General features: G+C 67.1%; 50 protein-coding genes (2 of these 50 only partly in view). 26 read left to right on the top strand and 24 right to left on the bottom strand.

The features are described 5' to 3' along the window. A protein-coding gene (locus ABH900_RS01250) for an alpha/beta hydrolase (RefSeq protein ID WP_429620525.1) crosses the window boundary here: on the bottom strand, positions 1-150 show its 5' portion. 705 nt of this gene lie to the left of the window's left edge; only the first 150 of its 855 coding nucleotides appear in the window; it begins with the start codon at positions 148-150; its stop codon lies off the left edge, out of view. 307 nt (positions 151-457) lie between these two features. Here ABH900_RS01250 and ABH900_RS01245 point away from each other — a divergent pair, with 307 nt between their 5' ends. From ABH900_RS01245 to ABH900_RS01220, 6 genes are all read left to right on the top strand, one after another. Beyond that, the gene (locus ABH900_RS01245) at positions 458-757 is read left to right on the top strand and encodes a hypothetical protein (protein WP_429620523.1); all 300 of its coding nucleotides are present in this window, start codon (positions 458-460) and stop codon (positions 755-757) included. Positions 758-829: 72 nt separating this feature from the next. Beyond that, complete coding sequence (gene mgtA / locus ABH900_RS01240) at positions 830-3,589, top strand: magnesium-translocating P-type ATPase (protein WP_429620522.1); 2,760 nt, start codon at positions 830-832, stop codon at positions 3,587-3,589. Between the two features lie 31 nt (positions 3,590-3,620). Further along, positions 3,621-4,358 (top strand): MgtC/SapB family protein, encoded by a 738-nt coding sequence (locus ABH900_RS01235; RefSeq protein WP_429620520.1) that lies wholly within the window; start codon positions 3,621-3,623, stop codon positions 4,356-4,358. Between the two features lie 104 nt (positions 4,359-4,462). Next, positions 4,463-5,518 carry a sensor histidine kinase gene (locus tag ABH900_RS01230; RefSeq protein WP_429620518.1) on the top strand — a complete coding sequence of 352 codons (1,056 nt, stop codon included), beginning with the start codon at positions 4,463-4,465 and terminating at the stop codon, positions 5,516-5,518. Continuing rightward, positions 5,511-6,152 (top strand): response regulator transcription factor, encoded by a 642-nt coding sequence (locus ABH900_RS01225; protein WP_429620516.1) that lies wholly within the window; start codon positions 5,511-5,513, stop codon positions 6,150-6,152. The genes ABH900_RS01230 and ABH900_RS01225 overlap by 8 nt, the downstream gene beginning before the upstream one ends. Then, positions 6,149-6,664: a DUF1697 domain-containing protein gene (locus ABH900_RS01220; RefSeq protein WP_429620514.1), complete on the top strand. Its 516-nt coding sequence runs from the start codon at positions 6,149-6,151 to the stop codon at positions 6,662-6,664. Before ABH900_RS01225 ends, ABH900_RS01220 begins: the two co-directional genes overlap by 4 nt. Here ABH900_RS01220 and ABH900_RS01215 read toward each other — a convergent pair. Together ABH900_RS01215 and ABH900_RS01210 are read right to left on the bottom strand one after the other, a co-directional pair. Further along, positions 6,661-7,053: a DUF3224 domain-containing protein gene (locus ABH900_RS01215; RefSeq protein ID WP_429620512.1), complete on the bottom strand. Its 393-nt coding sequence runs from the start codon at positions 7,051-7,053 to the stop codon at positions 6,661-6,663. The two genes, ABH900_RS01220 and ABH900_RS01215, sit on opposite strands and share 4 nt — an antisense overlap. Before the next feature lie 31 nt (positions 7,054-7,084). Beyond that, positions 7,085-7,519: an EamA family transporter gene (locus tag ABH900_RS01210; protein WP_429621393.1), complete on the bottom strand. Its 435-nt coding sequence runs from the start codon at positions 7,517-7,519 to the stop codon at positions 7,085-7,087. 301 nt (positions 7,520-7,820) lie between these two features. Here ABH900_RS01210 and ABH900_RS01205 point away from each other — a divergent pair, with 301 nt between their 5' ends. From ABH900_RS01205 to ABH900_RS01195, 3 genes are read left to right on the top strand one after another with little or no spacing between them, the layout of a single operon-like run. Beyond that, positions 7,821-9,017, top strand: coding sequence for a cell surface protein (locus tag ABH900_RS01205; protein WP_429620510.1), 1,197 nt, complete (start codon positions 7,821-7,823; stop codon positions 9,015-9,017). A 13-nt stretch (positions 9,018-9,030) separates the two neighbouring features. Beyond that, the gene (locus ABH900_RS01200) at positions 9,031-10,518 is read left to right on the top strand and encodes a DUF6384 family protein (protein ID WP_429620508.1); all 1,488 of its coding nucleotides are present in this window, start codon (positions 9,031-9,033) and stop codon (positions 10,516-10,518) included. Positions 10,519-10,534: 16 nt separating this feature from the next. After that, positions 10,535-11,953: a hypothetical protein gene (locus ABH900_RS01195; protein WP_429620506.1), complete on the top strand. Its 1,419-nt coding sequence runs from the start codon at positions 10,535-10,537 to the stop codon at positions 11,951-11,953. Here ABH900_RS01195 and ABH900_RS01190 read toward each other — a convergent pair. Beyond that, positions 11,950-13,116 carry a low temperature requirement protein A gene (locus ABH900_RS01190; protein WP_429620504.1) on the bottom strand — a complete coding sequence of 389 codons (1,167 nt, stop codon included), beginning with the start codon at positions 13,114-13,116 and terminating at the stop codon, positions 11,950-11,952. The two genes, ABH900_RS01195 and ABH900_RS01190, sit on opposite strands and share 4 nt — an antisense overlap. A gap of 204 nt (positions 13,117-13,320) precedes the next feature. Here ABH900_RS01190 and ABH900_RS01185 point away from each other — a divergent pair, with 204 nt between their 5' ends. The 3 genes from ABH900_RS01185 (at position 13,321) to ABH900_RS01175 (ending at position 17,181) form a co-directional block, all read left to right on the top strand. Then, entirely contained in the window at positions 13,321-13,833 is a 513-nt protein-coding gene (locus ABH900_RS01185; protein ID WP_429620502.1) for an RNA polymerase sigma factor, read from the top strand. Next, a complete protein-coding gene (locus tag ABH900_RS01180) occupies positions 13,833-14,684 on the top strand; it encodes a FecR family protein (RefSeq protein WP_429620499.1) in 852 nt (283 codons plus the stop codon). The genes ABH900_RS01185 and ABH900_RS01180 overlap by 1 nt, the downstream gene beginning before the upstream one ends. Before the next feature lie 70 nt (positions 14,685-14,754). Next, positions 14,755-17,181 (top strand): TonB-dependent receptor domain-containing protein, encoded by a 2,427-nt coding sequence (locus ABH900_RS01175; RefSeq protein ID WP_429620497.1) that lies wholly within the window; start codon positions 14,755-14,757, stop codon positions 17,179-17,181. A 54-nt stretch (positions 17,182-17,235) separates the two neighbouring features. Here the strand turns inward: ABH900_RS01175 and ABH900_RS01170 are convergent, their stop codons facing one another. After that, entirely contained in the window at positions 17,236-18,975 is a 1,740-nt protein-coding gene (locus ABH900_RS01170; protein WP_429620495.1) for an amidohydrolase, read from the bottom strand. 201 nt (positions 18,976-19,176) lie between these two features. On the opposite strand from ABH900_RS01170, the gene blaL1 reads away from it, so the two are divergent. Then, entirely contained in the window at positions 19,177-20,049 is an 873-nt protein-coding gene (gene blaL1 / locus ABH900_RS01165; RefSeq protein WP_429620493.1) for a L1 family subclass B3 metallo-beta-lactamase, read from the top strand. 115 nt (positions 20,050-20,164) lie between these two features. Here the strand turns inward: blaL1 and ABH900_RS01160 are convergent, their stop codons facing one another. Further along, positions 20,165-20,722, bottom strand: coding sequence for a DUF411 domain-containing protein (locus tag ABH900_RS01160; RefSeq protein ID WP_429620491.1), 558 nt, complete (start codon positions 20,720-20,722; stop codon positions 20,165-20,167). A gap of 484 nt (positions 20,723-21,206) precedes the next feature. Next, positions 21,207-23,492: an FdhF/YdeP family oxidoreductase gene (locus ABH900_RS01155; protein WP_429620489.1), complete on the bottom strand. Its 2,286-nt coding sequence runs from the start codon at positions 23,490-23,492 to the stop codon at positions 21,207-21,209. 243 nt (positions 23,493-23,735) lie between these two features. Between ABH900_RS01155 and fdhD the strand changes: the two genes are divergently transcribed. Then, complete coding sequence (gene fdhD, locus ABH900_RS01150) at positions 23,736-24,581, top strand: formate dehydrogenase accessory sulfurtransferase FdhD (RefSeq protein WP_429620487.1); 846 nt, start codon at positions 23,736-23,738, stop codon at positions 24,579-24,581. A 169-nt stretch (positions 24,582-24,750) separates the two neighbouring features. Here fdhD and ABH900_RS01145 read toward each other — a convergent pair whose 3' ends face one another. Continuing rightward, positions 24,751-25,287: a carboxymuconolactone decarboxylase family protein gene (locus ABH900_RS01145; RefSeq protein WP_429620485.1), complete on the bottom strand. Its 537-nt coding sequence runs from the start codon at positions 25,285-25,287 to the stop codon at positions 24,751-24,753. A gap of 128 nt (positions 25,288-25,415) precedes the next feature. On the opposite strand from ABH900_RS01145, the gene ABH900_RS01140 reads away from it, so the two are divergent. Further along, the gene (locus tag ABH900_RS01140) at positions 25,416-26,285 is read left to right on the top strand and encodes an AraC family transcriptional regulator (protein ID WP_429621391.1); all 870 of its coding nucleotides are present in this window, start codon (positions 25,416-25,418) and stop codon (positions 26,283-26,285) included. 181 nt (positions 26,286-26,466) lie between these two features. Here the strand turns inward: ABH900_RS01140 and ABH900_RS01135 are convergent, their stop codons facing one another. From ABH900_RS01135 to ABH900_RS01100, 8 genes are all read right to left on the bottom strand, one after another. Then, positions 26,467-27,024 carry a TetR/AcrR family transcriptional regulator gene (locus ABH900_RS01135; protein ID WP_429620483.1) on the bottom strand — a complete coding sequence of 186 codons (558 nt, stop codon included), beginning with the start codon at positions 27,022-27,024 and terminating at the stop codon, positions 26,467-26,469. Between the two features lie 4 nt (positions 27,025-27,028). After that, positions 27,029-28,561 carry an MFS transporter gene (locus ABH900_RS01130; RefSeq protein ID WP_429620481.1) on the bottom strand — a complete coding sequence of 511 codons (1,533 nt, stop codon included), beginning with the start codon at positions 28,559-28,561 and terminating at the stop codon, positions 27,029-27,031. A gap of 201 nt (positions 28,562-28,762) precedes the next feature. After that, the gene (locus ABH900_RS01125) at positions 28,763-29,512 is read right to left on the bottom strand and encodes a hypothetical protein (RefSeq protein WP_429620479.1); all 750 of its coding nucleotides are present in this window, start codon (positions 29,510-29,512) and stop codon (positions 28,763-28,765) included. Further along, a complete protein-coding gene (locus ABH900_RS01120; RefSeq protein ID WP_429620477.1) occupies positions 29,512-30,132 on the bottom strand; it encodes a DUF3299 domain-containing protein in 621 nt (206 codons plus the stop codon). Before ABH900_RS01120 ends, ABH900_RS01125 begins: the two co-directional genes overlap by 1 nt. Next, positions 30,122-30,679, bottom strand: coding sequence for a DUF3299 domain-containing protein (locus tag ABH900_RS01115; protein ID WP_429620475.1), 558 nt, complete (start codon positions 30,677-30,679; stop codon positions 30,122-30,124). The genes ABH900_RS01120 and ABH900_RS01115 overlap by 11 nt, the downstream gene beginning before the upstream one ends. A 2-nt stretch (positions 30,680-30,681) precedes the next feature. Continuing rightward, positions 30,682-31,935 (bottom strand): ABC transporter permease, encoded by a 1,254-nt coding sequence (locus tag ABH900_RS01110; protein ID WP_429620472.1) that lies wholly within the window; start codon positions 31,933-31,935, stop codon positions 30,682-30,684. After that, positions 31,928-32,623 (bottom strand): ATP-binding cassette domain-containing protein, encoded by a 696-nt coding sequence (locus tag ABH900_RS01105; protein WP_429620470.1) that lies wholly within the window; start codon positions 32,621-32,623, stop codon positions 31,928-31,930. Before ABH900_RS01105 ends, ABH900_RS01110 begins: the two co-directional genes overlap by 8 nt. After that, entirely contained in the window at positions 32,620-33,153 is a 534-nt protein-coding gene (locus ABH900_RS01100; protein ID WP_429620467.1) for a ZrgA family zinc uptake protein, read from the bottom strand. The genes ABH900_RS01105 and ABH900_RS01100 overlap by 4 nt, the downstream gene beginning before the upstream one ends. 32 nt (positions 33,154-33,185) lie before the next feature. Here ABH900_RS01100 and ABH900_RS01095 point away from each other — a divergent pair, with 32 nt between their 5' ends. Then, a complete protein-coding gene (locus tag ABH900_RS01095) occupies positions 33,186-33,662 on the top strand; it encodes a MerC domain-containing protein (RefSeq protein WP_429620465.1) in 477 nt (158 codons plus the stop codon). 39 nt (positions 33,663-33,701) lie between these two features. On the opposite strand, the gene ABH900_RS01090 is transcribed toward ABH900_RS01095, so the two are convergent. After that, complete coding sequence (locus tag ABH900_RS01090) at positions 33,702-35,891, bottom strand: TonB-dependent receptor (protein ID WP_429620463.1); 2,190 nt, start codon at positions 35,889-35,891, stop codon at positions 33,702-33,704. Between the two features lie 130 nt (positions 35,892-36,021). Between ABH900_RS01090 and ABH900_RS01085 the strand changes: the two genes are divergently transcribed. From ABH900_RS01085 to ABH900_RS01065, 5 genes are all read left to right on the top strand, one after another. Beyond that, positions 36,022-36,855, top strand: a complete 834-nt coding sequence (locus ABH900_RS01085) for a helix-turn-helix transcriptional regulator (RefSeq protein WP_429620461.1) — start codon at positions 36,022-36,024, stop codon at positions 36,853-36,855. A gap of 71 nt (positions 36,856-36,926) precedes the next feature. After that, positions 36,927-37,304 carry a copper homeostasis periplasmic binding protein CopC gene (gene copC, locus ABH900_RS01080; RefSeq protein WP_429620459.1) on the top strand — a complete coding sequence of 126 codons (378 nt, stop codon included), beginning with the start codon at positions 36,927-36,929 and terminating at the stop codon, positions 37,302-37,304. Between the two features lie 10 nt (positions 37,305-37,314). Next, entirely contained in the window at positions 37,315-38,199 is an 885-nt protein-coding gene (gene copD, locus ABH900_RS01075; RefSeq protein WP_429620456.1) for a copper homeostasis membrane protein CopD, read from the top strand. A 45-nt stretch (positions 38,200-38,244) separates the two neighbouring features. Further along, positions 38,245-38,943, top strand: coding sequence for a heavy metal response regulator transcription factor (locus ABH900_RS01070; protein WP_429620454.1), 699 nt, complete (start codon positions 38,245-38,247; stop codon positions 38,941-38,943). After that, positions 38,940-40,304, top strand: coding sequence for a heavy metal sensor histidine kinase (locus tag ABH900_RS01065; protein ID WP_429620452.1), 1,365 nt, complete (start codon positions 38,940-38,942; stop codon positions 40,302-40,304). The genes ABH900_RS01070 and ABH900_RS01065 overlap by 4 nt, the downstream gene beginning before the upstream one ends. Before the next feature lie 63 nt (positions 40,305-40,367). Here the strand turns inward: ABH900_RS01065 and ABH900_RS01060 are convergent, their stop codons facing one another. Genes ABH900_RS01060 through ABH900_RS01050 form a run of 3 tightly spaced genes read right to left on the bottom strand, consistent with a single transcriptional unit; the run spans position 40,368 to position 45,858 of the window. Further along, positions 40,368-43,445: an efflux RND transporter permease subunit gene (locus tag ABH900_RS01060; protein WP_429620450.1), complete on the bottom strand. Its 3,078-nt coding sequence runs from the start codon at positions 43,443-43,445 to the stop codon at positions 40,368-40,370. Continuing rightward, positions 43,442-44,614: an efflux RND transporter periplasmic adaptor subunit gene (locus ABH900_RS01055; RefSeq protein ID WP_429620448.1), complete on the bottom strand. Its 1,173-nt coding sequence runs from the start codon at positions 44,612-44,614 to the stop codon at positions 43,442-43,444. The genes ABH900_RS01060 and ABH900_RS01055 overlap by 4 nt, the downstream gene beginning before the upstream one ends. Beyond that, a complete protein-coding gene (locus ABH900_RS01050) occupies positions 44,611-45,858 on the bottom strand; it encodes a TolC family protein (RefSeq protein ID WP_429620446.1) in 1,248 nt (415 codons plus the stop codon). Before ABH900_RS01050 ends, ABH900_RS01055 begins: the two co-directional genes overlap by 4 nt. 62 nt (positions 45,859-45,920) lie before the next feature. Between ABH900_RS01050 and ABH900_RS01045 the strand changes: the two genes are divergently transcribed. Both ABH900_RS01045 and ABH900_RS01040 read left to right on the top strand, forming a co-directional pair. Beyond that, a complete protein-coding gene (locus ABH900_RS01045; protein WP_429620444.1) occupies positions 45,921-46,595 on the top strand; it encodes a response regulator in 675 nt (224 codons plus the stop codon). Further along, a complete protein-coding gene (locus tag ABH900_RS01040) occupies positions 46,588-47,967 on the top strand; it encodes a sensor histidine kinase (protein ID WP_429620442.1) in 1,380 nt (459 codons plus the stop codon). The genes ABH900_RS01045 and ABH900_RS01040 overlap by 8 nt, the downstream gene beginning before the upstream one ends. Before the next feature lie 68 nt (positions 47,968-48,035). On the opposite strand, the gene ABH900_RS01035 is transcribed toward ABH900_RS01040, so the two are convergent. Further along, positions 48,036-50,387: a GH92 family glycosyl hydrolase gene (locus ABH900_RS01035; protein WP_429620440.1), complete on the bottom strand. Its 2,352-nt coding sequence runs from the start codon at positions 50,385-50,387 to the stop codon at positions 48,036-48,038. Positions 50,388-50,737: 350 nt separating this feature from the next. Here ABH900_RS01035 and ABH900_RS01030 point away from each other — a divergent pair, with 350 nt between their 5' ends. After that, a complete protein-coding gene (locus ABH900_RS01030) occupies positions 50,738-53,116 on the top strand; it encodes an autotransporter outer membrane beta-barrel domain-containing protein (RefSeq protein ID WP_429620439.1) in 2,379 nt (792 codons plus the stop codon). Positions 53,117-53,528: 412 nt separating this feature from the next. Then, positions 53,529-53,774 carry a hypothetical protein gene (locus ABH900_RS01025; RefSeq protein ID WP_429620437.1) on the top strand — a complete coding sequence of 82 codons (246 nt, stop codon included), beginning with the start codon at positions 53,529-53,531 and terminating at the stop codon, positions 53,772-53,774. Positions 53,775-53,941: 167 nt separating this feature from the next. Here ABH900_RS01025 and ABH900_RS01020 read toward each other — a convergent pair whose 3' ends face one another. Beyond that, positions 53,942-54,358, bottom strand: a complete 417-nt coding sequence (locus tag ABH900_RS01020; protein WP_429620435.1) for a host attachment family protein — start codon at positions 54,356-54,358, stop codon at positions 53,942-53,944. 525 nt (positions 54,359-54,883) lie between these two features. On the opposite strand from ABH900_RS01020, the gene proP reads away from it, so the two are divergent. Next, complete coding sequence (gene proP / locus ABH900_RS01015; RefSeq protein WP_429620433.1) at positions 54,884-56,371, top strand: glycine betaine/L-proline transporter ProP; 1,488 nt, start codon at positions 54,884-54,886, stop codon at positions 56,369-56,371. 84 nt (positions 56,372-56,455) lie between these two features. Here the strand turns inward: proP and ABH900_RS01010 are convergent, their stop codons facing one another. Further along, positions 56,456-57,073 (bottom strand): hypothetical protein, encoded by a 618-nt coding sequence (locus ABH900_RS01010; protein ID WP_429620431.1) that lies wholly within the window; start codon positions 57,071-57,073, stop codon positions 56,456-56,458. 109 nt (positions 57,074-57,182) lie between these two features. Beyond that, positions 57,183-57,413, bottom strand: the 3' portion of a protein-coding gene (locus ABH900_RS01005) for an AAA family ATPase (RefSeq protein ID WP_429620429.1). The gene runs 396 nt beyond the window's last position; 231 of the gene's 627 nt are visible here — the last part of the coding sequence; its start codon lies beyond the right edge, outside the window; its stop codon occupies positions 57,183-57,185.

The raw sequence follows: 57,413 nt of genomic DNA, 5'->3' as shown, positions 1-57,413 counted from the left end.
GTTGTCCCGGGTCTTGTCAGGGCTGTACAGGTGAGCCCTCAGCGCCTGCCCGTCAACCTCGCGATAGGTCTCCACGCGCTCGCCCGCATTCGCGATTGCGTGTACGGACAGCAGCAGTGCGGCAATCGGCAGCGTGTTGCGCACTCCCATGACGTCCCCTCGCCGGTACAGGATGGCGCGAGTATAGGCCCGCCGCTGGCCTGGCTATACCAAGGTATAGCCGGACTAACCCACGAGCCTCTAGGACTTGCCCATTCAGCGGCGGACAATAGCGCCACTGGCCGGGGCACCCCGGCTGCCCCCCTCCCCTCATGGAGACGCAGATGGACCCCGACCCTGCCGGGCGCAATGCACCCCGGATGCCCGCCTACCGCCTGTTCCTGGCGCCTGCCCGCCGGTCCCTGCCTGCCTGAGTGACGGGGGATCGCCAGGCGCCGCTTGCCTGGAGATCGCCGTCATGTCCTACAAGATTCTCTACATCACCCTGCGTCGCCTGATCGGCGAGCGCGATGTCTCTGCCCTGCGCAGCCAGCTGCTGCAGCACGGCCCGGTGCTGTTCGCGCACTCGCTGTCGCTGGGTTCGCCACGCGTGGTCGCCGATGCGCTGTCACTGCTGCCGATCAGCGAGCGCATCAACGTGCTTCGCCACCTGCCGTACCCGCTGCGTGATGCGATGAAGCCGCTGTGCATCGGCGGCAGCCAGCGCCTGCACATGCAGCCCTGGTCGCCAGCGGTGCTGGCGATGCGCCGCGCCTGAGCCGGCGCGCCCTTCGCCGTTCAATCCGCACGTGTTCCGGCCCCGGCCGGCTCTGTCATTCAAGGAGTTCCCATGAGCCTGCTCAACGCCTGGTTCAATGCCTTCCTGCGCAGCCGTCGCGCGGGCAACCTGTTCCGTCGCCGTGCGATGCCCGAGGCCGGTTTCGGCCCGGGCAGCAGCGAGGCCGCGCCGTTCGCACTCACCACCGGCCTGGTCACACTGGCCCAGCAGGACGAGGCCCAGCTGCTGGCCACACTGGAGTCGCACGCCGACGGACTCAGCCCGCATGAGGCCGAGGAGCGTCTGGCGACGCTCGGCCCCAACGAGGTCGATCACGAAAAGCCACTGCCGTGGTGGCGCCACCTGTGGCAGTGCTACCGCAATCCGTTCAACCTCCTGCTGACCGTGCTGGCGGGCGTGTCCTGGCTGACCGAGGACATCAAGGCAACGATCGTGATCGGTGCAATGGTGCTGCTGTCCACGTTGATCCGCTTCGTGCAGGAAGGCCGTTCCAACCGTGCCGCCGAGCGCTTGAAGGCGCTGGTCGGCAACACTGCGCGCGTATTGCGCCGCAACCCCGGTACTGAAGCGGCCGATGTGGCCGACCAGTATTTCGGCGCACACCTGCACAGCCGCCGCCCTGCCCGCCTGCTGGACCTGCCGATCCGTGAGCTGGTGCCAGGCGACCACATCGTGCTGTCGGCCGGCGACATGATTCCGGCCGACTGCCGCGTGCTGACTGCCAAGGACCTGTTCGTGGCACAGGCAGCGATGACTGGCGAGTCGCTGCCGGTGGAAAAATTCGCGCACCCGGGCGATGGCCTGGCAGGCCTGCTGGAGCAGCACAATCTGCTGTTCATGGGCACCAATGTGGTCTCCGGCACCGCCACCGCCGTGGTGCTGGCCACCGGCAACCACACTTACTTCGGCACACTGGCCCAGCGCAGCACCGCCACTGACCGTACGCCGACCGCGTTCCAGGCCGGCGTCAACAGCGTCAGCTGGTTGCTGATCCGTTTCGCGCTGGTGATGGTGCCGTTCGTGCTGCTGATCAACGGCTGGACCAAGGGCGACTGGACAGAGGCGTTCCTGTTCGCGCTGTCGGTGGCGGTCGGCCTCACCCCGGAAATGCTGCCGATGATCGTCACCTCCACCCTGGCCAAGGGGGCGGTGCTGCTGTCGCGGCGCAAGGTGATCGTCAAGCGCCTGGATGCGATCCAGAACTTCGGCGCCATGGAGGTGCTGTGCACCGACAAGACCGGCACCCTCACCCAGGACAAGATCGCGCTGGAGCGGCACACCGATGTGTTCGGTCACGATTCGGAAGACGTGCTGAAGTTCGCCTACCTCAACAGCCACTTCCAGACCGGCCTGATCAACCTTCTCGACCGTGCGGTGCTGGAACACGTGGAACTGCAGAGTTCGCTGCGGTTGTCGCAGGACTACCACAAGGTGGATGAGATCCCGTTCGACTTCGAGCGCCGCCGCATGTCGGTGGTGGTGTCCGAGCGTGAGGATCACCACGAGCTGATCTGCAAGGGCGCGGTTGAAGAGATGCTCGCCGTGTGCAGCACCGTGCGCGAGGACGGACAGGACATGCCACTGGACGAGCGCCGCCTGGCGCGCGTGCGCCAGACCACCGAAGAGCTGAACGAGCAGGGCCTGCGCGTGGTGGCAGTGGCGATGAAGGAAACCGCCGCCAGCCAGACCGTCTATTCGCAGGCCGACGAGCAGGGCCTGACCCTGGTCGGCTATGTGGCCTTCCTTGATCCGCCGAAGGAATCGGCCGCGCAGGCGTTGCAGGCGCTGGCCGCGCATGGCGTGGAGGTAAAGGTGTTCACCGGCGACAACGAACTGGTCACCGCCCGCGTCTGCGCGCAGGTCGGGCTGGACGCAGACACCATCCTGACCGGCCCGCAGATCGAGCGCATGGACGACGGCGCGCTGTCGCGTGCGCTGCACCACCACCGCGTCTTCGCCCGCCTGACGCCGCTGCACAAGGAGCGGCTGGTGCGCGAGCTGCGCGCCCAAGGCAAGGTGGTCGGCTTCCTCGGCGACGGCATCAACGATGCCCCGGCACTGCGCGCGGCGGACATCGGCATCAGCGTGGACAGTGCGGTGGACATCGCCAAGGAGGCAGCCGACATCATCCTGCTGGAAAAGAACCTGATGGTGCTGGAGGAAGGCGTCATCGAAGGCCGTCGCACCTTCAACAACATGCTCAAGTACATCCGCATGACCGCCAGCTCCAACTTCGGCAACGTGTTCTCTGTGCTGGTCGCCTCGGCATTCCTGCCATTCCTGCCGATGCTGCCGCTGCAGCTGCTGGTGCAGAATCTGTTGTACGACATCTCACAGATCGCCATTCCGTTCGACAACGTGGACGAGGAGCTGGTGCGCAGGCCGCTGAAGTGGAACCCGGCGGACATCGGCCGTTTCATGGTGTTCTTCGGGCCGATCAGCTCGATCTTCGACCTGACCTGCTTTGCGCTGATGTGGTACGTGTTCGATGCGCGCACGCCCGCCGACCAGGGCCTGTTCCAGTCCGGCTGGTTCGTGGTCGGCCTGCTGACCCAGACCCTGATCGTGCACATGATCCGCACGCCCAAGGTGCCGTTCCTGCAGAGCATTGCCGCACCGCCGCTGCTGCTGATGACCGGCCTGATCATGGCCATCGGCGTGGCCCTGCCCATGAGCCCGTTGGCCGGCTACTTCAAGCTGCAGGCACTGCCGGCCGGCTACTGGCCGTTCCTGGTGGCGATCCTGTTCGGCTATGCGGTGCTGACCACCGCGCTGAAGCGGTTCTACATCCGTCGCTACGGCTGGCAGTAGCTGCCCGCTGTTCTGTCCAGGGAGAAACACAATGGACATCAACCCGAACCTGCCGGCGTTCAACGCCGGCGCCACCCTCAGCTCGCTGATCAGCCTCTCGGTGGCGTTCGTGCTGGGCACGATCATCGGGCTGGAACGGCAGCTGCGCCAGCGCACCGCCGGGCTGCGTACCAACACACTGGTGGCCGTTGGTGCTGCCGTGTTTGTCGACCTCGCCGTGCGCTTCCATGACCTGTACGGCGGGCCGCCGTCGCCCTTGCATGTGGTGGCCTATGTGATCTCCGGTGTCGGCTTTCTCGGCGCCGGGGCGATCATGAAGGACGGCGCGCAGGTCTCCGGCCTGAACACCGCCGCCACCCTGTGGGGCTCGGCGGCGGTAGGCGCCTGCGCCGGCATCAAGCTGCTGCCGGAGGCGGTGCTGGCCGCCGTATTCGTGCTGGCCGCCAACACGCTGCTGCGGCCGGTGGTGAACCGCATCCAGCGGCAACCGCTGCCGGAGGCCTTCAGCGAGGCGACCTATGCGATCAACGTGGTCTGCCAGCGCGAGCAGCAGGCCGAGGTGCTGGACCAGCTGTTGCTGCTGCTGGAGCAGGCGCATTACCCGGTGCGCGCGGTGGACCAGCGGCCGTTCGGCGAACGGGATGTGGAAATCGAGGCCGTGCTGTACGCCACCACGGTCGATGCCGCCGAACTGGATGCCGTACTCGCGACGCTGGCGACCGCGCCCGGTGTGCTGCAGGGGTTCTGGAACGCCAGCCTGGAGGAGTAGTGCGGGGCCATCCGCTGGTGGGTGCCGACCGGAGTCAGCCGCGCCCTTCCAGGGCGTGGGTTCACCTTTGCTATTCTTTCCCCCCACGCCAGGGAGCCGTCCCGATGCCATCGATGTCGCCTCGCCGCCCGCTGGTTCTGCTGGCCCTGATCGTCGTCATGGCGGCGATCTTCCTGATCGACACCGTCACCGACTACGCGGTTGCCGCAGCCTGCTTCTACGCCGCCGTCATCCTCGCCGCGTCGCGGGTGCTGGCCGCGCGCGGGCTGATCCTTCTGGCCATCGCCTGCATCGCCCTGACCGGCCTGAGCTTCTTCCTCACCCGCTTCGGCACCTACCGCATCGGCCTGGTCAATTCGGTGATCGGCATGCTGGTGATCGGCATCACCACCTACCTCGCCCTGAACATGGAGGCGGCCAAGGCGGCGGTGCAGGAGGCCCAGGGGCGGCTGCTGCGGGTCGCACGCGCGTCGACCGTGGGCGAACTGACCACCTCGATTGCCCATGAAGTGAACCAGCCGCTGGCGGCCATCGCCAGCAGCGCCGAAGCCTGCCAGCGCTGGCTGGCGCAGGATCCGCCGAACGTGGACAAGGCACGGCAGACCGTGGCCCGCATCCTGGCCGATGCCCACCGGGCCGGTGATGTGATTGCCCGTATCCGCGGCCTGACCCAGGGCGCGGCACCGGAGCGACGTGCGTTCGATCTGAACCAGGCTGTGGAAGAAATGCTGGCCCTGTCGCGCAGCGAGCTGGACCAGCACGGCGTGGCCGTAGCGCTGCTGCTGGACACCGAGCTGCCACCGGTGCAGGCCGATCGGGTGCAGGTGCAGCAGGTGATCGGCAACCTGATCCTCAATGCGGTGGACGCGATGGAAGCGGTGCCGGCAGCCGATCGACGCCTGTCCCTGCTGACCCGGCGTGATGGCCAAAGGGTCAGCCTCAGCGTGCGCGACCGCGGTGTCGGCCTCCCCGCCGACCATCCCGAGCGCGTGTTCGATGCATTCTGGACCACCAAGTCACATGGGCTGGGCCTCGGACTGAGCCTGAGCCGTTCGATGATCGAGGCCAACGACGGCCAGATCCGTGCGGAACGACCAGCAGGTGGCGGTGCCTGCTTCGTCTTCGACCTGCCCATCGCCACGGACCCACATCATGCGTAAGCCCGCTGCACCCGCCGCCGATCCGGCGCCCATCGTCTATGTGATCGACGACGACCCGTCGGTTCGCGCGGCGCTGGAGGACCTGCTCGCCTCGATGGGGCTGCAGGTGCGAGCCTTCGCCTCCACCCAGGCATTCCTCGAACATGACCTGGAGGACGCGCCGGCCTGCCTGGTGCTGGATGTGCGCATGCCTGGCCAGAGTGGACTGGACTTCCACCGCACGATGGGCAGCCATGGCCTGCAGGTGCCGGTGGTGTTCATCACCGGCCACGGTGACATCGCCATGGGCGTCAACGCGATCAAGGAGGGCGCCATCGAGTTCCTGACCAAGCCGTTCCGCGACCAGGAACTGCTGGATGCGATCCACAAGGGCATCGAGATCGACCGTCAGCGCCGTCGCGAAGGCGATGTGCTGGGCGCGCTCCAGCAGCGCTGGGATTCACTGAACGCGGGTGAGCGCGAGGTGGTCGATGGCGTGGTGCGCGGCCGCCTCAACAAGCAGATCGCCGGTGACCTCGGCGTCAGCGAGATTACGGTGAAGGTGCGCCGTGCGCAGGTGATGCGCAAGATGGGCGCACGCACCCTGGTTGACCTGGTGCGCATGTACGACCGCCTGCAGGCCGGCTCGCCGTGAACGTGCATGTCGCACTGCTGCGTGCGGTCAACGTCGGCGGCACCGGCAAGCTGCCGATGCACGAGCTGGTGGCCATGTGCACGGACGCCGGTTTCACTGATGTCCGAACCTACATCGCCAGTGGCAACGTGATACTGCGCAGCACGCTGGACGAAGCCGGCGTGCGCGACGCGCTCGCACAGCGCCTGCAGGCCTATGCTCACAAGCCGGTTGGCGTACTGGTGCGCTCGGCCGCGGAGATCACTGACGTGGTGTCGCGCAACCCGTTCACCCAGGCGGCGGGCAACCGCGTGGTCGCCCTGTTCGTCGACGCGCCGCTGCCCAACGATCCGCTGCAGGGCGTGAGCGGCCAGCGCGATGAACAGCTCGCGCTCGGTGCACGCGAGATCTTCATCCACTATGGTGCCGGCATGGCCGATTCACGGCTGCGCATTCCGTATGCGGCGCAAGGTACCGCACGCAATCTCAACACCGTCGCCCGGCTCGCGGCGATGGCGTCGGAGCTCGACTAGGGGCCTTCCGGCAGTCGGTAGACCAACCGGTAGTCATGACGGCCCTCGCTGATGCTGATCTCCAGCATGCCGGTCAGGCCCAGCAATCCCTCGCTGCCGGAATCGGGCACCACCACCACGCTCAGCTCCGGCGTGCCGCGGGTCATCAGCCCATTGTGTTGCAGGGTGAACCCGCCCTGGCGCCCGGCCAACGTGGCCGTCACCCGCTCCATCGCCACGTAGCCGGCCGAGCCCTGCACGGGTGTGCGAAAGGCCAGCATCTGGCCGACGCTGCTGCCCTGCAGGTCGCCCGCGAAGGTCTTGTTGATCGACATCACCGCGATCGGGCCGTCATTGCCACCGATCGGCCGCAGATCCACTTCAAACGTACCGTGTGCTTCAGCCTGCATCCTGCTCTCCCGTCTGATCGGTTGAACGTCACTACTTCTTCGTCGCCAGCACAATCACGCCGGCCACCACCAGGCCGATGCCGCTCCATTCGCGCAGACTGGGCCGCTCGCCCAGCAGCAGGTAGGCCAGCACGATCACCAGCACCACGCTGAACTTGTCGACCACGGCTACCTTGGCCAGTTCGCCACTCTGCAGCGCACGAAAATAGAAAAGCCATGAAGCGCCCGTTGCCAGTGCGGACAGCACCAGGAACAGTTGCGTGCGCCCGGGCAACAGCAACGGATTGGACCATTTGCCGGTGACCACCACCAGCGGCAGGATCACCGCCGCCACCACCAGGGTGCGGATGGCCATCGCCAGGTCCGAGTCGACGCCCTTGACGCCCACCTTGGCAAACAGTGCGGTCAGCGCCGCGAACACGGCAGACAGTCCAGCCCATATCAACCACTGCGGTACGTTCTGCACGAAGGCCTCGCTTGCCGGTACGGGCACCTGCGCCAACGCTACTCCACCGTGCCATCGGTGGGGCTTCACCTGGCCCTCACCCCCGCTACAATGAGCCAGGAATCGCCAGGGGGCGATCTGCAGGGAATGCACCTTCCATGTTCGAACAGGACACCGCCGCCCATGCCGGGCCGGCAGCCCCCGCCGGGGCCACCGCGCAGCGCATCCCGTGGCTGCCGCTCCCCCTCGCCCTCGTTTCGCAGCACCCTGCCCGTTCCGCGCGGCGGGGTCTTCATTGCACGCCCTGACCGGAGCCGTCGATATGTCCGAGAACACTCTCCTTGCCACGCCGGCCGCTGCGGCGCCGATCAAGTACCTCGACCGCGCCATGGCGACCCTGCGCGCCCTCGGCCTGGCCGCCCCGCAGGACAACAACGCGCCGGCCGTCGCGCTGGTCTCGCAGCTGTCCACGCTGGACCAGGGTCGCGTGGTGGCCATCGCCCGCGTGCTGCAGCAGTCGGGGCATTTCAATGCCGTGATGCGTGATGAAATCAGCTCGGCCAAAGTCTCCGACCGCTACACCGAGATCATCCGCGCCTTCGACAGCATCCGCGATGATGCCAGCAGCATGGTCGAGCAGGTCCGCGACGGCAGGATCGACATGGGCGAGCGCCTGCAGAACCTGTGGATGAAGGTCACCCGCGGCGATATCCCGAGCCGGTTCGAGAAGATCCGCCGCACCTTCCTCGAGGTCAGCCGCGATTCGGCCGAGCAGCTGCAGCGCGAGTCGCGCGTGCTGGAGATGTACGGCGACTTCCGCCTGTCGATCAAGGATGCCGAGATCCAGGCCCATGAGCTGCTGAAGCTGCAGGAGCAGGTGCTGGCCGACGCGCGCGAGGCGCTCAAGCAGGCCCAGCAGCGCGTCGAATCGGCCGACCCGGCCGCCGATGCCGCCGACACCGGCCGCCTGGTGATGGCCCGCGATGAAGCCCTGCGCAACCACCAGACCGAGGAATCGCGTTACCAGCTGGCCAAGGACCTGGCCGAGAACCTGCAGGTGAACTACGCCACGTCCGAGGCGATCATGCTGCGCGTGCACCAGTCGCACGAGGTCAAGCGCCGCGTCAACGAGCGCTCGGTGGTGTTCTTCTCCACCAATGAAACCAGCTTCACCGCCTTGAACCTGGCCTTCACCACGCAGATGGGCCTGCACGAATCCACGCAGGCGCTCAACGCGATGACCGAAGGCACCTCCAAGGGCCTGGAAGCGGTGGCCAACATTGGCGACGACGTGCTGCACGAGGGCCTGAAGGCTGGTTACGGCGCCACCATCGGCGTCGATTCGGTGCGCAAGCTGGTCGATGCGGTGGTGCGCTTCCAGGAAACCTCGCTGCAGGAGATCGAGCAGCTGCGCGGCCAGGCCACCCGCGATTCGGCGGAGATCGCCGAGTATGTCGAACAGGGCAAGCAGCGTTTCGCTGCCCTGCTGCAGGCGCCGCCGAGCCCGGAGTCGCGCTGAGGTGAGTGCGACGATGGCCCCTGCCGAGCTGCAGGATGCGCTGCTGACCATGGATGTGGTCGACCAGCTGCGTTACCGCAATGCCGAGATGAAGGCGCTGGCCGACAGCGGCCACGACAAGGCGACGTTGAAGCAGCGCCTGCTTGAGCTGTACCGCTCGCAGGGCATCGAGGTCTCCGACGAGATCCTGGAAGCCGGTATCCAGGCCCAGCGCGAACAACGCTACCTCTACGCCGCGCCGCGCGGCTGGAAGGCCTGGCTGGCCCGGCGCTGGATCGATCGCGGCCGGTTGCTGAAGTGGGCACTGGTCGCGGCCTTGGTGCTGCTGGTGCTCAGCATGCTGGTGATGATGGCGCGCAGCTTCGGCGCGTTCGTGCACGAGAGCAACGTGCAGAAGAACGTGCAGCTACTCAACGGCAAGGTGGCCGCGCAGCAACAGGACGCCGCTGCAGCGCGCGCCCTCCTGGCCGGGCAGGAACAGGCGCTGCAGGCCCTGCTCCCGCGCGCCACCGCCAGCGGCGAGCGCCTGCAGCCACTGACCGAAGCAGCCCAGGCAACGCTGGCCGAAGCACAGCGGCACTTCACAGGGATGCCCGCAGCGATGGCCGCCCTGCCGACCCTGATCCGCCAGCACAAGCTCACGCGTATCAGTAGTGGAGGCAGTGCCACCGGCCAGCAGGCAGCCGATCAGGTGGAACAGCAGCGGCTGGCCGCCGCGGAGCAGCTGGCACGCGCCAGGCAATCCCTGCCCGCGTTGACCGAGCGGGTGAACACCCTCGCCCAGGCCATCGATGCCAGCGAACTGCTGGATACCACCAACACTGCCGCAAAGGCGGCACGCCTCACGCCCGACGCCGAAAAGGTGCGCGCACGCGCCTACACCGGTGGCGACGTCGCGCTTCGCGCCGGCGACATGGCAGCGGCCAGCCAGGCCGTGACAACCCTGAAGGAGCTGATCGGCAGTGCCGACAAACTGGTCGCGCTCAACGAGCGGCTGGCCCAGCTCAAGGCCGATGGCCTCGCCACCGGCGTCGCCGGCGCGGACCGCAAACGGCTGGAGCGTGCGGTGGACCAGGCCGCTCAGCTGATCCGGGTCGAAACGCTGGCCGAAGCCGCACCGGCGATGGACGAGGTCGCCCAGCTGGTGGCGTTGCTGTCCAAGACCCTGGTCTACCGCATCGTCAACCGTGACGATGAGCGCACCGGCGTCTGGCGTTACAGCGAAAAGGCCAACGGCAGCCGCAACTATTACCTGGTCACCGAGGCGCTGGACGAGGCCGGCAATGCCGCCGAACTGCTCATCCGCAACGAGGAAACCGGCAAGGACGAACGGGTTTCGGTGTTTGCCGTGCGCGTACCGGAGGCCACCTACAACCGGGTCGCCGCCGACAAGCAGGACAACGGCATCATCGAGGACGACCAGATCGGCAGCAAGCCGCGTGGCAGCCTGTCGCCACGTTTCCGCATGCCCACCACCGGTGGTTACATCACCGAATGGTGATGGGTAAGGAGCTGACATGAGAGATTTGAACGACGCCATTGCCGAAGTCGTGGCCGATATCCGGCAGGTACAGGCGCGGCTGGCCGAGCGCGGCGACCAGTGCCGGGACCTGATCAAGGAACAGGAATCCCTGCACGGGCAGGTCCGCGAGGACTTCACTGCACTGGCCCGCCTGCAGGCCGAAGCCGCTGCGGATTCGCCGCCGATGGTGGCCCGTGACCTGATGCAGCAGTCCAGCGCCGACCTGCAGCGCCGCGATCGCAAGGCGGCGGTACTGGCTGATGAACTGCAGGCACTGCTGGACATCGAGCAATCGCTGCAGCAGCGCTCACAGGAGGCCCTTGCCGCACGCAATGCCGCCGGTGGACACCTGCAGGCCCTGCAGGAACGGGTAGACGCCGCACTGGAAGCAGAGCCGACCTATCGCGCACTGCAGGACGACCTGCAGTTGGCGGAGGCACGTGTCGACACGGTCGAGCGCATGGCCGCTTCGGCGCAGTCGGAGCATGACGCCAAGGCCGGCGCCTACGAAGCCGACCCGATCTTCATGTACCTGCACCGGCGCAGCTTCGGCAGCGCGGCCTATCGCGGCTGGCCATGGGTGCGTACCGCCGACGGCTGGCTGGCCGACCTGTGCGGCTTCGACCGTGCCCGGCGCGAGTACGCCACGCTGGTCGAGCTTCCACCCTACCTGCAGGCACATGCCACACAGGCCCGCGACGAAGCCGAGGCCGCCCGCCAACCGGTGCAGCAGGCGCGGCAAGCGGCACTGGCTGACGCCGGCGGTGACCCGCTGCGCCAGCAGTTGCAGGCGGCCCAGGGCGCGGTGGCGCAGGCGCTGCTGGCCGAGCAGCTGCATCGACAGACCGTGGATGCCAAGCAGGCTCAGATCGACGGCTTCCGTAGCTGGAGCGATGCCGAAGGCGGCGCGCTGCTTACTGCACTGGCACGCACGCTGTCGGCCAAGAGCATGAACGACCTGTACCGGCGCGTGGCCGCCACCGCTTCCGGCGAAGATGATGCGGTGCTTGAGCGCATCCATCGCAGTCGCCTGCGCCTGGGCGAGATCGAGGGCATGGTAGGCGAGCACACCCGCGATATGGCCGTGCTGAAGAAGCGCCTCGACGATCTGCAGGCCGCCCGCAGGAGCTACCAGGCCGCTGCGGACATCGAGCGACAGGCCTACGAGGCGCCGTCCTACCGCGCCCCGGCCCGCGCCGCAGCCACTGCATCCTTCTTCAGCACCACCAGCAACAGCCGCCGCACCACCCGTGCCTCCGGTGGCCTGTTCGACCGCGCCTCGAGCAGCTCCAGCAGTTCACGCTCAAGTTCCAGCTCAAGTTCAGGTTCCAGCTCAAGCTCCAGCGGCGGCAGCTTCCGCAGTGGTGGTGGCATCAGCGGCGGCGGTGGCTTCAAGACCGGCGGCGGCTTCTAACCCTGCCGTTGCTGGCTGCGCCGCTTCAACCGCGTATCCAGCAGGCCAACGCCCAGCAGCACCATGCTGGTCAGCCATCCGGCGGCCAGCAGATGCATCCAGGGCATCACCAGGCCAAGCATCAGCAATGCGGCCGCACCCAGCAGATGCGAGCGCGGCGCATGCCCATAGACAACGCGCTTGTACAGGGCACTGCCCAGCAGGTAGATCAGTGGACCGGCCACCATCACGGTGGCATACACCACGGTGACCGCCGCGCCCGGATGGTCCATGACCAGATCGTTGCCCACCGCCGTGGCGATGATGCCGGCGATCAGCAGCGCATGCACGTAGTGGAAGTTGGCGCCCATCCGGCCGGGATCGTCGGAGTGGGTGATCGCCGCAGTGGCATCGCGGCTGGAGATGCCGAAATACAGCCACCACATCGCCAGCGTACCGGCGAAGGTGGCCAGTACCGCCGATACCACCTCCAGCCGCCAGTGCTCGACCTCGCTGAGCACACCACCGGTAGCCAGCAACGTCTCACCCAGTGCGACGATGACGAACAGCTGGCAGCGTTCGGCCAGGTGGCCGCCCTCGATGGTCCACTCGCGGGTATGCGACCGGCCCATGCCTGGGAACGCAAAGCCGAACATCGGCGAGACGTACTCGCAGGCCACCGCCATCGCCCACAGCCCCAGACGGACGTTGCCCTCGGCGGCCGCGCCGGCCAGCCAGAAGCACGCCGAGATACCGACCCACGCCAGCATGCGGCGGAAGTTGGGCGCCAGCGGATGCGTGGGTCCGACCTCGATCAGCACGAAGGCCGTGCGCCCCACCTGCATCGTGGCGTAGGCCCCAGCAAATACCCATGCACGATCGGCGAACGCCTCGGGAATGGAGGAGGACATCAACAATGCCAACAGCATGGTGGCGAACATCAGCCCGCGGATGCGTGGCGCCTCCGGGTCGAACCAGTTGCTGACCCAGCACGCGTACTGCCAGCCCAGCCAGACCGCGAACCACAACACCAGGGTCTGCAGTACGCCGGCCAGGTCCAGGTGATGCAGCAGATGGTGGCTGAGCTGGGTGACCGCGAACACGTAGACCAGATCGAAGAACAGTTCCTCGTAGGTCACGCGGGCGTGGTGGCCGTCACGGTGGCGCAGGGCGGGCAGGCGCATCGAGCAGTTCCTTGGCAGGTCGCCGCAGGCTAACCGGGGTCGAGTCTGCGCTCCAGCCGATGAGTGTGGATTCACCTTCCGGCCCCGGCGAACAATCCCGGTCGCGACACCGGCATATCAAACGCGAACAGTTCCCATTAGTATTGCAGCAGTGCGCAGGGATGTCCTTCCGGCGCGCACCCTTTCGCCCTGCCGCCCGACCGCATGCCCCCTTCCACTCCACCCGCGCTACCCCTGGTGTCCTCGCTGGTGCGTCACTACGAAGAACTGGTGGACTACCTGCGTCGCCGCTTCCGTTCGCCGGCGCTGGCCCGTGAGGTCGTGCACGACGTCTGCGTCAATCTGCTGGAACGCCCTGCAGTGAATGATGCGCGGCAGCCGCTGGCCCTGCTGCGACGGATCGCCCACGATGCGGCGGTCGACCGCTGCCGCGCCGAAGACCTGCGCCGGCACTGGGTGGAACCGCGTGCCGAGTTGCCCGAGAGCGCCTGCGACCGCCCCGGCCCGGCCCAGCACGCGCAGGGACAGCAGGCCCTGCAACGGCTTACAGCCAGCATCGAACGCATGCCCTGCCGGCGCCGGCAGGTGTTCATCCTGCACAAGATCCATGAAGTGCCGCAGGCCGATGTCGCGCGGCGCATGGGCATCGGCCTGAAGGCGGTGGAGCGCCATCTGCGCCTGGCCGTGGCCGACTGCCGCCTGCACGGAGGTCAGTGATGGGCCGGAGGCCGCCGCCCGCGCCGCCCGCGCAACCGCCGCGCGTACCGTCCACCGAGCAATTGCTCAACCAGCACCGCGACGCATTGAAGGTGCGCTTCCCACTGCCGGAAGCCGAGCAGCTGCGCCGCCGCGGTGGTCGCCGCGCGGCCAAGATGGTGCTGCCCGTATTGGCGCTGGCGGTCGCTTCGGTGCTGCTGGCCGATCCGGCATGGCAGACCAGGGACTACCGGACCTCGGTGGCCGACCGCCGCCAGCTGACCCTGCCCGATGGCAGCCGGCTGCTGCTGGATGCCGAGACCCACCTGCAGGTCCGCCGCCACCTGCGCTCGCGCCAGGTGGTGCTGCTGCAGGGCCGCGCCCGCTTCAACGTCCAGCACTCGGCATGGCGGCGATTCCAGGTCGATGCCGGACCGGTGCATGTGCGCAACTACGGCACGGTGTTCGATGTGGACCGCCAGGGCGATCTCAGCGAGGTGACCCTGTGGCGCGGCGAGGTGGGCGTGCGCGTCGACGGCAGCGATGCCGAGCAGCGCCTGAAGCCGGGCCAGCGCCTGCTGGCACAGGCAGGTTCGTTGTCGCCCCCCGAGGCCGCCGGCCCGGACCGGGCCGACTGGACCCGCGGGCGGCTGCAGTTCGATCGCCTGCCGCTGTCGGAAGTGCTGCGCATCCTGCAGCGCTACCATGATCGACCGATCGTGCTGGATGACCCAGCGCTAGGGACGCTGCTGGTTTCGGGGGTGTTCGACGCCGACCGCGCCGAGACCGCGGTGGCACTGCTGCCGGACATCCTGCCGGTGCAGCTGCAGACCGCGGCCGATGGCAGTCTGCATCTGCGTGCACGCGATTGATCGCCACCACGAGGGTGGGTTGCGCGGCCTCTCATCCGGCAGGTGCTTGAACCCCTCCGAAGGACCCCGCATGACCCGCCCTGTTCCGCCTGCCGCGCTGCGCCGGCTGGCCCCCACCCTGCTCGCCGTGTGCCTGTGTGCCGCACTGCCCGTCGCTGCACAGACCTCCGCCCCGGCCGCGGTGGACATCCACCTGCCGGCTGGCTCCCTGCAGGCCTCGCTCAACGCGCTGGCGCGGCAAAGCGGCATCCAGCTGCTGTTTGCTGCTGACAGCGTGGGTGGGCGCACCGCACCAGCACTGGATGGCCGCTACACCCCGCGCGAGGCGCTGCAGCGCCTGCTGGCCGGCCACGGCCTGACACTGCAGGAGCGCGCGCCGGGCGTCTTCGTGGTGAGCACGACTGCCGCTGCACCTGCGCAGGCCAGGGCAGCCACACCTGCACGGCCCACGCAGCCGGCCGCGGCGACCTCACTGGCCCGTGTCACCGTATCGGCGTCCACCGCGCGCATGCCGCAGGGCGAGACCGCCATGCCCAACACCATCACCGTGTTGACCCGTGAGGACATCGCCCAGCAGCTGGCGCTGGGCTCGGATGTCTCGCGCGTGCTGTCGGCACAGATTCCGGCCTTCGCTCCCGCCCGCGAGAAGATGTCCAACTACGGCGAGAGCATGCGCGGCCGCGGCATCCTGTACATGGTCGATGGTGTGCCGCAGTCCACCCCGCTGCGCGATGGCTCGCGTGATTCGCACACCATCGACCCGGCGATGATCGAGCGCATCGAAGTCATCCACGGCGCCAACGCGCTGCAGGGCATCGGCGGTACCGGTGGCATCGTCAACATCATCACCCGCAGTGCCCCCAGCGAACCGGGCGCGTTCCTGCTGGACAGCAACCTGAGCTACAGCGGCGGACTGCCCAGCCACCACGATGACAATGGCCAGCGCGCCTCGGCGCTGGTCGGCGCGCGCGGCGAGCAGTTCGACCTGGTGGCCGGCCTGGCCTACGAGCGGCAGGGCCTGTTCCATGACGGCAAGGGCCGCTCGATCGGGACCAACGCGCAGGGTGAGCTGATGGATTCGACCTCGTCGAACGTGTTCGCCAAGCTCGGCTGGAACCTGGCCGAGGGCCACCGCCTGCAGGTGATGGCCAACCGCTACGAACTGCGCGGGCTGGACAACTACCTGGCGGTCAACGGCGACTTCCGCAGCGGACGCCCCACCATTTCGGTGCCTGGCGATACGCCGCTGGAGCCGCCGATGAACCGCTCGCGTTCGCTGACCGTGGACTACAGCGCTGCCGACCTGCTCGGCGGCCGCTTCCAGGCACAGGCATTCGCTGTCGATTTCGAAGGCCGCTACGGGGCCAGTCAGTGGGATCCGTGGGGCAACACCGGCGCCAATGCCGCCTGGGACCAGACCCAGAATGAATCGGACAAGCGCGGCTTCAAGCTGACCCAGAGCTGGTCCCGCATCGCCGACACCACGCTGGACGTGACCCTGGGCCTGGACGGCCTGCGCGACCGCACCCACCAGGTACTGCTGGCCAGCGGCATGAACTGGGTGCCGTTGACCACCTACCAGAGCCTGTCGCCGCTGCTGCAGCTGCACTGGTGGCCGAGCGACCACCTGATGCTGTCCGGCGGCCTGCGCTACGAGAAGGGCGAGCTGGAGGTGGGCGACTACACCACCCTGCCCCGCTATGGCGCGCGCAAGGTGGCAGGCGGCAAGCCGACCATGAGCGAGACCCTGCCCAACTTCGGCGCGGTCTGGTACATCAACGACCGCCTCAACGCCTACGCTTCGTACTCGGAAGGCTACACCGTGGCCGACGTCGGCCGCGTGCTGCGTGCGATCAACCGCGACGGCCAACGCGTGGACAGCCTGGTGGACCTGTCACCGGTGGTATCGGACAACCGCGAGATCGGCCTGGAGTACGACGATGGCCGCTTCAGCGGTGACATCGCCTACTACACCTCCGAATCCAAGCTCGGTTCGGTGCTGGTCTACGATCCGGGCATTGATGCCTACGCGGTGCAACGCCAGGCCACCCGTGTGGAAGGCTTCGAAAGCAATCTGCGGTTGCGCCTGGGCGACAGCCGCCTCGGCCTGGGCTACGCGCGCGCCAATGGCCGCTACGACGCCAACGTCGACGGACGCCTCGACAGCGACCTGGCCGGCGTCAACATCGCGCCGAACCGGCTGACCGCGTTCTGGGAGCAGACCTGGACCACGCAGCTGAGCACCCGTCTGCAGGCCAGCCACGCCTTCGATCGCGATTTCGACCTGCTTGGCGCGCGCGTAGCGGCGTTCAAGGGCTACACCACGGTGGATCTGGTCGCGCGCTATACGCTGGACAAGCATGCCTTCACGCTGGGCGTGCAGAACCTGGCCAACAAGCAGTACATCAGCTACTACTCGCAGACCACGCCGTCGAACCCGAGTTACTTCTCCGGCCGTGGCCGGGTGCTGACACTGGGCTGGCAATACCGGTACTGAGCCCGCCGGGGGCCCGGGGTGCAGTCGCCCCGGGCCCGTGGGCGGGTCAATGGATCAGGCGGCGTAGCGTTGCTCGCCCTGCAGCCAGGTCTCGGTGACCTTCAGCTCAAGGACCTTGGCCGGATCGATCGTCAGCGGATCGCGGTCGAGGATGACCATGTCCGCATACTTGCCGTGCTCCAGGCTGCCGACAATGTCATCCCTCCGGCACTGCCATGCCGCGTCGATGGTGACCGCGCGCAGGGCCTGCTCGACGCTGATGCATTCGCCCGGGTTCAATACCTCGCCGCCATCACGCATCCGGCGGTTCACCGCGTTGTCGATGTAGCGCAGCGGATCGATGGTGGTGACATTGAAATCCGAATGCAGCGAGATGCGCAGGCCACCGTCCAGCGCCGAACGGCATGGGTCGTAGAGGGCCGCGCGCTGCGGGCCAAGGATGTTGTCACGGAACGCCTTGCCCCAGTAGTACACGTGGCCGATCAGGAACGAGGGCGAGACCTGCAGCTGCGCCAGGCGGGTGATCTGCTCGCGATGCAGCACGCTGCAGTGCTCGATGCGGTGGCGATGGTCGGTACGCGCGGTCTTTGCCAGCACGGCCTGGAGGACATTCAGGGTGGTGTCGATGGCCGCATCACCGTTGGCGTGGATGCCCACCTGCCAGCCCAGGTCATGGGCCCGCTGCACGCCGGCAATCAACTGTGCCTCGGTGTAGTTCAGCGCGCCACGCTTGTCCGACCCCAGATAGTTCTCGCGTTGATAGCCGGTCTGCGCCTGGTTGGAACCATCGGACCAGAACTTGATGCCGGTCAGGCGGAAGCGATCATCACCGTGGCCCGGCGTGATGCCACGCTGGACCCAGTCATCCATCAGGTCCGAGGTGAGAAAGCCGGAGTAACGGACCGGCGGATTGCTCGCCATCACGCCGTTGAGCACGTCCAGATCGGTCACGCCGCCGGTACCGATGCCCGCATCGTGCAGGCTGGTGCAGCCGGCCTTGGTCGCGTCGGCGAACAACTGCTGGATCAGCTCGGCGCTGCGCTCCTGGCTGGGCATCGGCATCACCGCCATGAATGGCTTCATCGCAGGCGATTCCTGCATGCGTCCGGTCAGCCTGCCCTGCTCGCGATCGTAGCGCCCCTGGTCAGGGTCGGGCGTGGCATCGGTCACCCCGGCCGCGGCGAACCCCTTGCTGTTGCTGTAGGCGACATGGCCGTTGGACTCCAGCACGAACACCGGATTGTCCGGCGCCACGCCATCCAATGCGTGCAGGGTGATCGGCGCGCCCGGCATCAATGAGGGATCAATGCCCTGCGCGATCACCCACTCGCCGGGCTTGCGCGCGCTCGCCGCTGCGCCAATCTTCGACAGCGCGTCGGCCAAGGTGGCCGTACTGAACGGCGTCACGTCCAGCCAATCGGAAAGAATCGCCATCGCCGAATGCATGTGCGGGTCGATGAAGCCCGGCAACAGCGCCCGCCCCCGCAGATCGACCACATCGGTGTGACGGCCACGATGCAGCATGACCTCCTCGCGGCTGCCGGTGGCCAGGATACGTCCGTGGCGTACCGCAATGGCCTGCACCTTGCCCTTGGGGCCGAGCGTATGGATCGGTCCACCGTGGAAAATCCGATCCGCCGGCCCGTCAAGCGCCGGCGATCGCGTTTCCGAGAACGCCGTCGATGGAACTGCCGTCCCTGCCAGCGCCACCACGCCCAGCCCGACCACGCCAGCGAGAAACTCGCGACGTGCCTGCAGGAATGCCGCTGCCCCCGGGTTGCACACAATACACATGCGCCTGCTCCTTCCTTGTGGTCCGCGCAGGCTACCGCGCATGCCGCGATGACGCTGCGAACGGCATCGCCCTTTCACCCGCCTGTGCGCGCCATTGTTTGACAGCCGCAACGCAGGCTCATGGCAGTCATGAGGAATCATCGAAACGGCGGCGTAAAACCGCGTGCTAGCCTCGATTCACCTTCCAACGCCCTCTTTCACATGCGCTCGCTCTTTCTTTCCTTCGCCCTTGCCACCGCACTTTCCACGCTCCCGGCCAGCGCTGCCGAAGCGCCGCTGCCGCAGTTGCGGGCCTACACCGTGGATGATTCGTGGCTGCAGCCGATGGCGCCCCTGCAGATTGCCGACCACACCTGGCAGATCGGTACCCAGAACCTGACTGCACTGCTGGTGCAGACCGACGAGGGCGCGGTGCTGCTCGACGGCGGCATGCCGCAGATGGCCGACCACCTCATGAACAACATGAAGGTGCGCGGCGTCACACCGCAGAATCTGCGCCTGATCCTGCTCAGCCACGCGCATGCCGACCATGCCGGGCCGGTGGCGGAGCTGAAGCGCCGCACCGGTGCACAGGTGCTGGCCAATGCCGAATCGGCGGTGCTGCTGGCACGTGGCGGCAGCAATGACCTGCATTTCGGTGATGGCATCACCTTCCCGCCGGTGAACGCCGACCGCATCATCATGGATGGTGAAGTGGTCACGATGGGCGGAATCGCGTTCACCGCGCACTTCATGCCGGGGCACACCCCTGGCAGCACGGCCTGGACCTGGACCGACACCCGCAAGGGCAAGCCGGTGCGCATCGCCTACGCCGACAGCCTGAGCGCGCCGGGCTACCAGCTGCGTGGCAACGCCCGTTATCCGCACCTGATCGAGGATTACACGCGCAGCTTCGCCACGGTGCGTGCCCTGCCCTGCGATCTGCTGCTGACTCCGCATCCTGGCGCCAGCCGGTGGAACTATGCCGCCGGCAACACGGCCGCTGCCAACGTGCTGACCTGCCAGGCCTACGCGGATGAGGCGGCAAAGAAGCTCGACGCGCAGCTGGCAAAGGAAGCCGCGGCGAGCCGCTGATCCTGTAGAGCCGAGCCGATGCTCGGCGTGCCAGCAGAAAGCAGCCGAGCGTGGGCTCGGCTCTACAGGGAGGTCGACGACGGGTGCCGGTCAGGCCGACCGGCACCGCCGCCTGTCAGCCGCCCTGGCCGTGCTGGGCGAAGGGCTCGATGCTGCCATCGTTGCGCACCAGTTCAACGGTGTACGGCTGCACATAGCCATCCGGCATCTCCATGCCGGGTGAGCCGGCCGGCATGCCCGGCAGCACCAGGCCGCGTGCCGCCGGCCGCTCGGCCAGCAGACGCTTGATGTCCTGCGCCGGGATATGACCTTCAACCACGTAGCCGCCGATCTCGGCGGTATGGCAGGAGGCCTTGCCAACCGGAACGCCGAGGCGGACCTTGACCGGATTCATGTCATCGGTATCGCGCACGTCGACCTGGAAACCGGCTGCCTTCAGGTGATCCACCCATACGCCGCAGCAGCCGCAGCTGGCGGTCTTGCGCACGATGGCCACCGGAAGTGCCGGGTCGGTCTGTGCCGGTTGTGCCAGCCGTACTGGCGTGGTCGTGGCCGCGACGGCCGTAGCTTCGCCGGTGACGGGCGCAGCGGATGATTCTCCGGCAGCACGCGCGCAGGCGGCAGTGGCCAGGACGGTACCCAGCAGGAGGCCGAGGGAGAGAGGACGGTTCATGGTGTTGATTCCTTTGCAGATGCGGGCAACGTGGCCCGCTGCCGCGCGCATCGCGCACGCGGGCTGAGTCGAGAATGGAGACAGCAACGGCGGCAGGCACGGACGGCCTGCGCGGAATCACGCGATGGGTGGTCGCAGCGGGTCCGGCATCGGCGGCGGCGCGCGTTGCGGGGAACTGGCCGCTACAGGGGCCTCGCGCCAGAGCGAGGCCGGTATACCGGCCAGGGTCGCCGCCATGCCAGCACAGGCCGGAGGGCATTCGCATTCACTGCTCTGGCAAGCCATTGAGGTCGCCGCTTCGCAGCAACCGGCGGCGGCCATGGCACCGCTGTGCGGCGCAGCGCAGTGATCAGGAACGGCCTGCCCAGTGCCACCGGATGCGGCAAGCGCCAGCGCTGGTGCATTCAGCACCAGGGCGACAAGCAGCATCCATCGCAGCAGCAGGCCAGGCAGGTTCACGCGTCGATGATAGCCGATGCGCGCGTCAGGCAATCGCTGCCGCCATCGCCTGCATCCGCACCGGGATCGACTTCGCCGCCGGGGTTCCGCTGATCCGGTCGTAGTAGCCCAGCGGCAGCAGCGGGTTCAATTCCGGGTAGTAGCCGGCCAGCGCGCCGCGCGGCATCGGGTAGTCCAGCACCGTCAGGCCCTCGATGCAGCGGCGCACGCCATCGTTGCTGATCGTCTCCAGGCTGACCTGCGCTTCCTTCTGCAACCCGCGCGCCAGCCGGTCCTCGATGTTCATGAACAGCACCATGCGGTCGTTGTAAACGCCCCGGTAGCGGTCGTTGTAGCTGTAAAGGGTGGTGTTGTACTGGTCGTGCGAGCGCACGGTGGCAAGCCGCAGCATCTGCGGGTCGTCGACCGGGTCGTCCACATCCAATCCGGGCATCACCAGGATGTTGGCCCTGCCATTGGGCGTAGGCCACACGCGCCGGCGCGGCGGAATGTCCAGGTGGAAGCCGTGCGGCTGCTGGATGAGGTCGTTGAAACCAGTGTAGATGTCCGGGTACACCGCCGCGATCAACTCGCGGATCGGCGCATAATCGTGCATGCAGCCTGCCCAGTCGACCTTGCTGTGCGGCAGCGTGGCCATCGCCATGCGGCAGACGATCTCCACCTCGGGCAACAGATCGGCGCTGGCCGGTTCGAGCACGCCGCGCGACGCGGTGACGTTCGACATGGCATCTTCGATGGTGACGAACTGCTCACCTGCAGGCGTCACGATACGCTCCGAACGCGCCACCACCGGCAGGATCAGCGCATCGCGCCCATGCACCAGATGCCCGCGGTTGAGCTTGGTGGCGATGCCCACGGTCAACTCCAGGCCACGCATGGCCTGGTACGCGCGCGGGGTATCCGGTACGGCATGGATGAAGTTGCCGCCCAGGCCGATGAACACCTTGGCGCTGCCCTCCAGCATCGCCTCGATCGATTCGACCACATGGTGGCCATGTTCGCGCGGGGGTTCGAAGCCGAACACCTGCTGCACCCGGTCCAGATAGGCGGGCTTGGGCTTTTCGTCAATGCCGACCGTGCGGTCGCCCTGCACATTGGAATGGCCGCGGATCGGCCCGATGCCCGCACCGGGCTTGCCGAAGTTGCCGCGCAGCATCAGCAGGTTGGCCACCTGCTGCAGAAGGCGCGAACTGTACTGGTGCTGGGTCAGACCCATGCCATAGCAGATCACGGTGGCGTTGGAACGGATGTAGATCTCCGCGCACCGGTGGATCTGCGCCTGCGAAATGCCGGACACGCTTACGATCTCGCCCCAGTCCTGCGCCAGCACGTCCTCGCGCAGCGCGTCCAGGCCCACCGTGTGTTCATCGAGGAAGTCGTGGTCGAGCACACGTTCGCCCTGCGCTTCACGTTCGAACATCACCTTCATCATGCCCTTGATGAGGGCCAGGTCGCCGCCGATGCGGATGTGCACGAATTCGCTGGTGATCTCGGTGGAGCCGAACGTGGCCATCTGCACTACGTCCTGCGGTTCGGCAAAGCGGATCAGTGCGCGCTCGGGCATCGGGTTGACGGCCACGATCGGGATGCCGCGTTTGCGCGCCTCGACCAGGTTGCTCATCATCCGCGGCGAGTTGGTGCCAGTGTTCTGGCCGATCACGAAGATCGCCTCGGCATGCTCGAAATCCCGCAGCACGATTGTGCCCTTGCCCACCCCGATGGCCGGCGGCAGGCCGCGGCTGGTGGGTTCATGGCACATGTTGGAGCAGTCCGGGAAATTGTTGGTCCCGAACTCACGCACGAAGATCGAATACAGGAATGCCGCTTCGTTGGGCGTGCGTCCGGAGGTGTAGAACTCGGCCTGGTGCGGGCTGTCCAGCGCCTGCAGATGGCGGCCGATCATCGCGAAGGCCTCATCCCAGCTGCATGGCACATAGTGATCGGTGGCCGCGTCGTAGCGCATCGGCTCGGTCAACCGGCCCTGCATCTCCAGCCAGTAGTCGGTCTGCGCCATCAGTTCGGTGACGGTGTGCTGGGCGAACAGCTCGCGACCGGCGCGGAACTGGGTCGCCTCCCAGGCCAGCGCCTTGGCGCCGTTCTCGCAGAATTCCAGCTTCCTGCGTTCGTCGGCATCGGGGAACGCGCAGCTGGGGCACTTGAAGCCGCCGGGCTGGTTCATCGCCAGCAGCGCCTTGGAGCCCTTGCCGATCACGCTCTGCTGCAGCAGCACCTTGGCGGTGGCGCCGGCAGCACCCCAGCCTCCGGCCGGTTGGTTGTAGGGCTTGTAACGCGGCGGCTTCTGCTCGGACATGTTCGGCAACCCTGTGGGAGGAACGCAACAACGAACGGCGCAACATGGCAGTGGCCGCCTGCGGGCGACTCTTCCAGCAGGACAGGCTGGCATGGCCGAGGCCGCTGCGCCAGAGGGCCGCGCTGTTTTCGCTACACGCTGCCATGGCAACGGTTACAGGCACGTCAGGGCGTGACCACTGCGCTATCCTCGAAACCGTGGGTGGTCGACCACCTGCGCACCTCCCTTGCCCGGACATGCTGCATGCCTGATTCGACCCCGCCGCACACTCCGCCTGCCGGCACGGCGCAGCGCCCGTTGCAGCGCTGGCGCCGCGGAGGTCGCCAGCAGCAGATCGACGTGGTGGCCGAGGAGGTGCCGCTCGCCCTGCGCTACAACGGCGCTCCCTTTGCGGTGATGATGGCCACGCCGTGTGACCTGGAAGACTTCGCGCTGGGCTTCTCGCTCAGTGAGGGATTGATCGACGCGCCGGCGCAGCTGTTGTCGATCGAAGTTCACCCGCAACTGGAAGGCATCGAGCTGCAGATGACCGTAACCGATGATGCCCCCGCCGCCGGCCTGGATCCGGCCGATGGACGGCTGCTGCCCGGCCGTGGGGGCTGCGGACTGTGCGGCACCCGTCAGCTCGAAGACGTGCTGCGGCCGCTGCCGCCGATCCGCGAGCGCCGGACCTACCCGCCGGCCGCATTGCAACGGGCGTTGGCAGCCCTGGCCCAGCATCAGCCGATGAATGCGGTAAGCGGCTCCATCCACGCCGCGGCCTGGGCCGATGCCAGCGGCCGCATCGGCTGGGTGCGCGAGGACGTGGGCCGCCACAATGCGCTGGACAAGCTGATCGGCGCCCTGCACCACAATGAACACACCATTGACGGCGGCCTGCTGCTGATCTCCAGCCGGGCCAGCTACGAAATGGTCAGCAAGGCGGTACGTGCCGGTGCCAGCGTGCTGGCCGCCGTGTCGGCACCCACGGCGTTGGCGATCGATCTGGCGCGCGGCGCCGGCCTGTGCCTGGTCGGGTTCGCGCGGGAAAGCGGATTCAATGTGTACACCCATCCGGATCGGCTGCAGGTGGACGAACCGGCTGGGTAAACCCGATTGGGACGACCGGAACGACCACCGGCACATCGACTGCAGGCCGACGAACCACCTTGGTAGAGTCGACCGTTGGTCGACTAACGCGCGCAGCGCGGGCTTTTCCGCCAATTGAACGAAACGCAGTCGACCAGCGATCGACCCTACCGAAAAGCGGGACGGTGCTTCAGCGCAGCGCCACACTGGGGAAGTCCACCGGCACATCAAACGCCACGTTGACGTAGTTGGTGAACAGGTTGAGCGCCACGTGGGCCAGGATCTCGACAATCTGCTCCTCATCGAAGCCCGCCCCACGCAGCGCTTGCACATCACCGTCGGCAATCTGTGCGCGCTGCTCGACCACCTTCAGCGCGAAGTCCAGCGCCGCAGCGGTGGCTGGGTCACTGGATTGGCCGATCTGCGCCGCCGCCATCTGCTCGCTGCTGGCGCCGGCCTTGCGGCCCAGCGCGGTGTGCGCGGCCAGGCAGTACTCGCAGGCGTTGCGATTGGCGATGGCCACGGCGATCTGCTCGCCCAGCAGCGGCGACAGGCGACCGCCGCCAAGAGCGCCAAATGAACCCCACATGCTCTGCAGCGCGGCCGGGGAATTGGCCACCGCACGGAACATGGCCGGGGTGGCGCCGAAGGCGGCATGCACCTGGCCCAGCAGGGCTTGGCGGTCGGCGCTGGTGGCGGAGGCATCGATCAGGGGGACACGGGACATGGTGGATCTCCTTCGGAAACGTCCGGGATTGGACGATCCGCAGATGCTAGGTAGACTCACTGGACGTTACTGGCCATTTAAGCTTTATCAGTTGTCCATTCGTCCATGAGCACTCCCCCATGAGCACACTGCCCGCGCCGGCGGATACGTCCGCACCCGACCGCCTGTCGAGCCTGCTGGAACGTTTCCGCGTGCAGGCTGCGCTGTTCCACAGCGGGCCACTCTGTGGACGCCATGTGTTCGAGCCGCAGCCCGGGCGCGCGTTCCTGCACATCCTGCGCCGGGGCGAAATGGAGGTGCGCCACCCGGGCGGCGACATCGCCCTGCCGCGCCTGAAAATCGATACCCCCAGCCTGCTGCTCTACCCGCAACCCGTGCACCATGTGTTCTTCAACGCGCCGTTGGACGGCCCGGACTTCACCTGCGCCACGCTGGACTTTGATGGTGGTGCGCGCAATCCCGTCGTGCAGTCGCTGCCACCAGTGATGGTGGTGCCACTGGCCGCGATCGATGAGCTGGACGACACGCTGCACCTGCTGTTCGCCGAGGCCGACCGCCAGCGCTGCGGATCGCGCCTGCTGACCAACCGGCTGTTCGAGGTGGCACTGATCCAGATCCTGCGCTGGGTGGTCGATCATCCAGATGCGGCTGGGGTCAGCCACGGACTGATGCGCGGGCTGTCCGACGCGCGGCTGGCACGCACGTTGGTGGCGATGCACCAGGCACCACAGCAGGACTGGACGCTACCGTGCATGGCCGCCACCGCCGGCATGTCACGCAGCGCATTCGCAGCGGTGTTCAAGGACGTGATGCAGACCACGCCGGCCAGCTACCTGCTGGACTGGCGGTTGAGCCTGGCCTGCGCGCAGCTGCGTGCGGGCGTTGCGGTCAAGCAGGTGGCGATCGACGTCGGGTTCGCCGATACCGCGTCGTTGTCGAAGGCGTTCCGCAAGCGGCTGGGTGCGTCGCCGAGAGCGTGGCTGGCCGGCCTTGCTTGACGACAGGGTGATATCGGAGGGATGGAGAGATCGACTGGGTAGAGTCGACCGCTGGTCGACTATCGCGCGCAGCGCGGGATTCTCCTGAATCCCCGCGAAGGGCAGTCGGCCAGCAGCCGACGCTACCGAAGCCGCATTTTCGTCGTCTGACCGGAAAGCAGTCGAGCATGTCCCGGAGGGATCAGCTGGACGTCCCATCAGACTTCGCCAGCAATCCGGCAATCCGCTCGGCGACCTGGGCGCGCACCGTTTCATCCAGCTGCCCTTCGTACATCGCCTCGTAGATCCATAGGCCATCGGCAGCCAGCCGCGCCACGAAATTGTCCAGCGCGGTAGAATCATTGCTGCCCGCCTCCGGTGCCGACGGTGCCCAGCGGCGTACCGCCGGGCCCCAGGGACGCTCGCCCGCATCCGGGTCGGCAGATTCAAGCATGAACATCAGCTCGGCACGGGTAGCGCTCTGTGCCGAAACACGGACGAAGGTCTGGTAACGCTCCAGCGCCGTGGCGTCGGCAGCGGACTTGCCGAGCAGTGCCTCCATCGACGTTTCCCAGGCCCGCACCAGGTGCTCGTCGATTCCGCGCAACAGCGCCTCGCGCGAGGGGAAGTGGTACAGCAGGCCACCCCGGGTCAGCTGTGCCTCGGCCGCCACCGACTCGAAGGTCACCGCACGCACGCCATCACGATTGATCACGTTGACGGCGGCGTCGAGGATGCGGTCGCGCTTGCTGGTTCTCATCGTGTCATTTTACGCGATCGGCCGCGCCCTCGCGGCCACCGACGCGTCCACGCAGCAGGCGCGCGATGATCGCCGCACCCAGCGCCAGCACCACCGCGATCACCAGCAGCACGATCTGGTAGCCCCGGTCATACGCCGCCGTGGCTAACGCGAACCACTCACCCTGTCCGCCCGCACGTGCGGCGTGCAGCGCCTGGGTGAAGCCTTCGCGCGCGAGCTCGGGCATGTCCGCCGAGACCGGCAGGAACGCACCGTACATCGCCGCGCTGAGGCTGCCCAGCATCGCCACCGCCAGCAGGCCGCCGAATTCGTAGGACACCTCTTCAACCGACGAGGCCATGCCTGCGCGGTGCGGCGGCACGTTGTTGAGGATGGCGGTGGAGGCCACCGAGATGGCAGCGCCCACACCGACGCCGGTGATCGCCATGCCGGCCACCACCCAGCCCAGACCGTGCGGGAAGCCGAACGCCACCACACCCACGCCCACGGCCGCCGCCGCCAGGCCGCCGCAGATCAGGGGCCGCAGGCCCACGCGATGCAGGATGCTGCCGCCCAGCAGCGCGCTGGGCAGGCTGCCCAGTGCTGCCACCGACACCAGCAGGCCGGCCTGCAACGGCGTGAAGCCTGCCACCAGCTGGAAGCGCTGGGTGGTGACCAGCTGCAGTCCGGCCATGGCGAACAGAGTGAATACCGCCGACAGGGTGCCGGCCAGAAATGCCGGGTTACGGAAGATCGCGAAGTCCAGCAGCGGGTACGGCAGCCGCTGCTGGCGACGGCCGAACGCCACACCGCTGATCACCGCCAGCAGCAGTGCACCGGCGCCCAGCGCATATGACGGCGGCGTGGCGATCAGCGATTTGATCGCCAGCACCAGGCCGGACAGCGCGGCCAATGCCAGCAGTGACGACACCAGATCCCACGGGCGCGAAGTATCACGCTGGCCCTCTGGCGCCAGCACCAGCGTTGCCACGAACGCGACCACCACCACCGGCACGTTGATGAGGAACACCGAGCCCCACCAGAAGTGCTGCAGCAACCAACCGCCGATGATCGGGCCGAGGGCTGCGCCGACAATGGCTACCGAGCCCCAGATTGCAATCGCAATGTTGCGCTCGCGTGCTTCGTGGAAGCTCAGGCCGATCAGCGCCAGCGTGGCCGGCATCATCGCTGCGGCGCCCACGGCGAGGAACGCACGCGCAGCGATCAGCTGTGCGGCGCTATCGGCGAACGCCGCCGCCAACGAGGCCACGCCGAACACCACCAGGCCGACCAGGAACATGCGGCGGTGGCCGATGCGGTCGCCCAGCGTGCCCGCACCCAGCAGCAGGCCGGCCATCACCAGTGGGTAGGCGTTGATGATCCACAGCGCCTGGCCGGCACTGGCCGACAGCTCTTCGGTGAGGGTGGGCAGTGCGGTGTAGAGCACGGAATTGTCGAGCGTGACCAGCAGCAGGCCAGCAGCAACGGTGAACAACAGCGCCCAACGGCGGGCGCGCGACAGGGCCGGAACACCGGCCAAGGGCTGGGACAAAGCCATGGGAGAACCTGGTGAGAGGTGGAGTACCGTCATAACTATACAGGACATCCTGTATAGTTATAGGCCTTCCATTCGATCGGTTCAGCTTTTGTGGCGTCGAACTTGCTCGAATGGACATTCAGCCAGGCACTTACACGCATCGCTCGCCAGGCATGGCCTGGCGCTACCCATCCTGGTTCCAAGGCTCCACCCAGGGAGCGATCACCGGCAGTCCTCCGGCAGTGCGGCGATCGCGGCCACCACCGCGCCCTGCATGCCCTGCCCCACGGCCATGTCCAGCTCGCCGCCGGTGTTGCCGTGCTGGCGGCGGAGTTCGTCCTCGCACAGGCCACGTACCCGTGACCGCGCGTTGGCACGCAGGCTGCTGCATCGCCAATCGCTGCGCCCGAGCGGCAGCACCGAATAGACCACGCTGTTGCAGGCGTTCCCGGCACGTTGTAGCAGCGACAGGCCCGCAAAATCCCGCGGCTCGTGGCTGTGCTGCGGATCGAAGTAGCTGTCCGGAAACATGCGCGCGTACTGTTCGATGTCCACGTCCATGCTGCGCCCCCCGGCCAGCGGCACCTGCAGCGGCTGGCCACACCGCGTGGCATCGGCGCGATGCTGGATGAACTGGTAGATCGGCCGGTCCAGTGCGGGCTCGCGCTGGGTCACTGCACTGACCGCCGCCAGCACCGGCAGTGATGCGCGATTGGCCATGCGCACCAGCAATCCCGCCTGGGCCGGCTGGCAGCGATCGCGCAGCGTGGCTGCCAGCAGGAACAGCACATCGTTGCGAAATGCTACGTCTTCGGCCAACCACTGCTCGATACGCTGGCCGGCCTCGATGGCAGGCGCCGGGAAGGCAACCGCAGGCAACGCCGGTGGTGCCGCGGGCCGCTGCAACCACGCGGCCAACGCCACGCCCGCCGCCGCTGCCGTCACCGCTGCAGTGACCCAGCGCGCGCGCATCAGTTGTGGATCGCGGTCAGCGTCGCCGCCGCAGCATCGTAGGAGGCGCTGGCGATGTCCGCATCGAACCGCTTCACCTGCAGGCGGCCTGCGAGCCGGTACGGGTCCCACAGGTTGCCCAGCGCGATCGGCGTGGCCAGCGTCACGTGGATGATCTGGTTCGGCGGCGGCGGAGGCACATGGATGCACGCCCCGTAGAACGGCACGAACAGCAGTTCATCCACCAATCCTGCATCGTTGGTACCCAGCGGCACCACGTAGCCATCCAGATCCACTGCGCGGTCGTCGGCGGCATCGACCACGCGCGAGGAGCCGAACTGCTTGGCCCGGTCCGGGCTGGAATGGTCGATCTCCTGCCCCGGCGGTGTGCCGGAACCGGTGTCGTCGATCAGTCCCCCCACGCCGTCCATGCCATTGCGCGACAGGCCGATCTGTGGCGGTGGGCGCTGGTAGGTCACTTCGTCGGGCCGCAGCGCATCCCAGCGGTCGATGACGGCTTCTGCCGTGGCCGCTGCAGCCACCGGCGTGGCCTGCGCCACGGCCGCAGCGTCACCGCCGGCCTGCATGCAGCCGGCCAGCCACAGGCAGCACATCCCCCCGAACAGCGTTCTACGGTTCATAAGGCCTCAGCTGCGCATCGCGCATGGTGTAGGCCGAACCGGCCAGATCGTCATCCAAGCGCTCGGCGCGCAACGTGCCGGCCAGGAAGAACGGTGAATACATGTCCGGCATATCGATCGGGCGCGGCAACACCACATGCACGATCTGGTTCGGGGGCGGCGGCGGCACATGGATGCAGGCACCGTAGTACGGCACGAACAGGAACTCGGTCAGCCGCCCATCCTGCGCGTTGGCCAGTGGCACTACATAACCCGGCAGCCGTACGGGTCGCTGCAGCACCGTGTCCACCGTACGGAACGTGCCGAACTGCGGCATGCGCCGGTTGCCGTTGTGCTCGACCTCGGGCCCGTCACCCCGCTCCAGCGCGGCCAGTTCGTCCGCGGGCATCATCTGCAGCCAGTCCAGTTCCTGTTCCTGTTCTTCGGCACTGGCATTGCCATCGCGGTCGAGTACCGGCGACGGCGGCAGCGCCTGCACGCCGGTATCGACGGGCCGCTCGCAGGCCACCAGTGCGCACAACATCGGCAACAGCCATCGCGCGCGCATGCTCATCCTCCGGGCGACAGCCCATCGGCCAGGGTGCGGCGATAGGCCAGCAGCGCCGGCAGCAGTCCTGCCACGGCACTGACCACCAGCACACCGGCTACCCACGCCAGCTCGCGCAGGTCCGGCCACACATGGGTGATCGACAGGCCGAACGTGGCCAGCGCCCAGCCACGGCCGGCCAGGCTGGCCGCCACCAGCAGCGCCAGTGCGACCCCACAGGCCACCGCACTGGTCGCCACCGCTTCCACCACCAGCAGGCCGGCGATGTAGCCCGGCCGTGCGCCGGTCGCACGCAGCACGGCCATCTCACGACGTCGCTCCTGCAGGGTCGACACCAACAGCGCCACCAGCGAGACCATGCCCAGCAGCACCACCATCGCGCTGATCAGCTGCAAGGCACGTTCGGCGGTGCCCAGCGATTGCCACAGCTGCTGCAGGGTTACCCCGGGCAGGATCGCCAGCATGGCTTCGTCCGGATACTCGTTGATCGTGCGCTGCACCGAGAATGTGGCGATGCGGGAGTTCAGTCCGAGCATGAAGGCGGTGATGCTGGTCGGCGTCAGGTCCAGCTGCCGGGCCTGCTCGGCGCTGACGTGCTGGCTGCGCAGCTGCACACCGGAGCGCCAGTCCACATGGATCGCCTCGATCGCCGGCAGCGACACCAGCAGCGATGAATCCACCGGCGTGCCGGTGCGCTGCAGGACGCCCGAGATGCGGAACGGCTTGTCGGCATGGGTGGCCAGGGTCACCGCGCCGGTGCCATGGGCCAGCACGATCTCATCACCGATGCCGACCTTCTGCGAGCGCGCAACGTCGGCGCCGATCACTGCCTCGTACAGGTCCGCGAACGCCTGCCCCTGCGCGAACGCCAGTTCGTGCCCGGCACCGTAGCGATAGTGTTCGAAGTAGCCGCCACTGGTGCCGATCACCCGGTAGCCGCGCCAGGAATCACCCAGCGACAGCGGCACGGCCCACTTCACCTGCGGCAACGAAGACAGCGCCTGATAGGACTGCCAGGACACGTTGTTGGCCGGGTCGCCGATATGGAACACCGAGTACAGCAGCAGGTTCACCGGACCCGATCGCGCGCCGACGATGAGGTCGGTACCCGACACCGTGCTGGCGAAACCCTCATGCGCCTGTGCGCGCACGCGTTCGACGCCAAGCAGCAGCACCACGCTGAGGCTGATGACCAGTACGGTCAGGGCCACGCTCAAGGCACGGCTGCGCAGGCTGGCCCACGCAAGCTCAAACATGGGCGACCTCCACCTGGTTGATCTCTGCCAGGGCAATCGTGCGCTCGAACAACGGTTGCAGACCCTCGTCATGGCTGACCACCACCACCGTGGTGCCGGCCGCCTGGCACTGCGCCGCCATCAACTGCAGGAACGCGCTGGCAGCCCCGCGATCCAGCGCCGAGGTCGGCTCGTCGGCCAGCAGCAATGCCGGACGGCCGATCAGGGCGCGCGCGGCCGCCACGCGCTGCTGCTGGCCGACACTGAGCGTGCCCGCAGGGCGTTTCATCAGCGCCGGGTCCAGCTGCAGACCGCGCAGCAGGCGTGCGATCTCGTCATCCAGCGGCCCGCTGATGCGTGCGCTGCGCAGGCGCGAGAATCGCAAGCCCAGGGCGATGTTGTCGCGCACGCTGAGGAACGGCAGCAGGTTGAACTGCTGGAAGATCACGCCCAGATGATCGGCACGGAAACGGTCCCGCGCCGCCCCGCGCATCGTCTGCAAGGCATGCCCGGCCACTTCCACGCGCCCCCGGCTGGGCAGCAGCACGCCGGCCAGCAGCCCCAGCAGGGTGCTCTTGCCACCGCCGCTGATACCGCGCAACAACACACTGCTGCCCTGCTCGATCCACAGCCGCGGGATATCCAGCACCTGACGCATGCCATAGCCGAACTGCACCTCGTCCAGTGCGATCACCGGTCGCGTGCTCACGGGGCCAGCACCACGCGCAGGTTGCCGGCGTTCAGTACGCTGCGTCCCTGGCCGCTGTCGGTCACGGTGTTGACGATCACCTCGTGCAGGCCCGGGAACACGGTCGGCAGGCGCATCACCAGGGCGCGCAACGCCACCGGGTTCGCGCAGCGGTACTGCAGGCGGGCGCTGAAGCCGGCATGGACATGCTGGCCGGGCTTCACCGGCGCCGTGGCCGCGGCGAACCCATCGGCCGTTGCACTGCCACGGGCAAGGCGGCAATGCGCCGCGGTGGGCAGAGTCACCCAACTGCCGCTTTTCAGTACGGAGGTGGCATGAGCCAGCGCCACCCGTTCGGCCGCGTTGGCCGGCGGGCGTTCGAAATCAAGGATGCCGATGCCTGGTGCCTGCAGCGCCAGCTCCAGGTTTCCCTGGTCCAGGGCGAGATCGACGGTGGCCTGGCCGTGCACGTGGGCACCGAGCTGGCGGACATCATGGGCCTGCGCGGTGCTGGCGGCCAGCAGCAGGAAAAGAGCAGCAGAACGCTTCATGGGGGCGACTCCAATTGTTACTATGTAACATTATGGACCATATTCCCTCGTTGCCCGCAAGGGCCCCGGCCCAGCCGCCCGTTTCGGCACGCTGGCACCCCCGTTTCGATCTCGCCGGTGCGTGGCTGTCACTGGCATGCGCCGCCCACTGCGTGGCCCTGCCGCTGCTGCTGGCCTTCGTTCCCGCGGCGATGATGGCGCTGCGTTCGTTCCAGCACCCCGGCCATGGAGTGATGACCGCACTGCTGCTGATGTCGCGCTGGGAATGGCTGTTTGCGCTGCTGGCCTCGACGCTGGCGCTGGCCAGCACGGCGGCCGGATGCTGGCGGCATGGCCACCGGATGCCGGTGCAGTTGGCCTGCGCCGGCGCCACTCTGTTGCTGTCGGCGTCGCTGTATCTGCCGCTGAAGGAATCGCTGCTCTGGCATGGCGTGGCCACCGCCGCCGGCGGGGTGTTGTTGGCCTGCGCGCACATCCGCAATCGGCGGGCCCTGCGCCGGGCCGGGTAGCGCCGGCCCGTGCCCGGCGGGTGTATCGCCGGGTGCGCTTCAGAAGCGGTAGCCCAGCTCGGCGCCGACGATGCGTGGGCTGTCCACCGGGCCGTAGTAATTGCCATCGCGACCAAACGCCAGGTTGTCGAAGATCAGGCCGTTGATACGGCGCTTGTTGGTCAGGTTCTGCACGAACACCCGCGCGCTCCACGGACCGGTCTCATAGCCCAGCTGTGCCCCCAACACCGCCACCGCCGGCTGGAACGCGCGGTTGCGCTCGTCCAGCGCGCTGGCGCCGGTGAACTGTGATTCGAGCCGCGCATACACGCCGGAGGCGAACTGGTAGCGCGCGGCCAGGTAGCCGGTGTAATGCGGGGTCAGCTTGACCCGGTTGCCGTCCAGATTCTGGTCCACACTCACCCACAACCGGGTGTACTTCGCATCGACGTAGCCCACGTTCGCCATCACGGTGAAGCCGGGCATCAGCTCGAACACGCCCTCCAGCTCGGCGCCGCGCGAGCGGATCGACGCATCCGAACCCACATAGTCCGACGAGATCGGCCGGCCGTTGGCGTCGGTCGCCACCTGGATCTCCTGCCAGTTGTCCGAGGTGATGTGGAAGAGCGCGCCGCCGATGTGGCCACGCCCACCCGCCAGGTTCATCTTGAACCCCAGTTCGTGGCTCCACATGCGCTCGGATTCATAGCGCAGCACCTTGTCGTTGACCACCTCGCTCTGCGCGGCGGCCAGGTTGAAGCCGCCCGGAATGTAGCCCTTGGCCGAGGCTGCGTAGAACGACAGATCGTCACTGGCGTCGTAGCGCAGCGACACCCGTGGCAGCGTGGCCTGGAAGGTGTGTGCCAGCGCGGCATCGCGATACAGCACGCGACCGCCGGCGCCCAGGTCCAGCGCACCGGCACGCTGCTCGGTCGAGCGCCGCGCCTGCTCATGGCGCAGGCCGGCGCTGGCGGTCAGTTCCGGCAGCGCGGGGAAGGTATAGCTGGCGGTGGCAAATACACTATAGTCCTCGCCCTTGGAGGTCTGCCGCGGCGCCAGGTGGTAGCTGTCCAGCCCACTCAGCGCCGGGCCGACGAAGGTACCGAGGATCGAATCCTTGTGGTTGCGGTAGGTGGAAACGCCGGCCATCCAGGTCAGGGCCTGGTCGCTGGGCGAACTGAAGCGCGCCTCGGCCGTCCATTCGTGTTTCCTGTCGTAGATGCGGCCCGCCAGCGCCGGGCTGGCAGTCATGTCGAAGTCATAGCCCGCCGAGGTCACCTCTTCGCCACGCCAGGACGCGGCCACGTCCAGCGTGCCGGCTTGCAGCTGCCATTGCGCACTCAGGCCGGCCACCGTTTCGTCCTTCTCGGTACGCTTGGGCGCATCGTTGATGTAGGTGAAGTCATCGGCACGCCGGCCGCCGTTGAGCGAGGCACCATAGGTGCGGTTGTACAGGCCTGTGTCCAGCGGCAGATACTCGTACTCGAACATACCGGGCGCACGGGTGCGCAGGTGGTAGCCCAGCGCATTCACCGAAACATAATCGCTGGGCCGCCAGCGCAGCTTGCCCTGCAGATAGCCCTCGCCCACCTTGCCACGCGCGCCGGAGGGGGTGAGGTTCTTCAGGTAGGCGTCTTCCTGCGAGCCCATGAACGCCACCGAGCCGGACAGGCTGCCCGCCTGGTTCAATGGGCCTGCCAGGAAGCCGTCCACCGCGGCACCGCTGCCATTGCCAAACCAGGTGCCGCGCACATTGACCTCGCCTTCGCGCGCATCGGCCGGCCCGCGCGTACGCACCAGTACCAGGCCCGATTCGCTGTTGGCGCCGTACAGCGTGCCCTGCGGCCCGCGCAGCACCTCCACCGATTCGACCTGGTTGAGCACCGCGTTGCTCAGCTCGCGGAACGGAATGCCGTCGATGTAGACCGAGGCACGGTTGACCAGGAACGGATTGGATTCGATGCCGCGAATGGAGATGAACATGTTGCTCAGCTGGCCCATCGCATTGAACTTCACGTTCGGTGCCAGCTTGTCCAGGTCACGGAACTCGGTGACGCCGGCCTCCTTCAGCGCCTGCCGATCGAGTACCGTCACCGACAGATCGCTCTTCAGGTAAGGCGTATCGCGTTTGGAGCCGGTGACCCGCACGCGGTCGAGTGTGGCCGGGTCGGCCTGCTGCGCATGGGCGGACAGGGCGGGAATGAGCAGGGAGGCCGCGACGAGAGCGGCAGCGGGCGTGGACGACTTCAACGGGAACCTCGACAGACGGGAGTGGCGGGCGCGCGGGCGGCGGCGGCGCGGGACAAGAGTGTTATTTTGTAACATTCACAGGTCGCCGCCACTCCATTTCCGGCAGCGCCGCTCCATTTCCGGATCCGTGATGCCCGCCCTCGCCGACCAGCTGCTACAGGAAACCGCCCCGCAGGTCCCGTCCGCCCACGCCAGCGACGATGGCGCGGTGGTCATACTGCGCCATCGCTTCGGTGCCAGCGAAGGCGAGATGGGGCATGTGCACCAGCTCCGCCTGGGCATGGCGATGGCCGGAGGCGGGCGTTTGCAGCAGCACACCCTCTGTGGCCAGCTGCAGGCCCCCTGGCGACCGGGCCAGTTCAACCTGGTCCTGCCTGGCGATCTGGGCACCTACGCCAGCCCGCCGGTCGAGGTGCTCGGCATTGCCATCGATACCCGCCTGCATCCGCATGAGACACAGCGGCTGCAACCGCTGGCGGCAAGGCTGCACCGCGACCCGGTGGTCGCGTCGGTACTGCAGGCGCTGTGGTGCAGCGCGCAGGCCGATGTCTGCCTGCCCGGCTTCCTGCAGCACGGTGCGCAGGTGCTCCTGCACCGCCTGGAACACCTTGCAGAGCAGCGTGGCGCCGAGCCCGGTACCGCACCGGCACTGTCGGCCCGCCGGCTGCAGCAGCTGGAGGATTACATCGATGCGCAGCGCGAGCTTCCACTGAACGTCGCGCAGTTGGCCGCTGCGCTGCAGATGGAACCGTCAACCTTCAGCCGCGCGCTGCGCGCAGCCACCGGCCTGCCGCCCTATGCCTTCCTGACCCAGCGCCGGATGCAGTGGGCACGTGTGCAACTCACGCAGGGCCGCAGCGTCACCGAGGTCGCGCTGGCCACAGGCTATGCCAACCCCAGCAAGTTCAGCGCGGCCTTCCGGCGGGTGCTGGGCTGCTCACCGTCGAACCTGACAGATCGGTAATGTCCGGGTCAGGGCGGCGAAAGGCGCCGCCGTCCACCCTGAAGGTCACTTCCGCCACCGGTGTTCCGCCCATGATCCGCTCCCTGCTCCGTCCCGCCCCGCTCGCCCTGCTGCTGTGTGGCGTGGCCGCTGCACCGCTGGCCATGGCCCACCCCAGCCTGGTACGCGCCACACCGGCCGCCGATGCCACCGTGGCCCCGGCCAGCCAGATCGAACTGCAGTTCAGTGAACGCGTGATGCCGCGCGTCACCCGCATCGAACTGAGCATGGACCATGGCCGCATGAAGATGGCCGTGCCCACCGCCGCACAGGACATTTCCGAGGACGGCCGCAGCCTGCGTGCGCGCCTGGCCAAGCCACTGGCCGCCGGCGACTACGCGCTGCAATGGCGTGCGGTCGGCCAGGACAGCCACCCGATCACCGGCACCTACCGTTTCACCGTGAAGTAAGGCTGCCGCCGTGGCCGAGCTGTTGCCGTATGCGTTGCGACTGGGGCTGTACGTGGTGTTGATGCTGCTGTTCGGGCGCACGCTGTTCGCACGCCCGCCGCTGCAGCGAGGTGCCTGGCTGGCGCTCACCGGCACGGCACTGGCGCTGGTCATCACCGATGCCGTCGCCCGATTGTCCAGCGTGCTCGGCGTACCGCCCTCCGGCATCGATCGCGGCACGGCCTATTGGTTCCTTACCGGCACGCCGGTTGGCGAAGCCGGCCTGCTGCGGCTGCTGGCGGTGCTGGCGATGCTGCCGCTGCTGGCCTCGTCCCGCCCGCTGCGCGGTCTGCGCCGTCTCCTGCTGTTGTTGCTCTCCGCCATCGCGTTGGCCAGTCTTTCCTGGAACGGGCACGCCGCCGCCGGCGATGGGCTGCGCGGCATGCTGCGCCTCGGCGCCGGCTTCGCGCATCTGTTGGCCGCCGGCGCCTGGGTAGGTGCCATCGCCGCCATCGTGCAGTTGGCGCTGCGCCCACAGGGCCTGGGTCTGCGCGAGCGCACCCTTGAGCTATGGCAGGCTGCCCACGGCTTCGCCGTGCCCGGCACGGTCATCGTCGCCACATTGGCCATGACCGGCACCTACACTTATGTCGACCTGGGCGGCTCGCTGCAGACCCTGACCGGAACCGCACACGGGCGCTGGCTGCTGTTCAAGCTGGCGCTGGTGGGCGGCATGCTGGGGTTGGCCGGGCTGCATCGCTGGCGCCTGGTGCCAGCGTTGGCCACGTCCATCCGTGGGGGATGGCAGCCGCGTCCGCTGCGCTCGCTGCGCCACAGCCTGGCCTGTGAGTCGGTGCTGGCGCTGCTGGTGCTGGCCTGTGTTGCCGTGCTTGGCACCCTGGACCCGCTGGCATGAGCGGCCCCAGCCAGCCCGCGCGCAAGCTGCGATGATGGGTGCACCATGAAACTGCTGATCGTTGAAGACGAGCCCAAGACCGGCAACTACCTGCGCCAGGGCCTGATGGAGGCCGGCTATGTCGTCGACCTGGCCTGCAATGGCATCGACGGACTGCATCTGGCCGGCAGCGGGGACTACCAGCTGGTCATCCTGGATGTGATGCTGCCCGGTATGGACGGCTGGAACGTGCTGTCACGGTTGCGCGCGGCCGGCTGGCAGGTGCCGGTGCTGTTCCTGACCGCCCGCAGCAGCATCGCCGACCGGGTGCAGGGCCTGGAGCTGGGTGCCGACGACTACCTCGGCAAACCCTTCGCCTTCGCCGAGCTGCTGGCGCGCGTGCGCACGTTGCTGCGGCGTGGCCAGGCCATCCCCCAGGCCGAGCGCATCGTCATCGCCGATCTGGTGGTGGACACCCTGCGCCGGCGCGTGGAACGCGGCGGCCAACGCATCCCCCTCAGCCAGAAGGAGTACACCCTGCTGGAGCTGTTGGCACGCCGCCGTGGTGAAGTGCTGCCGCGTTCGCTGATCGCCTCGCAGGTGTGGGACATGAATTTCGACAGCGACACCAATGTCATCGATGTGGCGATCCGGCGCCTGCGCGCGAAGATCGACGATGACTTCGACGACAAGCTGATCATCACCGTGCGCGGCATGGGTTACGTGCTGGAGGCGCCGGAGGACAGCGCTGCGCGCGACGGATGAGCCTGCGCCGTTCCATCGCGGTGCGGCTGACACTGCTGTTCGCCACGGTGGCGACGCTGGTGCTGGCGGCGCTGGGCGTGGCGATCTATCTCAGTGCCCGCCACGATCTGGTGGCGCAGGACTTCATCGAGCTTGAGAACAAGGTCGCACTGATCAGCGACCTGGCAGGCAACGGCCCCGCCGACGGACGTGCTTTGCGCCTGCGCGAGGCACTCAGCCACCATCCGGATATCGCCTTCCATATCATCGATGATCGCGGCAGCGTGCTGTTTTCCACCGCACCGGCGCTGCTGCGCGCACATGCACGCCTGCAGCCCATCGACAGCACGCCCCGCCGGCATGACTGGATCCTCGCCGATGGCCGTTGCATGCATGCCCTGCACCTGCGCCAGGCGCTGGCCGACGGCAGCCAGCTGATCACCCTGCTGGCGATCGATGACGACCGCCACGCCGCCTTCCTGCAACGCTTCCGCCATCTGCTGGCGATCGCGATCATTGCAGCGGCCGTCGCCAGCAGCCTGCTTGGCGGCTACGTGGTGCGACGCACGCTGCGGCCGCTGCGCACGCTGGCCGATGAGGCCCGGCAGATCACCGCCGGCCGCCTGCAGCGGCGGTTGAATGCACGCAGTGCGCCGGCCGAGCTGGAACAGCTGGCGCAGACCCTGAACGGCATGCTGGCACGCCTGCAGCAGGACTTTGCGCGGCTGACCGAATTCTCCGGAGACCTCGCCCACGAACTGCGCACACCGATCACCAACATGCTTACCCAGGTGCAGGTGGTGCTGGCACACCCGCGCAGCAACGAGGCCTACCGCGAGACGCTGGTGTCCTGCGCGGAGGAACTGCAGCGGCTGGCACAGATCGTCGGCGATCTGCTTTACCTGGCACAGGCCGAAGCGCCGGGTGCCCTGCCCTCACGCGAGCCAGTGGCACTGGATGCCGTGGTGGATTCGCTGCTGGAGTTCTATGAGCTGCTGGCCGAGGATCGGCAACTGACCCTGCGCCGCGAGGGCGCGGCGCGGATCGACGGCAACCGGCTGATGCTGCATCGTGCCATTGCCAACCTGCTGTCCAATGCGTTGAAACACGCCACGACCGGGAGCGAGGTTCGGGTACGCCTGGCTGAAGCTGATGGTGTCTGCAGGATCAGCGTGCACAACACCGGCACGCCGATTGCCCCCGAGCTGCTGCCACGCCTGTTCGACCGCTTCTACCGTGGCGAACGTAGCCGCCATGACGGCGCCGGGCTGGGATTGGCGATCACCCGCGCCATCGCACAGGCGCACGGCGGTACGGTGAGCGTGGTTTCCGAGCCCACCGGCACCACGTTCGAGCTGGTGCTGCCGCGCACGCGACCGTAGAGCCGAGCCCTTGTTCGGCTGCGGCATGCCCCATCCACGCATGGCGTGGATCTACGGTGCCGGTCACCCGGCGCGAGCTTCGCGGCGTCGGTGCACCCAGTAGTACAGCGTCGGCAGCACCAACAGGGTCAGCAGCATCGCCGACAGCAGGCCACCGATCACCACCACCGCCAGCGGCTTCTGGGTCTCGGCACCGATCGCATGCGAGGTGGCCATCGGCAGCAGGCCGAACATCGCCAGCAACGCGGTCATCAACACCGTGCGCAGGCGCTGCAGCGAGCCTTGCACCACTGACTGCAGCAGGTCCATGCCCTGCTCGCGCAGCTGGGCAAAACGACTGAGCATCACCACCCCGTTCAGCACCGCTTGCCCGAACAACGCAATGAAACCAATCGCCGCCGACACCGACAGCGGAATGCCGGTCAGCCACAAGGCGAGGATGCCGCCGATCATCGCCAACGGCACGTTGGCCAGGATCAACGCCGCACTGCTGATGTCCTTGAAGGCATCAAACAGCAGCACGAAGATCAGCAGCACCGACAACGGGATCACCCAACCCAGCCGCTTCATCGCACGCTGCTGGTTCTCGAACTCACCGGACCATTCCAGTCGGTAGCCCTCGGGCAACTGCACGCTGGCATCCACGCGCTTGCGCATGTCAGCCACCACGCTGCCCATGTCCCGCCCGGCGATGAAGATGCTGACCGCCTTCACCCGTTGTGCGTTCTCGCGCGAGATGTTGATCGCGCCGCTGGCCATGCGGAAGTCGGCCACGTCGGACAGCGTCACCGTGTGGCCGTCGCCGATGCCCACCGGCACCGTGCGCAGTCGCTGCAGGTCGCGGTCGGCATCATCCAGGCGCAGCGTGATCGGGAACCTGCGGTCACCCTCCCACAGCTCGCCGACCTGGCGTCCACCCAGCGCGGTCTCGATCACCTCGTCGATGTCGCGCACGTTCAGGCCATAACGTGCGGCACGATCGCGGTCGATCTCGATCTGCAACTGCGGCAGCGAACCATCGCGGTCGATGAAGGCACTCTCCACGCCCTCCACGCCGCGCACCTGGCCCAGGATCGCCTGCGCATGCTGGTTCAGCACATCCAGATCCGCACCACTGACCTTGATCACCACCTGGCCCTTGATCTGCGAAATGCTCTCCAGGATGTTGTCGCGCACCGGCTGCGAGATCGAGAACTCCGGCCCGGGAATACGCTGCTCCAGCGTACGCTGCAGGTCGCTTATCAACTGCCGCTTGTCCACACCCTTCGGCCATTCCTTCTCCGGCTTCAACGCCACCAGCGCCTCGATCTGGTTGGCCCCCTTGGCATCGGAGCCGTCTTCCGGGCGCCCGAGCTTGGCCACCACGGTCGAGACCTGCGGGAAGGTGCCGACCAGCTCGCGGATACGCCGCGACTGCTGCTGTGCCTCGGCCAGGCTGGTGCTGGGGTCGAGCGTGGCGGTCAGCCAGATCGATCCCTCGTCCAGCTCGGGCAGGAACTCCGAACCCAGCCGGGTCCCCAGTGCCAGCGTGCCGACCAGCAACGCCACTGCGGTCAGCACCACCGCACGCGGACGCGCCAGGGCACGCTCCAGTACCGGCTTGTACCAGCCGGTCAGGCGGTCCATCAGCGGATTGCCATCGCGCATGCGGTCGCGGCGCAACCACCAGTAGCAGAACAGCGGCACCACGGTCAGCGCCAGGATCAACGCACCGATCAACGCCGACGTTACCGAATAGGCCATCGGCGCGAACATGCGGCCTTCCTGGCGCTGCAGGGTGAAGATCGGGATGTGTGCGGCGATGATGATCATCATCGAGAAGAACGTCGGCCGGCCCACCTCGGATGCGGCCGAAAGGATGGTCGAGAAGCGTGTCTTCCTGTCGGCGTTGGGCGGCAGCTTCGATAGTCGCGAGACGATGTGCTCGGTCACGATCACCGCGCCATCGATGATGATGCCGAAATCCATTGCGCCCAACGACAGCAGATTGGCGGGCACGCCCCACAGGTGCAGGCCCAGGAACGTCGACAGCAGCGCCAACGGCATCATCGCCGCCACGATCAGCGCCGCACGGGCGTTGTACAGGAACAGCCACAGCACCAGGAATACCAGCACCGCGCCTTCCAGCAGGTTGCGGAACACCGTCTTCAGCGTGGTCGAGACCAGCCACGAACGGTCGTAGAACGGTTCGATGCTGACCCCTGCCGGCAGCTGGTTGGCCTGGATCTCGGCAATGCGCGCGTGCAGCGCATCGAGCACATCGGACGGGTTCTCGCCCTTGCGCATCAGCACCATGCCGAACACCGCATCGTCGTTGTCGTCCTGCCCAACCAGGCCCTGCCGTGGCAATCCGGTATCGGCGATACCCGCCAGATCACGTACCAGCACCGGCGTGCCACCGCGCTGGGCCACCACCACGTTGCCAATGTCGGCCGGCGTGCGCATCAGGCCCACGCCACGGATCAGGAACTGCTGCTGGCCACGTTCCACGTAGCCGCCACCGGCATTGGAACTGCCCTTCTCCAGCGCCTCGGCGAACTCACCGAGGCTGATGCCGCGGTCGCGCAGCTTGTCCAGGTCCGGCTTGACCTGGAACGTCCGGGCGAAGCCGCCAAAGCTGACCACATTGGCCACCCCAGGCACCGTGCGCAGGCTGCGCTCCATCACCCACTCCTGGGTGGTGCGCAACTGGGTGGACGTCATGTGCGGGGCCTTCAGCACATAGCGGTAGATCTCCCCCACCGCAGAGCTCATCGCCTCCAGCTCCGGCGTCACCCCTTCTGGCAATTCCACGCCCTGCAGGCGCTCCAGTACCTGCTGGCGCGCGAAGTAGTCGTCGGCCTTGTCATCGAAGGTCAGGATGATCATCGACAAACCGAACTGCGTATGCGAGAACACCCGTGCCGAATGCGGGATGCCGGACAGCGCCACCTCCAGTGGCATCGTCACCTCACGTTCCACTTCCTCGGCGGCACGACCCGGGTGCAGCGATACCACCGTCACCTGGGTATCGGACACGTCCGGAAAAGCTTCCACCGGCAACACCCGGAACGCGGCGATACCCGCGCCAATGAACAGCAGCAGCGCCAGCATCACCATCAGTGGCTGGCGCAGGCAATAGGCAATCAGGCGATCGATCATGGCGCGGTGTGCCCCGTGCCGGCAGTGGCCGCGACCGGTGCGCTGTCCACCAGCTGCTGCAGCAACAGCCCGCCTTCAACCACCACCCGGCTGCCGGCGGCCAGGCCGTCGCGCACCCACAGGCGGCCATCGCCCAACTCCTCGGCATGCACGGCATGGCGCACGAAACGGCCCTTGCCTTCCTCGACGAACACCACCTGCTTGCCGTCGATCAGCAGCACCGCCGCATCGGGCAGCGATACGCCGCCTTCGGCTGGCAACGCCACCTGTGCGCGTACGTACTGCCCGGCCTTGAAGCTGCGCGCACGGTTGTCCAGCTCGGCGCGCGCCTGTACCACGCGGCGTTCGCTGTCGACGAAATCATCCACGTGCTGCAGGGTCTCCTGCAGCGGCTGTCCCTCGGCGCCGGGCACGCTCACCTGCATGCCAGCCTTCAGCCGTCCCGCCAGACTCTCGGGAATGTCCAGCAACAGCCACAGGCGATCCGGATCGCCGATCACCGCCAACGGCTGTTCGCTGTCCGGGCTGACCGACATGCCCGGGCTCATCCGCCGTTCCACCAGCACGCCGTCGATGGGCGCGCGCAGCGGCAGGCGCTGATCGACGTGCTGGCCATTGCCATAGGCCTTGGCAAAGGCGGTCGCGCGCGCATGATCGGCCTGGCTGCCGGCGAAGGTGGCCTCGGCCTCATCCAGCTCACGGCCGGACGCCACGCCCGCAGCATGCAGTTCACGGGTGCGGTCCAGCTCTTTTCGTGCCTGTTGCAGTTCGGCACGACCACGCGCGCCCTCGGCCTGCGCCTGGCCGAACTCCGGCGAGGTGATCCACGCGATCACCTGGCCGGCCTTCACCTGCTGGCCCGGCTGCGCCTCGATCCGCGCCACCTGCCCCGGCAGCGGCGTGCGCAAAGCGCTGGAGCGGGTTTCGTCCCAGACCACCCGCCCCGGCAGCTGCAGGCTGGCGCTGGCGCCAGCGGTCACCGCCTCGCTGCGCAGCACGTCCAGCTGGCGGCTGTCAGCGGGAAACTGGATCTGCCCGGCACTGACCTGCGGCGCGTCCTCGGTATAGGACGCCGGCTCACGGCCGCACCCACTCAGCAGGACCAGCGCCAGCAACGCCGGCAGCACGGCATGTCGCGCCCGCAGGCGATGGGCGACGGTGGACTTCATCGGGATTCTCCTTCAGCAACGGATGTGGCCGCTTCCCAGCGCGCCAGGGCAATGGCATGGTCGGCGCGCGCTTCGATCAGCGCAGCCTCGAAGTCGCGCCAGCTACGGCGCGCATCCAGCAGGTCGGTCAGGCTGGCAGCACCGCGGCGGTAGGCCAGCTCGATGCCCTGCACCGCCTTGCGCGCGGCGTCGGCATGCAACCCTTCATAATCGGTGCGGCGCTGCGCGGCCGCGTGCGCACTGGCCTGCAGCTGGTCCAGCTCGGCACGCGCTTCGCGCTGCAGCACCTGCAGCTCCAGCGCGGCGCTGTCACGGTCGGCTTCGGCACGCTGGATCGCGCCGCGCGCACGCGAGGGGCCACCCAACGGGATCGTCAACGACACCCCCCAGGTGACACCGCTGATATCGGTCGGCTCACGCTCGGCTTCCACGCCCAGCTGAATGTCGCGGTGGCGTTCGCTGCGCGCCAGCGCCACACCGGCATCGGCAGCGGTCAGGCGCGAATGCGCGGCCCGCAGGTCGGCGCGCTGTTGCGGGTCGAACGGCCGCGCAGCGGGGATGTCGGATGCCTGCGGCCACGCATCGTCAGCGCTGAGATCGTGACTGTCATCGCGGCCCAGCAGCAGGCCCAGCGCATGCCGCGCGTCGCGCAGGTCCAGTGCCGCCTCGCGTGCGGCGTCGGCCACCGCCAGATCGTCCACCGCCAGGCGCGCGCGATCCACCGGCGCCATCGCCCCGGTTGCAACCTGCTTGTCAGCCGCGGCCATCTGCTCGGCCGAACTCTGCCGGTTGGCATCGGCAATCTGCGCCCGCTCCTGTGCCCCCTTCAGCCCGAAATAGGCTTCGTGCAGCGCCACCTGCTGGCGACGACGGGTATCGAGCATCTCCAGCCCAGCCACCTCCAGCAATGCATCGGCCTGGCGGACGCGCAGCGCTCGCTTGCCACCGCGTTCCCAGGTCCAGCCCAGGCCCAGCGTGCTGTCCACCCGCTTGTCCTGCCAGCGGCCCGGGCCGATGCCATGCTTGGGGCTGATCTTGCTGCTACCGATCGAAAGCTCTGCCGCTGGCCGCAGTGCTGCGGTCTGTGCATCGCCCTGCACCCCGCGCAGCTCCAGCGCTGCCGCGCGCAGGTCCGGGTTGTGAGCTTCCATTGCACGCTGGGCATCCTGCAACGACAGCGCCGATGCGGACGGTGCGCACACGAGGGCGGCCAGCACGGCCGCAACATGAAGGGAGAAATTCATGCACGTCAAGGTAAGGTGACGCACTTGCGCCAAACTTGCCCCAACCTTGCACGAAGCTTGCAATGCGAATCCTGCTGATCGAAGACGACGCCGCCCTGGCCGATGGGCTGATCCGCGCCCTGCAGGGCGCGGGCCATTTGTGCGACCACCTGTCGCGCGGATTGCATGCGCCTGCAGCACTGGCCAGTGCGCCGTACGACGTGATGGTGCTGGATCTGTCGCTGCCCGATGTCGACGGCCTGGATCTGCTGTCCCGGCTGCGCAACGATGGCGTCACCCTGCCGGTGTTGATCCTGACCGCACGCGATGGTGTGGAAGACCGCATTCTTGGGCTGGACCGTGGTGGCGATGACTACCTCGCCAAACCCTTTGCCCTGGGCGAGCTGGAAGCGCGGTTGCGTGCACTGTCACGCCGACGCAGCGATGCACCGGCACAGAAACGGCTGGGCCGGCTGTGCTTCGACAGCATCCGCAACGAAGTGCAGGTGGACGGCCAGCGCATCGAACTGACCGCACGCGAGCTGGCGCTGATCGAAGCCCTGATGCAGCACCCTGGCCGCACCGTCACCAAGCAGCGGCTGTTCGATGCGCTGTACAGCTGGGACCACGACGCCAACCTGTCGGTGATCGAGGTGCATGTCAGCCGCCTGCGCCGCAAGCTGGAACAAGCACGGGCGGGCGTGGGCATCCGCATGCTGCGCGGTCTCGGCTACCGGCTGGAGGCCGGCGGTGACTGAGCGCGTGCACAGCCTGCGCGGCCTGCTGCTGCGCCGCCTGTGGCTGCCGCTGCTGGTGCTGATGCTGTGCAGCGCGATTGGTTCGTTCGCGCTGGCCCGCTTCTATGCCGGCCAGGTCTACGACCGCTGGTTGCTGGATTCGGCGATGTCGCTGTCCGAGCTGGTGAAGGTGCAGGACGACCGCGTCTCCCTCGAGATCACCCCGGCGGTCTCGCGCATGTTCACCTGGGACACCGCCGACGAGGTGCATGGCGAGGTGGTCGATGCCGAGGGCGCGCGGCTGTATGGCGATCTGCCCGAGGCGTTGCCGCGCCCAGCGGTCGCCGCGGATGGCAACGACGCGGTCTACTACGATGCACGCCTGCGTGGCCAGGCCGTGCGCATGGTGGAAGTGATGATCAGCGCCGGCCCGGGCCACGATATCCGGCTGCGCGTGGCCGAAACACTGCGCAAACGCCATCGGCTGGAACGCAAGCTATTGATGACCAGCATTCCGTTCCAGGCCGCGATCCTGGCGCTGGCCGCGTGGCTGGCCTGGTCGGGCACCGGCGCCGCCGCGCGCCATGCCAACCAGGTCGCGCGACGACTGGCCAGCCCACGTCCTGATCCATTGGCGCCACTGGACCCTGCACAGGAAGCACCGCGCGAACTGTGGCCGGCGGTGGAGGCCTACAACGCCCTGCTGCAACGGCTGGACGCGATGCAGGGCGCACAGCGGCGTTTCGTCAGCAATGCCGCGCACCAGCTGCGTACACCGCTGGCAGCGATGCAGGTGGAACTGGAGAGTTCACTGCGCCAGCACGATCCGCAGGCCCAGCAGCTGGCGTTGTCCGGCACGTTGGCCGGGCTGGCGCGGCTGCAACACCTGGTGAATCAGCTGCTGGTGCTCAGCCGCTCCGAAGATCCGCAGGGCAGCGCGCTGTCCCTGCAGGCCGTGGACCTGGCCGCGTTGGCGCGTGGCGTGGTGGAACGCTACGCAGATCGCGCGTTGGCCGCAGGGGTGGACCTCGGTTACGACGGCCCGGATGACGGTGTGCCGGTGCAGGGCGACCCGCAGCTGCTGCGCGAGGCGCTGGGCAATCTGCTGGACAACGCGCTGCGCTACGGCGCCGTGCGCGGTGTGATCACCCTGGGCCTGCAACAGGACGCAGGCGGCGTGCAGGTGTGGGTGGACGACAACGGCCCCGGCATCGCCAACGCCGAACGCAGCCGCGTCACGGAACGCTTCTACAGGGCCAGCAGCGAAGGCGACGGGTGTGGATTGGGGCTGGCGATCGTGGCCGAGATCGCGCAGCGGCATGGTGCCGCGTTGATGATCGACACCGCCCCCATCGGCGGCGCACGCGTGGGATTGCAGTTTCGCCTCGGGTAGAGGCCAACCTTGGTTGGCGCCGTTGATGTTCCGCATGCCGACCAAGGTCGGCATCTACCAGGTTCGTGTCACCGGCTCATCGAATACGGTGCCTGCGCGCCCTGCCCCGGCCAGTCCTTGTTCGGCTCGGCCTGCATGCTGAAACGCAATTCGCCGCCGGCCAGGATCTCATCATGGCGCAGGAAGGTGCGCTGCAGCGGCTTGCCGTTCAAGCTCACGCTGCCCACATAGGTGTGTGCGTCATCCAGCCCGTCGGCCACGATGGTGAAGCTCTTGCCGTTGGGCAGCCGCATTGCGGTCTTCGGCAGGAACGGGCGGCCCAGGATGTACTCGCCCGAGCCCGGCGCTACCGGGTAGAAACCCAGCGCGGTGAACACATACCACGCCGACATCTGGCCCACGTCGTCATTGCCGGCCAGGCCATCGGGGCGGTCGGCGTACTGGGTATCCATGATCTGCTTCAGGCGCGCCTGCGTGCGCCACGGCTGCCCGGCGTACGAATACAGATACGCCACGTGGTGGCTGGGTTCGTTGCCGTGTGCATACCAGCCAATCAGGCCGGTGATGTCTTCCATGTGCGCGAAGATCGACGGATCGACCTTGGCATTGAACACATCGTCCAGCCGCGCGAGCAGTTTGTCGCTGCCACCATGCGCGGCGGCAAGGCCTGCCACATCCTGCGGCACGTACCACGAGTACTGCCAGGCATTGCCTTCGGTGTAGTCGGTGCCATAGCCGCTGGCGCTGGGGTCGAACGGCGTACGGAAACTGCCATCGCGCTTGCGTGCGCGCATGAAGCCGGTGTCCTTGTCGAAGGCGTTGCGCCAGTTGCCGGCGCGCTTGTCGAAGGTCGCCGCCACATCGGTCTTGCCCATGGCCTGCGCCATGCGCGCGATGGTCCAGTCATCGAAGGCGTATTCCAGCGTCTTGCTGGCGGCCTCGCCTTCCTCGTCGATGGGCACGTAACCCAGTTCGCGGTACTGCGCGATGCCGTCATACGGGCCGTAGTTCGCCGTCTCGACCATTGCCTTCAGCGCCTTGTCGGCATCGAAACCACGGATGCCCTTCACATAGGCATCGGCGATCACCGGCACTGCGTGGTAGCCGATCATGCACCAGTCTTCCAGGCCGTGGAACGACCACACCGGCAGCATGCCGTAGGGGCTGTGCTCATGGTGGGCCAGCATCGAATTGATGAAGTCGCTGTTGCGCTTTTCCGGCTGCACCAGGGTCAGCAACGGGTGCAGCGCCCGGTAGGTATCCCACAGCGAGAACGTTGAATAGTTGGTGTAGCCCTTTGCCTGATGCACGGCATTGTCCGAGCCGCGGTACTGGCCGTCGGCGTCCATGAACAGCGTTGGCCCCAGCATCGTGTGGTACAGCGCGGTATAGGCACTGCGGCGGGCGTGTTCCGGGGCGTCGATATCAAGCACCGACAGCGCCTGCGTCCACTCCTGCTTCGCCTGCGCGCGCACGCGGTCGAAATCGAAGTCGGCCACTTCGGCATCGAGGTTGGCGATGGCACCGGCCTCGCTGACCGGCGAGATCGCTACCTTCACCACCAGCGGTGCGTCCAGCTTGCCGAAGTTGAAGGTACCAACCAGCTGCCGGCCCTCGATCTGCGCACGCTGTGCCGGGTCTTTCTCGCCCGGCGGCGGGAAGCCCTTGTAGACGATGTCCTGCTCGGTGTTGTGCAGTTCGTGGCCGGCCAGCGGGCGCGAGAAGCGCATTGCGAAATACAGCTGGCGGCCCGCTGCCCAGCCACGGGTCTCGCGGAAGCCGGTGATGGTGCCATCGGCACGCACGCGCACCCGCGACCACAGGATCTTGCCCGGGTAGTCGTACATGCTGGTACGCATGTCCAGCAGCACCTTGGCATCGGTGCCCTTGGGGAAGGCATAGCGGTGCACACCCACGCGCGCACTGGTGGTCAGTTCGGCACGCACCTTGTAGTCGTCCAGGGTGACCGCGTAGTAACCCGGCTCGGCCTTCTCGTCGTCGTGGCGAAAGCGCGAGGCGTAGCCGCTGCGGGGTTTCTCCGGATCGCCGCGTTCCAGACCCGGCGTGCCGGTGAACGGCATCACCAGAATGTCGCCCAGATCGGAATGGCCGGTGCCGGAAAAGTGCGTATGTGAGAAGCCGACGATGCTGCGATCGTCGTAGCGATAGCCGGCGGCCCAGCCATAGGCCTTCTCGCGCGGCTGGATGCGCGTGTCCGGGCTGAGCTGGACCATACCGAACGGCACCGTCGCGCCAGGATAGGTGTGGCCCTCGCCACCGGTGCCGATGAACGGATCGACCGATGCGTAGGCGCGTTCGGCGGCGGATTTCGGCAGTGCCGCCAGGGCCGCACCGGAGGCAAGCATGGCGGTAGCGGCGACAGCGATCAGGAGACGACGGTGCAACCTGGGCATCGGCATTTGGATCGATTCAGATGGTGACCGGATGCTAGCACCGGCCTAGCGTAGCGGCATGCTGCGCTGCAGCTGAACGGTTCCAAACACGACAAAAGTTGTCCTGTTTCATCTGCAACTTATTGCATGGCTCGACGCGCCCCGGATCGGAAGACTGTGCGCCGAGCCCATTGCGGCGCAGCAAAGTCAGTCCCGACCATTCATGTCGAGGGGCGACCCAATTCACATTTTGCTGTGCCGGGGGTCACGAAACCCGCCGCTATCACTTTGCCTTCACCCCCTCTGCGCGCCTGATTCACGCCGACGAAGTGAATGCGGTCCCTTTCCTGAAGTCTGGTCCCCACAGGAGTTCCGTCATGAAGATCGCAGTTCGTCGTACCCTCGCGCTGGCCGTGGTCAGTTCCCTTGCCCTGGCTGTTCCGGTGTATGCCGGTGTGCTGAACCCTGGGCAGTCCGCAACCGTGCAGCCGGGTGATGTGCCGGAGGTGTGGTCGCTCAACAATGCCCAGTTGACTGTCAATTCCGGTGGAAGAACGCTGGAGCTTGCCGCGAACAATCAGTCGCAGATCGCGCTTTCCGGAGCTGATATCACCACCACTACCATTGGCACCGTAGCGGGCATCAACCTGCAGAATAGCGCGTTGACGATGTCTAATTCCACGTTGACAAACAATGGGGGAAGAGCCGTTGCAATCGCGGCTTCAAACGGACTTCCGATGTCCAACGCCAACATCAGCAACAGCCAGATCACCGGCCAGGGCATTGGCATCAGTGTCAGCTCATCGGCGCCTGGACAGCGCAGTGTATTGAACCTTGATCGCACTCAGGTCCTTGCGCGTGCCAGCACGGGGACCAACGAAGTATTCACCGGTAACGCCATCGTCGCATTCGAAGGCGCTGAGATCCTGGTGGGCAACGGGAGCGCTATCAAGGGTGAGAAGAATGGCATCTATGCCATGTCTGACAGACTCACGATTGCATCCACGGTTGTGATCGATGCTTCGCGCGTCGAAGGTACTGCGGGGGCCGCCCTGAAGGTTGGGCCCCGGCGAGGTTCGAACGACGCGGACATCCAGTTCACCGCCCGCAACGGCGCACAGCTGATCGGCAGCAACGGCAACCTGCTGGAAGTTTCCGCTGCCGCCGCCAAGGTCGGCTTCACCATCGACAACGCCATCCTCACCGGCAACATCGTCAACACCGCCGGCAGTACCGTCGATGTGAACCTGACCAACAACGCCACGCTGCTCGGCACCACCCAGAACATCACCTCGATGGCGGTGGACAACGGCCGTTGGCAGCTCACCGGTAACAGCAGCACTGGCGCGCTGTCGCTGGGCAGCGGCGGCGAGATCGCACTGGGCGACGGCTCGGCGTTCCACACCCTCAACGTGGCCGGCAATTTCGCCAGCTACGGCGGGCTGCTGACCTTCAACACCGTGCTGGCCGGCGATGACGCGGCCACCGACAAGCTGATTGTCGGCGGCGATACCAGCGGCAGCGCGAACGTGCGCGTGAACAACATCGGCGGTGCCGGTGCGCAGACCACCCAGGGCATCGAGCTGATCCAGGTCGGCGGCGCCTCCAATGGCCAGTACACCCTGGCCGGCCGCGCCGTGGGTGGCCAGTACGAGTACTTCCTGCACAAGGGCACCGGTACCGATGGCAACTGGTACCTGCGTTCGCAGCTGCCGGAAGGCGGTGATGCGTGCGCCATCAATCCCGGCCTGCCGGAGTGCAAGCCGATCGATCCGGTCGACCCGATCAAGCCGGTGGATCCAGTCGACCCGGTGGACCCGATTGATCCGGTGCCGTTGCTGCGCCCGGAAGTCGGCGCCTACCTGGCCAACCTGCACGCCGCGCAGAACATGTTCCGCCTGGGCTACCACGAACGCCATGCCGGCCAGAACAGCGGCCGTGCCTGGGCGCGCGTGGACGGTACGCGCAATGGCTTCGATGCCATCAGCCGCCAGCTCGACATCCGCGGCAACAGCCAGGCGCTGACCGTGGGTGCCGATCTGTGGCGCGCCGACAACGGCAGCAGTGCAGGCGTGATGCTGTCCACCGGCAACGCCAGCAGCACCTCCACCAACGAGGTGACCAACTACTACGCACGCGGCAAGGTGAAGGGCGAAGCGTTGGGCCTGTACGGCACCTGGCGTGGCGGCAATGGTGCCGACCCGTATGCCGGCTTCTACGTGGACGGCTCGGTGCAGCGTGCGCAGTTCCGCAACCGCGTGCAGGGCATCGGCCTGGCCGAGGAGCGCTACGACAGCCGTGCCTGGCAGGGTGCGGTGGAAACCGGCTATGCGTTCCGCTTGGGCGGTGCCAGCAACGGCGGCATCTTCCTGGAGCCGCAGCTGCAGGTGGGCTACAACCGCTTCAGCGACAGCCGCCACACCGAGGTGAATGGCACCACGGTCGCCAACGACGATGCCAACGGCCTGTTCGGGCGCGCGGGCCTGCGCCTGTCCGGCGTGACCCGCTGGGGCAACGGCGCCGCCGAGGTGCAGCCGTACCTGGCTGCGAACTGGCTGCACAACCGCAACGATTCGCAGATCCGCATGAACGACGAAGTGGCCGATGCCCGTGTGCCGCGCAGCCGTGGTGAGTTCAGCGGCGGCGCGTCGGTGAAGTTCGCCAACGGCATCGGTGCCTGGGGTGGGCTGTCGTTGCAGCGCGCCAGTGGCTATCACCAGACCACCGCTCAGGTGGGTGTCAGTTACAGCTGGTAATCGGTCGCCTTCAACCCGTGGTCGCTTCGATTGCGGGTTGATCTGGGGGCGAGAGGTGTGGCTGGCGAACAGGAGTTCCCGGCCACTGCGTAGAAGGCGCGACAGGGATGGTCGCGCCTGACATGTTTTTACCGAAATCTGTCGTGGTGAGTGATGAGATCTTTCGATTCTGCCTGTTTGGCAGAAACCATCAATGAGCGCTCCACGTCGTGATGCGTACAGGATGGCGGCGCAGCGGATATCCCGCTGCCGGGATTGGAACCCCCGCATGAAACTGGAGAACTGCCTGTCGTGACTACGGCGGGCGCTGCGTGTGGCCGTCTGGCCATCGGAGTTCTCCAGTTTCTCCGGGTTCCAACCTCGCATCGCCCGCCACCCTTGCGGTGGCCCACGCTATCCAAGGAGCTATCGCATGACATCCGAACGTCCGCTCAGCCCGGCCATGGAGTCGCTGTTCCATCGCATCGAACAGGCCCTCAACAGCGCCGAGGGCATGGCCATTCCCATCGGTGAACAGTACGGCCCCGAGCCGAAGCCGCCGGCACCGATGGGCTACAACCCGAAGCAGATTGCCATGGCGATGATCATGCTGAGCCAGCATGGACGATGCCTGCTGCAGGAACTGCGGGCGGAAGCGGAGAAGGTGACGTACCACTGAGGCGTGGTGGCCGACGGCATCGACGGGGTAGCGTCGACTGTTGGTCGACTGCTCTTTGCGATTGCCAAAAAACCGCGCTTCGCGCGCTGGCCGACTAACAGTCGGCTCTACCCCGTCGGTTGCCGCCGTGGGTTGTTGCCCAACCCGCTCGGTGGGTATCCAGGTTCCTACGCGGCAACCGCCTTCTGGATATCGGCCAGCGGCGCGTTGGTCAGGTCCTTGGCGATATCCCCCAGCAGGCGCGCGTGGGTTTCCTTGTGCAGCAGCGGCCGGATGCGCCCCAGCGTGGTCGGGTCGGCCACCAGCACCAGGTGCGCATAACGGTTGTTCAACGCATCGTCGTTGAGCTGCTCGGCCACCTGCTTGGCGAAGGTGGCTTCATTGAGCTGGGAAATGGACATGTCCTTCGGCACGGCGCCGGCCGGCCCCTGCCCGGAAACACCCTGCTCGCTGATGTCCTGCAGGCGCAATTCGCCCTCCTGCTTCAAGGTCAGCTGGTGATCGGTGCCAACGTTGGTGAACACACGGGCCGAGCCACCATCGGCGACAACCACAAGCGTACCTTCGGGAATGCGACGGGTCATGCGATGCTCCTTCTCTGTTGCGTTCGCCTCCAACCTAGAGCGCGGCGTGTGAGCAATGCGGCCAGATTCCGTTCAACGCATGTCATCACCGCCATGCAGATGAACAAGCGTGATGGAACACAGTGTGCAGATCCGCCCGCTTCGCCGCATGCTCACACCCCGGCCGTTATGATGAACGGATGATCGACACGACCCACTACGTAACGGGCGCACCGGTTACGTGGAAAGCACTGCCGACCGGCGCTTCGGTGACCACGCCTGTTCTTGTCACGCCTGTTCTTGTCACGCCTGCTCTTGTCACGGATGTTCCCGCTTCGCCCATCCATCGCCTCGCGCTGGACCCTGGCGGATGACGCCCGCAGGTACGTCGCCTGCACTGCCCGCATCGCTGTGATTCCCGGCCGCTGACTACGCCGCCATCGTGATCCCGTTGCTGCGCTTCCGCCCTTGCGGCGGTGCCTCGCCGTGCGCGTGCCTCCATCCGCGCCGCCACCTTCCCCCTTCCACACCTCCCAGGGAGCCCCCATGCAGGACACACCCGAGGCACATGCCCATTTCGGCTGGTTCAAGCGCCGCCGCCACCTGAAAGTCGATGAGATCACCGTTGTCGACAAGCCGATGCTGAAGCGCGCCGTGGGCGCCGCCGCGCTCGGCAATGCCATGGAGTGGTTCGATTTCGGTGTCTATGGCTATCTGGCCGTCACCATCGGCCAGGTGTTCTTCCCGTCCAGCAACCCCACCGCGCAGGTGATCGCCGCGTTCGCCACGTTCACCGTGGCGTTCCTGGTGCGACCACTGGGCGGGCTGGTGTTCGGCCCGCTGGGTGACCGTTACGGCCGCCAGAAAGTACTGGCGTTCACCATGATCCTGATGGCACTGGGCACGTTTTCCATCGGCCTGATTCCCTCTTACGAGCGTATCGGCATCTGGGCACCGGTGCTGTTGCTGCTGGCGCGCGTGGTGCAGGGCTTTTCCACCGGTGGTGAATATGGCGGCGCGGCCACCTTCATCGCCGAGTACTCCACCGACCGCAACCGCGGCCTGATGGGCAGCTGGCTGGAATTCGGCACGCTGGGCGGCTACATCGCCGGTGCCGGTACGGTGACCGCCCTGCACATGCTGCTGAGCAGCGGGCAGATGCTGGACTGGGGCTGGCGCATTCCGTTCCTCGTGGCCGGTCCGCTGGGCCTGCTGGGCCTGTACATGCGCATGAAGCTGGAAGAGACCCCGGCCTTCCGGGCGTTCGCCGAAGAAGCCGAGAAGCGCGAACACGAGCGGCCGGGGCTGGCTGCACTGTTCCAGGTGCACGGCCGCCAGCTGCTGGTGTGCATGGGCCTGGTGCTGGTGTTCAACGTGACCGACTACATGCTGCTGACCTACATGCCCAGCTACCTGAGCGTGACCATGGGCTATGCCGAGAGCAAGGGCCTGCTGCTGATCATCATCGTGATGCTGGTGATGATGCCGTTGAACATCGTCGGCGGGTTGTTCAGTGACAAGCTGGGCCGCCGCCCCATGATCATCGGTGCGTGCATCGCGCTGCTGGTGCTGGCGGTGCCGAGCCTGCTGCTGGTCGGCAGCGGCCACGACGGGCTGATCTTCCTCGGCCTGATGCTGCTGGGGCTGGCGCTGGTGTGCTTCACCAGTTCGATGCCCTCCACGCTGCCGGCGCTGTTCTATACACCGGTGCGCTACAGCGCGCTGTCGATCGCGTTCAATGTGTCGGTGTCGTTGTTTGGCGGCACCACGCCGCTGGTGACCGCCTGGCTGGTGGAGCGCACCGGCGACCCGCTGGTGCCGGCCTATTACCTGATGGGTGCGGCGGTGATCGGGCTGGTGACGATGCTGTTCGTGAAGGAAACCGCCGGCCTGCCGCTGCGCGGTTCACCGCCGGCGGTGGGCAGCGAGAAGGAAGCGGCGGCGTTGCTGAAGAGCGATGTGCCGGTGACGGTGGACCCGACGTTGCCGCCGTTGCCGGACGTTGCGGAGCCCGAGCAGGTGAAGCCGGCCTGAGGCTGGGCACAGAACGCGATCCACGCATGGCGTGGATCTGCTGGCCAGGTGGCGCCGGGTGGATACGCCCGGCGCTGCCTGGCGCTACTTCTTGATGCGGGCCAGCTTCCCCGGCGTCCAACGCAGCGTCCAGGTGTAGTTTCCGTCTGGCGGACAGACGTGGCGGAAATCGCGGGGAATTTCGCAGACCGTTGCGCCCGCGGTAACGGTGAAGGCAACGATGATCCGGTTGCCATCGATTCGGATCGACTGCACCGCGCCAGGAATCTGGATGCCAGCATCATCGCCATAGCCTGATTCCCGGATGGCCGCGAAATCCTCGGCATCCACCCGCGACAGGCTCTTCGGGTTCTCCTGGCCGCGTGGATCGTTCGCCGTCAGCGCCGTCATCACCGCCACCACATTGCTTTGCGCGAAGCTGCCACCTGTGTAGGTCGACGTGTAGAAGTACACAACTTCGGAACGACCATCACCATCGAGATCGGCAACACCCGTCCACACCGGGCGGAAGTCCGATTCGATATCGTCACCGGGAATACGCCGCAGACTGGCTTCGGCGGCCCGGTAGGCCTGTACAAGGCTGGGTGGCGCCACCACCCGCTTGGACGCGGCCGGCGCAGCCACCGCCGTCAAACTGGACAGCGCCAGCGCAGCAAGCGCCAGGCAGATCGAAGTGGAGCGGAACATCGCAGGTCCGTGCATGTCATCCTCCTTGAGTGTGCGGCCAGTCTAACCGCCGCTCCGGTGGCGCCCAGTCGTGCACGGTGCAGTGTCGCGCGATGTGTGGAAGGCATCCACGCATGGCGTGGATCTACCGCGAGGTATTCAATTCCATCGCGCGCATCACGATCGGCTTGGCCCAGTCCGGGGTATGCAGCAGCTCGGCTACCGACACCGGGTACTGCAACTCGCCTGCGGCCATCGCCAGTACCGGCAGCGGCACCACGCAGCCCTGCGCGTCGGCCGGTGCGCTGTTGTCGTAGACGTGCAGTTCGGCCAGGTGCGGCAGCAGCTCCAGCAGGTTTTCGCGTGCCGAATCGAA

The organism is Stenotrophomonas sp. AN71, assembly GCF_050435725.1.
Lineage (GTDB): Bacteria > Pseudomonadota > Gammaproteobacteria > Xanthomonadales > Xanthomonadaceae > Stenotrophomonas.
This window is presented reverse-complemented; position numbering and strand designations above follow the sequence as displayed.

What these genes read in the sequence shown, in the direction of transcription:
- ABH900_RS01245 (WP_429620523.1), top strand. Translation starts at nt 458, where the DNA reads ATGTCCTACAAGATTCTCTACATCACCCTGCGTCGCCTGATCGGCGAG.
- mgtA (WP_429620522.1), top strand. Translation starts at nt 830, where the DNA reads ATGAGCCTGCTCAACGCCTGGTTCAATGCCTTCCTGCGCAGCCGTCGC.
- ABH900_RS01235 (WP_429620520.1), top strand. Translation starts at nt 3,621, where the DNA reads ATGGACATCAACCCGAACCTGCCGGCGTTCAACGCCGGCGCCACCCTC.
- ABH900_RS01230 (WP_429620518.1), top strand. Translation starts at nt 4,463, where the DNA reads ATGCCATCGATGTCGCCTCGCCGCCCGCTGGTTCTGCTGGCCCTGATC.
- ABH900_RS01225 (WP_429620516.1), top strand. Translation starts at nt 5,511, where the DNA reads ATGCGTAAGCCCGCTGCACCCGCCGCCGATCCGGCGCCCATCGTCTAT.
- ABH900_RS01215 (WP_429620512.1), bottom strand. Translation starts at nt 7,053, where the DNA reads ATGCAGGCTGAAGCACACGGTACGTTTGAAGTGGATCTGCGGCCGATC.
- ABH900_RS01205 (WP_429620510.1), top strand. Translation starts at nt 7,821, where the DNA reads ATGTCCGAGAACACTCTCCTTGCCACGCCGGCCGCTGCGGCGCCGATC.
- ABH900_RS01200 (WP_429620508.1), top strand. Translation starts at nt 9,031, where the DNA reads ATGGCCCCTGCCGAGCTGCAGGATGCGCTGCTGACCATGGATGTGGTC.
- ABH900_RS01195 (WP_429620506.1), top strand. Translation starts at nt 10,535, where the DNA reads ATGAGAGATTTGAACGACGCCATTGCCGAAGTCGTGGCCGATATCCGG.
- ABH900_RS01190 (WP_429620504.1), bottom strand. Translation starts at nt 13,116, where the DNA reads ATGCGCCTGCCCGCCCTGCGCCACCGTGACGGCCACCACGCCCGCGTG.
- ABH900_RS01185 (WP_429620502.1), top strand. Translation starts at nt 13,321, where the DNA reads ATGCCCCCTTCCACTCCACCCGCGCTACCCCTGGTGTCCTCGCTGGTG.
- ABH900_RS01180 (WP_429620499.1), top strand. Translation starts at nt 13,833, where the DNA reads ATGGGCCGGAGGCCGCCGCCCGCGCCGCCCGCGCAACCGCCGCGCGTA.
- ABH900_RS01175 (WP_429620497.1), top strand. Translation starts at nt 14,755, where the DNA reads ATGACCCGCCCTGTTCCGCCTGCCGCGCTGCGCCGGCTGGCCCCCACC.
- ABH900_RS01170 (WP_429620495.1), bottom strand. Translation starts at nt 18,975, where the DNA reads ATGTGTATTGTGTGCAACCCGGGGGCAGCGGCATTCCTGCAGGCACGT.
- blaL1 (WP_429620493.1), top strand. Translation starts at nt 19,177, where the DNA reads ATGCGCTCGCTCTTTCTTTCCTTCGCCCTTGCCACCGCACTTTCCACG.
- ABH900_RS01160 (WP_429620491.1), bottom strand. Translation starts at nt 20,722, where the DNA reads ATGAACCGTCCTCTCTCCCTCGGCCTCCTGCTGGGTACCGTCCTGGCC.
- ABH900_RS01155 (WP_429620489.1), bottom strand. Translation starts at nt 23,492, where the DNA reads ATGTCCGAGCAGAAGCCGCCGCGTTACAAGCCCTACAACCAACCGGCC.
- fdhD (WP_429620487.1), top strand. Translation starts at nt 23,736, where the DNA reads ATGCCTGATTCGACCCCGCCGCACACTCCGCCTGCCGGCACGGCGCAG.
- ABH900_RS01145 (WP_429620485.1), bottom strand. Translation starts at nt 25,287, where the DNA reads ATGTCCCGTGTCCCCCTGATCGATGCCTCCGCCACCAGCGCCGACCGC.
- ABH900_RS01135 (WP_429620483.1), bottom strand. Translation starts at nt 27,024, where the DNA reads ATGAGAACCAGCAAGCGCGACCGCATCCTCGACGCCGCCGTCAACGTG.
- ABH900_RS01130 (WP_429620481.1), bottom strand. Translation starts at nt 28,561, where the DNA reads ATGGCTTTGTCCCAGCCCTTGGCCGGTGTTCCGGCCCTGTCGCGCGCC.
- ABH900_RS01125 (WP_429620479.1), bottom strand. Translation starts at nt 29,512, where the DNA reads ATGCGCGCGCGCTGGGTCACTGCAGCGGTGACGGCAGCGGCGGCGGGC.
- ABH900_RS01120 (WP_429620477.1), bottom strand. Translation starts at nt 30,132, where the DNA reads ATGAACCGTAGAACGCTGTTCGGGGGGATGTGCTGCCTGTGGCTGGCC.
- ABH900_RS01115 (WP_429620475.1), bottom strand. Translation starts at nt 30,679, where the DNA reads ATGCGCGCGCGATGGCTGTTGCCGATGTTGTGCGCACTGGTGGCCTGC.
- ABH900_RS01110 (WP_429620472.1), bottom strand. Translation starts at nt 31,935, where the DNA reads ATGTTTGAGCTTGCGTGGGCCAGCCTGCGCAGCCGTGCCTTGAGCGTG.
- ABH900_RS01100 (WP_429620467.1), bottom strand. Translation starts at nt 33,153, where the DNA reads ATGAAGCGTTCTGCTGCTCTTTTCCTGCTGCTGGCCGCCAGCACCGCG.
- ABH900_RS01095 (WP_429620465.1), top strand. Translation starts at nt 33,186, where the DNA reads ATGGACCATATTCCCTCGTTGCCCGCAAGGGCCCCGGCCCAGCCGCCC.
- ABH900_RS01085 (WP_429620461.1), top strand. Translation starts at nt 36,022, where the DNA reads ATGCCCGCCCTCGCCGACCAGCTGCTACAGGAAACCGCCCCGCAGGTC.
- copC (WP_429620459.1), top strand. Translation starts at nt 36,927, where the DNA reads ATGATCCGCTCCCTGCTCCGTCCCGCCCCGCTCGCCCTGCTGCTGTGT.
- ABH900_RS01070 (WP_429620454.1), top strand. Translation starts at nt 38,245, where the DNA reads ATGAAACTGCTGATCGTTGAAGACGAGCCCAAGACCGGCAACTACCTG.
- ABH900_RS01065 (WP_429620452.1), top strand. Translation starts at nt 38,940, where the DNA reads ATGAGCCTGCGCCGTTCCATCGCGGTGCGGCTGACACTGCTGTTCGCC.
- ABH900_RS01060 (WP_429620450.1), bottom strand. Translation starts at nt 43,445, where the DNA reads ATGATCGATCGCCTGATTGCCTATTGCCTGCGCCAGCCACTGATGGTG.
- ABH900_RS01055 (WP_429620448.1), bottom strand. Translation starts at nt 44,614, where the DNA reads ATGAAGTCCACCGTCGCCCATCGCCTGCGGGCGCGACATGCCGTGCTG.
- ABH900_RS01050 (WP_429620446.1), bottom strand. Translation starts at nt 45,858, where the DNA reads ATGAATTTCTCCCTTCATGTTGCGGCCGTGCTGGCCGCCCTCGTGTGC.
- ABH900_RS01045 (WP_429620444.1), top strand. Translation starts at nt 45,921, where the DNA reads ATGCGAATCCTGCTGATCGAAGACGACGCCGCCCTGGCCGATGGGCTG.
- ABH900_RS01035 (WP_429620440.1), bottom strand. Translation starts at nt 50,387, where the DNA reads ATGCCGATGCCCAGGTTGCACCGTCGTCTCCTGATCGCTGTCGCCGCT.
- ABH900_RS01030 (WP_429620439.1), top strand. Translation starts at nt 50,738, where the DNA reads ATGAAGATCGCAGTTCGTCGTACCCTCGCGCTGGCCGTGGTCAGTTCC.
- ABH900_RS01025 (WP_429620437.1), top strand. Translation starts at nt 53,529, where the DNA reads ATGACATCCGAACGTCCGCTCAGCCCGGCCATGGAGTCGCTGTTCCAT.
- ABH900_RS01020 (WP_429620435.1), bottom strand. Translation starts at nt 54,358, where the DNA reads ATGACCCGTCGCATTCCCGAAGGTACGCTTGTGGTTGTCGCCGATGGT.
- proP (WP_429620433.1), top strand. Translation starts at nt 54,884, where the DNA reads ATGCAGGACACACCCGAGGCACATGCCCATTTCGGCTGGTTCAAGCGC.
- ABH900_RS01010 (WP_429620431.1), bottom strand. Translation starts at nt 57,073, where the DNA reads ATGCACGGACCTGCGATGTTCCGCTCCACTTCGATCTGCCTGGCGCTT.